At 40.3% G+C, this 57671-nt stretch carries 46 protein-coding genes and 4 pseudogenes (1 of these 50 running past the window's edge); 32 read left to right on the top strand and 18 right to left on the bottom strand.

The features are described from left to right. The 3 genes from H6G69_RS26665 to H6G69_RS26655 form a co-directional block, all read right to left on the bottom strand. A protein-coding gene (locus H6G69_RS26665) for a glycoside hydrolase 100 family protein (protein WP_190692133.1) crosses the window boundary here: on the bottom strand, window positions 1-208 show its 5' end (the start). 1238 nt of this gene lie to the left of the window's left edge; 208 of the gene's 1446 nt are visible here — the first part of the coding sequence; the start codon lies at window positions 206-208; the stop codon falls past the left edge of the window. Window positions 209-964: 756 nt separating this feature from the next. Continuing rightward, a complete protein-coding gene (locus tag H6G69_RS26660) occupies window positions 965-2164 on the bottom strand; it encodes a DnaJ domain-containing protein (protein WP_190692132.1) in 1200 nt (399 codons plus the stop codon). A gap of 65 nt (window positions 2165-2229) precedes the next feature. After that, entirely contained in the window at window positions 2230-3030 is an 801-nt protein-coding gene (locus H6G69_RS26655) for a PspA/IM30 family protein (RefSeq protein WP_190692131.1), read from the bottom strand. A 159-nt stretch (window positions 3031-3189) separates the two neighbouring features. On the opposite strand from H6G69_RS26655, the gene H6G69_RS26650 reads away from it, so the two are divergent. Continuing rightward, complete coding sequence (locus H6G69_RS26650) at window positions 3190-4383, top strand: Coenzyme F420 hydrogenase/dehydrogenase, beta subunit C-terminal domain (RefSeq protein WP_190692130.1); 1194 nt, start codon at window positions 3190-3192, stop codon at window positions 4381-4383. Window positions 4384-4442: 59 nt separating this feature from the next. Here the strand turns inward: H6G69_RS26650 and H6G69_RS26645 are convergent, their stop codons facing one another. After that, window positions 4443-4820 (bottom strand): GxxExxY protein, encoded by a 378-nt coding sequence (locus H6G69_RS26645; protein ID WP_190692129.1) that lies wholly within the window; start codon window positions 4818-4820, stop codon window positions 4443-4445. A 36-nt stretch (window positions 4821-4856) separates the two neighbouring features. Continuing rightward, entirely contained in the window at window positions 4857-6086 is a 1230-nt protein-coding gene (locus H6G69_RS26640; RefSeq protein WP_190692128.1) for a methionine gamma-lyase family protein, read from the bottom strand. Between the two features lie 87 nt (window positions 6087-6173). Here H6G69_RS26640 and H6G69_RS26635 point away from each other — a divergent pair, with 87 nt between their 5' ends. From H6G69_RS26635 to H6G69_RS26625, 3 genes are all read left to right on the top strand, one after another. Beyond that, entirely contained in the window at window positions 6174-6992 is an 819-nt protein-coding gene (locus H6G69_RS26635) for an acyl-CoA desaturase (protein ID WP_190692127.1), read from the top strand. A gap of 356 nt (window positions 6993-7348) precedes the next feature. Further along, on the top strand, window positions 7349-8401 hold the full coding sequence (locus H6G69_RS26630) for a fatty acid desaturase (RefSeq protein ID WP_190692126.1): 1053 nt from the start codon (window positions 7349-7351) through the stop codon (window positions 8399-8401). 222 nt (window positions 8402-8623) lie between these two features. After that, complete coding sequence (locus H6G69_RS26625; RefSeq protein ID WP_190692125.1) at window positions 8624-9700, top strand: fatty acid desaturase; 1077 nt, start codon at window positions 8624-8626, stop codon at window positions 9698-9700. A gap of 153 nt (window positions 9701-9853) precedes the next feature. On the opposite strand, the gene H6G69_RS34710 is transcribed toward H6G69_RS26625, so the two are convergent. The 3 genes from H6G69_RS34710 to H6G69_RS26610 all read right to left on the bottom strand — a co-directional run bounded on the left by H6G69_RS34710 (window position 9854) and on the right by H6G69_RS26610 (window position 13865). Further along, window positions 9854-11272 carry a DUF2808 domain-containing protein gene (locus H6G69_RS34710; RefSeq protein ID WP_313952117.1) on the bottom strand — a complete coding sequence of 473 codons (1419 nt, stop codon included), beginning with the start codon at window positions 11270-11272 and terminating at the stop codon, window positions 9854-9856. 145 nt (window positions 11273-11417) lie between these two features. Further along, on the bottom strand, window positions 11418-12911 hold the full coding sequence (locus H6G69_RS26615) for a glycosyl hydrolase family 57 (protein WP_190692124.1): 1494 nt from the start codon (window positions 12909-12911) through the stop codon (window positions 11418-11420). 78 nt (window positions 12912-12989) lie between these two features. Further along, the gene (locus H6G69_RS26610) at window positions 12990-13865 is read right to left on the bottom strand and encodes an SDR family oxidoreductase (RefSeq protein ID WP_190692123.1); all 876 of its coding nucleotides are present in this window, start codon (window positions 13863-13865) and stop codon (window positions 12990-12992) included. Window positions 13866-14277: 412 nt separating this feature from the next. On the opposite strand from H6G69_RS26610, the gene H6G69_RS26605 reads away from it, so the two are divergent. Both H6G69_RS26605 and H6G69_RS26600 read left to right on the top strand, forming a co-directional pair. After that, complete coding sequence (locus H6G69_RS26605; RefSeq protein WP_190692122.1) at window positions 14278-14862, top strand: hypothetical protein; 585 nt, start codon at window positions 14278-14280, stop codon at window positions 14860-14862. Window positions 14863-15309: 447 nt separating this feature from the next. Further along, complete coding sequence (locus tag H6G69_RS26600; RefSeq protein ID WP_190692121.1) at window positions 15310-16050, top strand: hypothetical protein; 741 nt, start codon at window positions 15310-15312, stop codon at window positions 16048-16050. A gap of 41 nt (window positions 16051-16091) precedes the next feature. Here H6G69_RS26600 and H6G69_RS26595 read toward each other — a convergent pair whose 3' ends face one another. Further along, on the bottom strand, window positions 16092-17756 hold the full coding sequence (locus H6G69_RS26595; RefSeq protein WP_190692120.1) for an alpha/beta hydrolase: 1665 nt from the start codon (window positions 17754-17756) through the stop codon (window positions 16092-16094). A 236-nt stretch (window positions 17757-17992) separates the two neighbouring features. Between H6G69_RS26595 and H6G69_RS26590 the strand changes: the two genes are divergently transcribed. The 3 genes from H6G69_RS26590 (at window position 17993) to H6G69_RS26580 (ending at window position 24246) form a co-directional block, all read left to right on the top strand. Then, window positions 17993-23353, top strand: coding sequence for an AAA family ATPase (locus H6G69_RS26590; RefSeq protein WP_190692119.1), 5361 nt, complete (start codon window positions 17993-17995; stop codon window positions 23351-23353). A gap of 172 nt (window positions 23354-23525) precedes the next feature. Continuing rightward, window positions 23526-23909 (top strand): hypothetical protein, encoded by a 384-nt coding sequence (locus H6G69_RS26585; RefSeq protein ID WP_190692118.1) that lies wholly within the window; start codon window positions 23526-23528, stop codon window positions 23907-23909. Beyond that, window positions 23899-24246, top strand: coding sequence for a DUF5615 family PIN-like protein (locus H6G69_RS26580; RefSeq protein ID WP_190692117.1), 348 nt, complete (start codon window positions 23899-23901; stop codon window positions 24244-24246). The genes H6G69_RS26585 and H6G69_RS26580 overlap by 11 nt, the downstream gene beginning before the upstream one ends. A 25-nt stretch (window positions 24247-24271) precedes the next feature. Here the strand turns inward: H6G69_RS26580 and H6G69_RS26575 are convergent, their stop codons facing one another. The 3 genes from H6G69_RS26575 to H6G69_RS26565 all read right to left on the bottom strand — a co-directional run bounded on the left by H6G69_RS26575 (window position 24272) and on the right by H6G69_RS26565 (window position 27937). Further along, entirely contained in the window at window positions 24272-25081 is an 810-nt protein-coding gene (locus H6G69_RS26575; RefSeq protein ID WP_190692116.1) for a DUF3598 family protein, read from the bottom strand. Between the two features lie 67 nt (window positions 25082-25148). Continuing rightward, complete coding sequence (locus H6G69_RS26570; RefSeq protein ID WP_190692148.1) at window positions 25149-26051, bottom strand: ABC transporter permease; 903 nt, start codon at window positions 26049-26051, stop codon at window positions 25149-25151. Window positions 26052-26224: 173 nt separating this feature from the next. Beyond that, entirely contained in the window at window positions 26225-27937 is a 1713-nt protein-coding gene (locus H6G69_RS26565) for a diflavin flavoprotein (protein ID WP_190692115.1), read from the bottom strand. Window positions 27938-28302: 365 nt separating this feature from the next. Here H6G69_RS26565 and H6G69_RS26560 point away from each other — a divergent pair. The 3 genes and pseudogenes from H6G69_RS26560 to H6G69_RS26550 form a co-directional block, all read left to right on the top strand. Next, window positions 28303-28479: pseudogene (locus tag H6G69_RS26560) on the top strand (flavin reductase family protein); the annotation flags it as partial. A 167-nt stretch (window positions 28480-28646) separates the two neighbouring features. After that, the gene (locus H6G69_RS26555) at window positions 28647-30314 is read left to right on the top strand and encodes a glycosyltransferase family 39 protein (RefSeq protein ID WP_190692114.1); all 1668 of its coding nucleotides are present in this window, start codon (window positions 28647-28649) and stop codon (window positions 30312-30314) included. 82 nt (window positions 30315-30396) lie between these two features. After that, the gene (locus H6G69_RS26550; RefSeq protein ID WP_190692113.1) at window positions 30397-30933 is read left to right on the top strand and encodes a Uma2 family endonuclease; all 537 of its coding nucleotides are present in this window, start codon (window positions 30397-30399) and stop codon (window positions 30931-30933) included. Between the two features lie 44 nt (window positions 30934-30977). Here the strand turns inward: H6G69_RS26550 and H6G69_RS26545 are convergent, their stop codons facing one another. After that, the gene (locus H6G69_RS26545; protein WP_190692112.1) at window positions 30978-31937 is read right to left on the bottom strand and encodes a glycosyltransferase family 9 protein; all 960 of its coding nucleotides are present in this window, start codon (window positions 31935-31937) and stop codon (window positions 30978-30980) included. Between the two features lie 185 nt (window positions 31938-32122). Between H6G69_RS26545 and ispD the strand changes: the two genes are divergently transcribed. The 3 genes from ispD (at window position 32123) to H6G69_RS26530 (ending at window position 34130) form a co-directional block, all read left to right on the top strand. Further along, on the top strand, window positions 32123-32809 hold the full coding sequence (gene ispD / locus H6G69_RS26540; protein WP_190692111.1) for a 2-C-methyl-D-erythritol 4-phosphate cytidylyltransferase: 687 nt from the start codon (window positions 32123-32125) through the stop codon (window positions 32807-32809). 155 nt (window positions 32810-32964) lie between these two features. Further along, window positions 32965-33525, top strand: a complete 561-nt coding sequence (gene scpB, locus H6G69_RS26535) for an SMC-Scp complex subunit ScpB (protein ID WP_190692110.1) — start codon at window positions 32965-32967, stop codon at window positions 33523-33525. Window positions 33526-33782: 257 nt separating this feature from the next. Further along, the gene (locus H6G69_RS26530) at window positions 33783-34130 is read left to right on the top strand and encodes a DUF760 domain-containing protein (protein WP_190692109.1); all 348 of its coding nucleotides are present in this window, start codon (window positions 33783-33785) and stop codon (window positions 34128-34130) included. Between the two features lie 122 nt (window positions 34131-34252). Here H6G69_RS26530 and H6G69_RS26525 read toward each other — a convergent pair whose 3' ends face one another. Continuing rightward, on the bottom strand, window positions 34253-35458 hold the full coding sequence (locus tag H6G69_RS26525; RefSeq protein ID WP_190692108.1) for an HhoA/HhoB/HtrA family serine endopeptidase: 1206 nt from the start codon (window positions 35456-35458) through the stop codon (window positions 34253-34255). A gap of 386 nt (window positions 35459-35844) precedes the next feature. On the opposite strand from H6G69_RS26525, the gene H6G69_RS26520 reads away from it, so the two are divergent. The 5 genes from H6G69_RS26520 to H6G69_RS26500 all read left to right on the top strand — a co-directional run bounded on the left by H6G69_RS26520 (window position 35845) and on the right by H6G69_RS26500 (window position 44251). After that, window positions 35845-36021, top strand: a complete 177-nt coding sequence (locus H6G69_RS26520; protein WP_190692107.1) for a hypothetical protein — start codon at window positions 35845-35847, stop codon at window positions 36019-36021. After that, entirely contained in the window at window positions 36008-37990 is a 1983-nt protein-coding gene (locus H6G69_RS26515) for an ATP-binding protein (protein WP_190692106.1), read from the top strand. The genes H6G69_RS26520 and H6G69_RS26515 overlap by 14 nt, the downstream gene beginning before the upstream one ends. Before the next feature lie 326 nt (window positions 37991-38316). Further along, entirely contained in the window at window positions 38317-41691 is a 3375-nt protein-coding gene (locus H6G69_RS26510) for a PAS domain S-box protein (RefSeq protein WP_190692105.1), read from the top strand. A 136-nt stretch (window positions 41692-41827) separates the two neighbouring features. Further along, window positions 41828-42205: a response regulator transcription factor gene (locus H6G69_RS26505; RefSeq protein WP_190692104.1), complete on the top strand. Its 378-nt coding sequence runs from the start codon at window positions 41828-41830 to the stop codon at window positions 42203-42205. Between the two features lie 1110 nt (window positions 42206-43315). Continuing rightward, complete coding sequence (locus H6G69_RS26500; protein WP_199336285.1) at window positions 43316-44251, top strand: hypothetical protein; 936 nt, start codon at window positions 43316-43318, stop codon at window positions 44249-44251. 130 nt (window positions 44252-44381) lie between these two features. On the opposite strand, the gene H6G69_RS26495 is transcribed toward H6G69_RS26500, so the two are convergent. After that, on the bottom strand, window positions 44382-45518 hold the full coding sequence (locus H6G69_RS26495; RefSeq protein ID WP_190692103.1) for a sensor domain-containing diguanylate cyclase: 1137 nt from the start codon (window positions 45516-45518) through the stop codon (window positions 44382-44384). 161 nt (window positions 45519-45679) lie between these two features. Here H6G69_RS26495 and sfsA point away from each other — a divergent pair, with 161 nt between their 5' ends. Then, window positions 45680-46405, top strand: coding sequence for a DNA/RNA nuclease SfsA (sfsA, locus tag H6G69_RS26490; RefSeq protein ID WP_190692102.1), 726 nt, complete (start codon window positions 45680-45682; stop codon window positions 46403-46405). Between the two features lie 65 nt (window positions 46406-46470). Here sfsA and H6G69_RS26485 read toward each other — a convergent pair whose 3' ends face one another. After that, window positions 46471-47448, bottom strand: a complete 978-nt coding sequence (locus H6G69_RS26485; protein WP_190692101.1) for a carbohydrate kinase — start codon at window positions 47446-47448, stop codon at window positions 46471-46473. A 439-nt stretch (window positions 47449-47887) separates the two neighbouring features. Here H6G69_RS26485 and H6G69_RS26480 point away from each other — a divergent pair, with 439 nt between their 5' ends. From H6G69_RS26480 to H6G69_RS26440, 9 genes and pseudogenes are all read left to right on the top strand, one after another. Then, window positions 47888-48151, top strand: a complete 264-nt coding sequence (locus H6G69_RS26480) for a helix-turn-helix transcriptional regulator (RefSeq protein ID WP_190692146.1) — start codon at window positions 47888-47890, stop codon at window positions 48149-48151. A 647-nt stretch (window positions 48152-48798) separates the two neighbouring features. Then, on the top strand, window positions 48799-49452 hold the full coding sequence (locus H6G69_RS26475; protein WP_190692100.1) for a DUF6391 domain-containing protein: 654 nt from the start codon (window positions 48799-48801) through the stop codon (window positions 49450-49452). A 71-nt stretch (window positions 49453-49523) separates the two neighbouring features. Beyond that, on the top strand, window positions 49524-50522 hold the full coding sequence (locus H6G69_RS26470; protein ID WP_190692099.1) for a glycosyltransferase: 999 nt from the start codon (window positions 49524-49526) through the stop codon (window positions 50520-50522). A 167-nt stretch (window positions 50523-50689) separates the two neighbouring features. Further along, window positions 50690-51088 (top strand): hypothetical protein, encoded by a 399-nt coding sequence (locus tag H6G69_RS26465; RefSeq protein WP_190692098.1) that lies wholly within the window; start codon window positions 50690-50692, stop codon window positions 51086-51088. 254 nt (window positions 51089-51342) lie between these two features. Beyond that, entirely contained in the window at window positions 51343-51513 is a 171-nt protein-coding gene (gene psb34, locus H6G69_RS26460; RefSeq protein WP_190692097.1) for a photosystem II assembly protein Psb34, read from the top strand. A gap of 110 nt (window positions 51514-51623) precedes the next feature. Then, window positions 51624-51905, top strand: a pseudogene (tnpA, locus tag H6G69_RS26455) (IS200/IS605 family transposase); the annotation flags it as partial. Window positions 51906-52066: 161 nt separating this feature from the next. Further along, complete coding sequence (locus H6G69_RS26450; RefSeq protein ID WP_190692096.1) at window positions 52067-52447, top strand: COG3650 family protein; 381 nt, start codon at window positions 52067-52069, stop codon at window positions 52445-52447. Window positions 52448-52472: 25 nt separating this feature from the next. After that, the gene (locus tag H6G69_RS26445) at window positions 52473-53465 is read left to right on the top strand and encodes a DMT family transporter (protein ID WP_242072191.1); all 993 of its coding nucleotides are present in this window, start codon (window positions 52473-52475) and stop codon (window positions 53463-53465) included. 42 nt (window positions 53466-53507) lie between these two features. Next, the gene (locus H6G69_RS26440; protein ID WP_190692095.1) at window positions 53508-54158 is read left to right on the top strand and encodes an HAD family hydrolase; all 651 of its coding nucleotides are present in this window, start codon (window positions 53508-53510) and stop codon (window positions 54156-54158) included. A gap of 8 nt (window positions 54159-54166) precedes the next feature. Here H6G69_RS26440 and H6G69_RS26435 read toward each other — a convergent pair whose 3' ends face one another. Next, entirely contained in the window at window positions 54167-55411 is a 1245-nt protein-coding gene (locus H6G69_RS26435; protein WP_190692094.1) for an FGGY-family carbohydrate kinase, read from the bottom strand. Window positions 55412-55586: 175 nt separating this feature from the next. On the opposite strand from H6G69_RS26435, the gene psaM reads away from it, so the two are divergent. After that, on the top strand, window positions 55587-55694 hold the full coding sequence (gene psaM, locus H6G69_RS26430) for a photosystem I reaction center subunit XII (RefSeq protein WP_242056340.1): 108 nt from the start codon (window positions 55587-55589) through the stop codon (window positions 55692-55694). Window positions 55695-56324: 630 nt separating this feature from the next. Beyond that, window positions 56325-56996: pseudogene (locus H6G69_RS26425) on the top strand (sugar phosphate nucleotidyltransferase); the annotation flags it as partial. A 5-nt stretch (window positions 56997-57001) separates the two neighbouring features. On the opposite strand, the pseudogene H6G69_RS26420 reads toward H6G69_RS26425, so the two are convergent. After that, window positions 57002-57671, bottom strand: a pseudogene (locus H6G69_RS26420) (IS630 family transposase); the annotation flags it as partial.

Here is a 57671-nt window from a genome sequence, read left to right as displayed (position 1 = left end):
TATCGGTTCTACCTTTAGCCAGAAAAATTAAGGCAGAAGAAACAAAATCTCGAACAAAACACTGATCGTAATTGAGAGCCTCTACAGAATTATCATAGGCTGCTACTGTACCAATTGGTCGCCCTCGATAATAAAGAATCGATTTTTCTAATGCTTCCAAAGCCGCTTTTTCTATACTTTCATCAATTAATAAATTCTCTATTTGCATCGCTAAAAAAGCTCCATTAAGGTTATCGGTTTGTGGTAGATGCTCCTTCTTTTTATTTCTGCCATCCTCATCATAACAAAGAGAAAATATTGCATTTATCAGGCAATAAATTTTTCAACAGTTTATGATCAACTGCCTCAAAATCAGCAGTCTAAACGTAAAATCATCTGCTTTACTCAACTATTATTGTGGTGAATTTCTATCATCTATTATTCACCTCCAGCAATAAATAACTTTTTAAAATAGCTATATGAAATATATTTTTAGATTATTGGTGGCTCCGTCGTTCAGCCGGGAACTTCTTTTACCAAAATCCAATATATCTCATAGCCTATTTAATGTTGATGTAAAGATTAAATAGCTTTCAGTATATTTACGTATGAGGATTTATTTTTGGCAACTATAAAAGTATTTATTCCCCTATAAATTAATAATTTATAACGTTTTTTAAGAATGTGCAACATAAGTATCTGGAAAGCCTGAAATGTCAATATGCCTGAAGATGTAGGTGTAATATACTCTAGTTAGATTTTAGGAAAGAGTAGGTACAAAAGCTTAAATAAATCGAGTAAAAATACTCAATATTTACAGAAAATTTAAATTGGCTGTAGCTTGTACATATATAGGCTAATTTAATTTTATCTGTACCGTTCTTTTGGCGGATATATTTACAATAATGGCAATTTTTAAACAAAAATAGCTGTCAATTATTACACATATTTATCAGAGTAGAGCGCAAAGGCGATCGCGCCTTCATCAAAACTTTAGTTGTGCTTGAAATTGTCGATAAGCCTCGTTAATTCGTTGCATTGCCGCTTTAGCGTTTGCAGAACTATTAATATCAGGATGATATTGTCTAGCTAATTGCAAGTAAGCAAGCTTGACATCTTGAGAATGTGCCGTTGAATCTACACCTAAAACTTCCCACCATTCCTGATGCAGTAAAGAATCGAGATTCAATTCCTTCAGACCTTGCAGACTCCAGATGTTAATACTACCGCCGTTACCACCACTTACCAACATCTTGCCATCAGGAGTGAAGGTGATAGGGCTACAGCCAGGTAGAGTTTGTAATAAATTCCCAGTTGGGATATGCCAGAGTTTGATAGTTTTGTGAGTACTACTAGCTAAAATTTTGCTATCAGGACTGATAGCCAGAGATAAAACCGCCTCTGCTTGACCAGAGAAAGTATAAAGCCATTTTCCTGTTTGCAGATTCCAGAGATTTATTTGTCGATCATCACTGCCACTAACTAAAGTCTTACCATCAGGAGTGATAGCGATCGCATTAACTCTTGCTAAATGTCCCTGAAGAGTTTTGACACATTTCCAAGTTTCAGGTATTTCCAGATTTGAAGTTACAGTTTTTGATTCATTATTGACAGTAGAAAATTCAGTTTTCAGCGCCTGTAACTCTTCCTCAACCTCTAAAGCTGCAAATTTTTGCTTGAGATCCTCACCCGATAAAAATAAACCTAACTCTATAACAGCCGCATTATAGTCATCCATCTGCAAAACTTTTGCTTCCATCCGTTCAAAAAGTTGTGCAGGACTTTCTTTAACCTCAGATTCATCTAATAACTTAGCAAAACCATAAGCCGCCAGTCCTAAAACTGCACCAACACCAGCCATTGGTAGAGTTCCAATACCAAACGCCAGACCGATTTTCGGTGCAACTAAACCCATACCACCAACAACACTAGAAAAGCCAACACCACCAACCGCGCCAATTCCCATTGCACCAAAAGCCGCCGCATCTCCTACAGCTACCGCCTTGAAAGCACCATAAACAGCCGCACCAACCACAGCACCAGCACCAACTACAGGGGCAGTTCCAATACCCACAGCACCAAACCCACCTGCTAACCCCATTCCGCCAACGGCAGCAGAAACGCCTACACCCGCTAGGCTTCCTCCAGCGATAAATGCTGCACCCGTTTTAGAGTTTTGTATCATTTTTTGTTGCTATCAGAAGTTTTTTGAATAGAGTTTGCTAATAAATCTTATTTTTTGTTCTATATTTATGGGTCTAATAATTCCAGAACATTTTCTAAAGCCGTAAGATTTTGTTTAAGTAACCCTACTGTTATTTCCTGCTTCTGAAGCTGTGTTTTTAGAGTCAATGCAATTTTGCTGTTAACTTTGTTTTTGAGTACAGCTTTAACTGCTAGATTATCGTCATTATTATTCAGTGCTATCTGAGCCTTACTTTTCCATAATTTAACTTCGCCTTGCGCTTTGTCATAATCTTTCTGAATACCTTCTAGATTAGCAACAGCAATGTTTAGAGTTTGTCTTAACTCGCTAAGAGCTACTGCCAAAAGTGTTTTAGGATTATTTTTATCTGTGGCTTTATTTAGCTGTTTTGATGGTTGTAATAATTCTTCTTTAAGCCTCTGTAGTTCCTGATCAACATCTTCAAAGTTTATGAAAATAAGACCATCCGAGCTTGAAACCACTTCTGAATTAGCTTCAATCGGTAAAACTTTCTTTTTGTTGTTCTCTGATTCAGAAATATTTATTTCCCAAGATTTAAAGCTACTTTTAATATTTTCAACTTTTGGTTGTTGTTCTTCTACAAGATTTTTCAGCCTACTAGCTATTGCTTGATAGCGTTCTTTTTGAAACTTTGCTTGAGGAATTAAATCTTCACGACCTTCCTTTAAAGCAAGTTGATACCGTGCTTCCCATTTATCTGCTTGTGCTTGCGCTTGCGCGTAATCTCGTTGAGCGATTTTCTGGGCTGCACTGGCGTGAGTTGTGCCTTCACGTAACTTGTTCAGAGCATTCTGCGCGGCATCATTTTGTCCGTAGATATCCATAAGTATGTTTTAAGTGGCTTTAATTACTTACAGACTAAACAACCCCAGCTTTGATAGCCTCAGAATTATCAATGAAATCTGATTTTTTGACCCTTAAGTTTTGTGGAATGTGCAGCCTTCCGCTATCTTAAGTTTTGAGATAACAAAATTTCGCTTAATATGACTTCAGTTTCTCCTCACCAAAAAGCCAAAGCCCTAAAACCCGGTAGCCGTCGCCCAGCCAAAGAACTGTGCAGCGAATGTGGACTATGTGACACATACTATATTCACTATGTCAAGGAAGCTTGTGCGTTTATTACCCAGCAGATAGACACCCTCGAAACCCAAGCCCACAGTCGTTCGCGGCATCTCGACAACCCGGATGAACTGTACTTTGGCGTGCATCAAGAAATGATGGCAGCGCGGAAACAACAGCCCATCGAAGGCGCACAATGGACAGGGATAGTTAGCAGTATTGCCATAGAAATGCTAAATCGTGGCTTAGTGGAAGGCGTAGTCTGCGTTCAAAATACCAAAGAAGACCGCTTCCAACCCATGCCCGTCATTGCTCGCACCCCAGAAGAAATACTGGCAGCACGGGTAAATAAACCAACACTTTCCCCCAACCTTTCTATTTTGGAACAAGTAGAAAAATCCGGGATGAAGCGACTATTAGTGATTGGCGTTGGTTGCCAAATTCAAGCACTCCGGGCAGTAGAAAAGCAACTCGGCCTAGAAAAATTATACGTCTTAGGTACACCCTGCGTAGATAACGTCACCCGCGCCGGACTGAAAAAATTCCTAGAAACCACCAGCCGATCGCCTGAGACAGTAGTACACTACGAATTCATGCAAGACTTCCGTATTCACTTCAAACACGAAGACGGCTCAATCGAGAAAGTCCCCTTCTTTGGCTTAAAAACCAACCAACTCAAAGATGTCTTTGCCCCTTCCTGTATGAGTTGCTTTGATTACGTCAACTCCCTAGCCGATTTAGTCGTTGGTTATATGGGCGCACCCTTCGGCTGGCAATGGATTTTAGTGAGAAATGATACAGGCAAAGAAATGCTGGACTTGGTAAAAGACCAGATAGACACCCAACCTGTAATGTCGCAAGGAAACCGCAAAGAAGCTGTACAACAAGGGATTCCGGCTTATGACAAAGGCGTAACCTTACCGATGTGGGTAGCGAAAATGATGGGCGTGGTGATTGATAAAATCGGCCCCAAAGGTTTGGAATATGCGCGGTTCTCGATTGATTCGCACTTTACCAGAAATTACTTGTATGTGAAGCGGAATCATCCTGAGAAGTTAGAGGCGCATGTGCCGGAGTATGCTAAACGGATTGTTGGACAGTATAAGTTACCGGAATGATGTTTCGCGCAAAGGCGCAAAGGCGCAAAGAGGTTTTTGCGTCTTTGTGCGAAGTTCTTTTACAGTCCGTTGACGAGACGTGTAATACCGTTTTTAATCAATTCTTCACCGAAGTTAATCAGTAGTCCAAGACGTTTGTTAGTTAGGCGAAGGTAAGTAAGTAGTTGTTTCTTGTGTACTGGGTGTAATGTTTCCAAAGACTTGATTTCGATAATAACTTTGTCTTCAACAATCAAGTCTGCTCGGAAACCTTCTTCCAAGCGTATGCCTTCGTAAACCACAGGAATAGCCTGCTGCCTTGCTATCCAAAAACCCTGACTTCCTAACTCATAAGCTAAAACCGTCTCATATACAGATTCAAATAAGCCAGGCCCCAACTTTGTGTGAATCTTATACGCAGCATCAACAATCACCTTAGCAATCTCATTCTCATTCATAAACTTTGCGCCTTTGCGCCTTTGCGCGAAACAATTCTAAGCTTGGCCTACTGCTTCAATCGCCGCCTCTAGGGCGATCGCTACATGAGTCCAATGAGTCCCCCCTTGGCAATAAACTATATAAGGCTCCCGCAAAGGCCCATCCGCCGAAAATTCCAAGGTACTCCCCTCAATAAACGTTCCCCCAGCCATCACAACTTTACTCTCATACCCCGGCATAGCATCAGGTATAGGGTCAAGATAAGAACCCACAGGTGAATTTTGCTGCACCGCCTTACAAAAAGCGATTAACTTTTTCGCAGAACCAAGTTTAATTGCTTGAATCACATCACCACGGGGTGCAAGGGGCGCAGGATTTACCGGATAACCAAGCTTGTCAAACACATAACCAGTCAAAAAAGTTCCCTTCATCGCCTCACCAACCATCTGCGGCGATAAAAATAAGCCTTGGAATAACAAGCGATTTTGGTCAAAAGTAGCACCACCATAACTACCTATACCGGGGGCGGTGAGGCGACAGGCGGCAGCTTCTACCAAGTCAGCCCGGCCAGCTACATAACCGCCGGCGGTGACGATAGTCCCACCAGGATTTTTAATTAAGGAACCCGCCATTAAATCCACACCAACGTGCGTGGGTTCTTGAGTTTCGATAAATTCGCCATAGCAATTATCAACGAAGCAAACCGTATGGGGATTTTGCTGTTTGACGATATGCACAATCTTGGCGATATCCGCAATCGCTAAACTAGGCCGCCAAGAATAACCGCAAGAACGCTGAATTAACACTAAACGAGTGTTAGAAGTAATACTGCTGCTTAAAGCTTGCCAATCAATAGTTCCTCCTAAAGTTAGCTCCAATTGGCGGTATTTTATGCCAAACTCAATAAGGGAGCCTTGGCCTTGTCCCCGCAAACCAATAACTTCTTCGAGCGTATCGTAGGGAGAGCCGACCACTGCTAACATTTCATCACAAGGACGGAGTACACCATAAAGGGCGCAAGCGATCGCGTGAGTTCCCGATACAAACTGCACTCGCACGGCTGCGGCTTCTGCACCCATTACTTCCGCAAAAACTTTATCTAAAGTTTCTCGTCCTAAATCATCATGACCATAGCCACTCACACCGGCAAAGTGGTGCGCTCCTACGCGCTGATTACGAAAGGCATCCAGAACTCTTTTTAGATTATGCTTGACCTGAGCGTCAATTCCAGAAAAAATCTCTAACAGTGCCTGTTCTGCTTGCCGCAGCTGTTCCAAGCTGTTCATTAATGTCCCCATTAAATAAAAAATTATAAATGTGCGGATTGTGCGATCGCGCAGATAAGGCTGAACAATTTCAACACAGGTTACTGCATGACAATTGCTACTTCAACTAAACCTCAAATCAATTGGGTGAATACCCTATTTTTCGTTGGTCTACACATCGGCGCGTTATTTGCCCTTGTTCCTAGCAACTTTAGCTGGACGGCAGTTGGTGTGGGTTTATTACTTTACTGGATAACAGGTGGTTTAGGAATCACCCTAGGTTTTCACCGCCTTGTTACTCACCGCAGTTTCCAAACGCCCAAATGGTTGGAATATCTCTTGGTATTCTTCGGGACATTAGCCTGTCAAGGAGGGCCAATAGAATGGGTAGGGACACACCGCATTCATCATTTATATTCTGATACTGACCCAGATCCCCATGATTCCAATAAAGGCTTTTGGTGGAGCCATATGGGTTGGCTAATTCACAAATGCCCTGCTCATGCTGATGTTCCTCGCTTTACCAAAGATATTGCCGAAGACCCAGTTTATCAGTTTTTAGAAAAATATTTTATTCTCATCCAATTTGCTCTAGGTTTTCTCTTGTTGTTTCTAGGCGGTTGGCCATTTGTCATCTGGGGAATTTTTGTTCGCATTGTCTGGGTTTATCATTGCACCTGGTTAGTGAACAGTGCTACCCATAAATTTGGCTATCGCAGCCATGAATCTGGCGATAACTCAACTAACTGCTGGTGGGTAGCCCTACTAGTTTTTGGTGAAGGTTGGCACAATAACCACCACGCTTTTCAATACTCAGCCCGTCACGGTCTGCAATGGTGGGAAATTGATTTAACTTGGATGACAATTCAACTTTTGCAATTATTTGGTCTGGCTACAAACGTCAAACTTGCAGACAAAAAACAATAATTCGTCTATCATTTGTCATTAGTCATTGGTCTTACAATGATTAATGACAAAGGAATTTCTGAGTGAGCACAATATCAATTATTCAAACAATTTTGAATTCTGATATTTTCGATTGGCACACAGATAAGTTTAGGAGCTTGAGAGTTTTGAATTTTTGATTGATTCTACAAATATATCTGGGTTACTTGTACCATTAAAAACTATTGATCAATTCTAAAAATAGTCTTTAAAAGCTACTTATGTGTGTGCTGAGGTAGCTAAAGTTGCTATAATCCAGAGCGGTAATGTAAAGAAGTTTTGCGGCCAGTTACTTTTTGAGTGACTTGGTGGAGGAGTTTGTTGTTTCTCGGGTTTTCATGACTACATCAATAATTAACACACAAAAAATAAGCAAAGACCTTAGTGATTCTCAACTAAGGCTCAGAGATATTATCAAAACTCTGCCAAAAGAATGTTTTCAGCAGAATAGTCGCAAAGCTTGGACACAAGCTTTCATCAATGTTTTGATGGTAGGCTTAGGATACTATAGTTTGGCGATTTCTCCCTGGTTTCTTTTGCCCCTGGCATGGATTTTTACAGGAACAGCTTTAACAGGTTTTTTTGTTATCGGCCATGACTGCGGTCATCGTTCATTTGCTAAAAAGCGGTGGGTTAATGATTTAGTAGGGCATATATTTATGATGCCGTTAATCTATCCTTTTCATAGTTGGCGAATCAAGCATAATCATCACCACAAACACACCAATAAGTTAGATGAGGATAATGCTTGGCATCCCATCCGTCCAGAAGTTTTTGCCAAGTGGGATCAAACTCGTCAGTCTGCTTTTGAATTATTTATGAAAAAGCGGCTATGGTGGGTAGGTTCCATCGGACATTGGGCTGTTGTGCATTTCGACTGGCGCAAATTTAAAGTTAAAGACCAAGGAAGTATTAAACTTTCTGTGGCTGTCGTGGCGATTTTTGCAGCAGTCGTATTTCCCACCCTCATCGCTACAACTGGTATTTGGGGATTTGTCAAATTCTGGCTTGTGCCTTGGCTGGTGTATCACTTCTGGATGAGTACCTTTACCATTGTTCACCACACCTTCTCTGATGTTCCTTTTGAGGAAGCTAGCAAGTGGAACGAAGCAATGGCACAGCTACATGGTACGATTCATTGTGATTATCCTCGTTGGGTAGAATTTCTTTGCCACGATATTAACGTCCACGTACCCCATCATATTTCTACTGCTATTCCCTCTTATAATTTGCGATTAGCTTACAGCAGCATTAAAGAAAATTGGGGTCATTATTTACATGATGAATTTAAGTTTTCTTGGTCTTTAATGAAACAAATTACAGACCAATGCCAACTTTATGTTACCAATGTTGGCTATCAAACTTTTAATCAATATTACGCAGGCAAATAAGTCAAAATGCTAATAAAATCACTATGAGCTATTTTTTTTGCTCATACGATTCAGATGATTCGTCTGCAAATCACATAACTCTGGCAAATTCTTGACTCAAGATTTATTGCTCAAGAAGTTGCCAGATATTTTTGTCTTGCGTGTATATAAACATTGCAAGTATTTGCAGAGGTAAATTGAAACCTCAAACTCAGTCCGATTTATATTTCATCAAAGAATAACGTGCAAGCACCTACCATTCCTTTCGACAGTTCTCGTGTCAGTCAAGTTTCTGAGGATACAACTAAACTGCCTTTTACTCTTCAGGATTTAAAAGCTGCTATCCCAGAAGAATGTTTTCAGCCTAGTGTAGGCAAGTCACTGTTTTACTTCTTTCGTGACATCGTGATTATTAGTTCTCTTTATGCAGTAGCTCATTACCTTGATTCTTGGTATTTTTGGCCAGTGTTTTGGTTACTGCAAGGCACAATGTTTTGGGCTTTATTTGTTGTTGGGCATGACTGCGGACACCAATCTTTCTCTAAGCACAAATGGCTCAATGATTTAATTGGGCATATCTCTCATACTCCAATATTAGTTCCTTATCATGGTTGGCGCATCAGCCATAGGACACATCATAAAAATACTGGCCATATCGATAACGATGAAAGCTGGTATCCTTTGACAGAATCGGACTACAAACAAATGCCCTTGGAGCAGAAGATAGTTCGATACTATTTATTTTTATTTGCTTATCCAATCTATTTGTTTAAGCGCTCTCCTAATAAAAAAGGTTCCCACTTCTTACCTAATAGCCCACTCTTCAAAGCATCAGAGAAATGGGATGTCATTACTAGTACAGTACTTTGGATAGGGATGGTAGGTTTGTTGGGTTTTCTCACCTATCAATGGGGTTGGATGTGGTTGTTGAAATACTACGCAGCACCATACATCGTATTTGTGATTTGGTTGGATTTGGTAACTTTCCTACATCACACTGAGTCTGATATTCCTTGGTATCGTGGCGAAGATTGGACTTTTCTTAAAGGTGCAATTTCTAGTATCGATCGCAATTATGGTTGGTTCAATCACATCCACCACGATATCGGTACTCACGTTGCCCATCACATCTTCTTGAATATCCCTCACTACAATTTGTTAAAAGCAACACAAGCAATTAAACCTGTAATGGGTGAACACTATCGTCAGTCGGAAGAACCTATTTGGAAAGCTTTATGGCGTTCTGCTAATAGCTGTCTTTTTGTTCCCGATACAGGTGGGAAGGTATATTACACATCCAACAAGAAGTCAGTTGGATAGATTACAGGTTGCAGAGTTAACAATCTTTGAATGTACTAACCAACGCTTATTTCTCTAGATTCAAATCTGAAATACAAAAGTCCGCCTAGGCGGACTTTTTATCTTTTGGGGAAACTCTTTTATCTCTTGCTGATTCTCCGTGCCCCATTTAGCTCAAATATTCTGATAAAAACTCAATCTGCCAAAGCCCAAAAATTGACCACGGGTATTGTCTCCCATTGGAAATGCTGTCACGCCAAAGAGATATACACCATTTCTTTGAGGATTCTGCACAGCTTTTAAAGCAATCGTGATTTTTGTACCAGGAGAGACTGGCGGATCAAAAGTCAAAGATACAGTTTGATTTTTTTTGTCACTACTAACATCTTTCAACTCTATTTTTTCGCCTTTGTGAGAACGTGTACCTTGAAAAGCAACACTGTCTTTGAGATGAAAGCGAATATATTCTGCACCTTCACGCTGGTTAATTGTAATTTGTTGTAGTGAAGTACCAGCATCTTCAGGGACTTGAATTGTAAAGTAATAGATTGCGCCTAGAGCTTTAGCCTGATTGTAACTAGTAGTAGTTTCAACTAAGCGCGGCTGTTGGACGAAATATGTTGTTCGAGGTGCAGTAGATTGTAAGGATGTTGGTGATGGAGTTTGAGGCGATGGTGTTGTGGCCACGGAAGATGCTATATCTTGCGTCGGATTAAAGGCAAAAGAACCAACCAAAGATGAAGATTCCCAAGGTGTTTGTTTACCATTTGTTGTTTTGAGTACTTCAGATCGTACTTGTTTAAACATTTGCTCTACGTCTAGGCGAGGAATTTTCATCTGACTTAACAAAGCCGTTGTGTAGGGACTGTTGCGCCCATCACCATCAAAAGCAACTTTTCCGGGGGCGGTAGCATAAGCAATTAATGTCCCTTTAACAGCTTGTATTGGTGCAGCTAAACCACGTTGTAGAGAACGCCATTGCCGAGCGAAAGGATTATTGCGACAGGCATCTAAAATAATAAAGTTGGCATCATTATCTGCGTCTTCCATGACATTTAAAACTTTGCCAATTGCCATTGCTTCATAACGCACATCTTGTTCTCTTTCTAGTTTTGCCGTTATGGGGATTAAGTAGTTTTCTCCGTCTACTTGTAATCCGTGGCCGGAAAAGTAAAATAGTCCCACTCCGCCGCGACGCAATTGACGATTGAAGTTATCGAGTGCTTCTTCCATCTGTCGCAAGTCTGCATCTTTGAGTAATGTAACTTCAAAGCCCAGTTGCCGTAACGAATTAGCGATATCTGTGGCATCGTTAACAGGATTAGGTAATTTATCGGCTGATTGGTAATTAGAATTACCAATAATTAATGCAGAGCGACGTTGATGTTGTGCTGGGAGAGGATTTTGGGCGTAGATGTGCAGCAATGATGCGGCAGTTTGGGCGGTTTGGGTCGGTTGCCAACTGCCAAAACCAAAAAGCTTGGCGTTAGACATCGCTATATTGTTTCCTATCTTGATGTGAGCAAAACTAAACGTTAATGGCAACAATAGTGCCGCAGTTCCTAACGATAGTTGCTTGATTGGCCACAACATTTTGTTACTTCTCACTCAAGATTTTGATAAATTTTAATTATCTCAAATAGATTTTAATTCACATTGAATCATAATTTAAATTTCTATTTAACTAAGTTTACAAGGTAGAGAAGGGGAATTGAAATGCCTATGCTTGTATTACAAGTTATAAATTTGCGTGCAATAAACTTTCACCTCGTTGATAAATTTCTCTAGCATAGTTTGTCCAAGTACCTTGTCCCCAATAACGAAAGCAACTAGTTTGGAGTAATAAGTTATATAGTAGTGCCTGACGATAGGGAGATTGTTGAGTAATATTTTCGGATTCATGATTTAATAGCGATTTCTCTATTTTTTCATGAAATAAACTGCTGAGTTTGTTCATAGGTGATAATACATTCTCATATCCTTTTACCCAACTGATATGATTCGTCCAAGAAGCACCATCAACATGAAAATTAGGATTAATTTGCTTTAATTCTTGGATGGCATTTTCCACAGCTTCAGGTGTGCAATTATTTGGAGAAACTCTTTGCCAAATTTGATGTTGTCCTATTGGTTGGCAAGGGAGATAATCTTGGGGTTGACAACCTGCGGCTTCAATTAACTCTAAATATTCTGTACCACACACCCCAACCACACCTGATTTACCACCGCCATGATTTACCATATCCCACCATGCTTGTTTGAAAGCACTGGGGAATTCATTCATCATCACACCGCCATTTTCACCATCACCAATTTGACTGACGATTGGCGGTACTAATATATTGCCTATTTGTTGTTTTGATAAGGTTTTCGCTTCGTAGTATGGTTGCATTTGGGCAACTAATTTTGTATCAGAACCTTGAGTTTTAATTAAGGCGGTGATACTAATGGTTTCGCCTTGGGAATTGCGAGCAATTAAACGGTGTGGTAAATGTCTATCAGTTAAAGGTTCGCCGTTAATTGTCTCTACAGAATGTTCTTGGACAAGTAACCAACGATAGCCGCATTCTTTGAGTGATTTGATAAATTCAAATAGGGTATCGGGATGATTGGGGAGGTGCATTTCTGGTGGCGAAAAACCTTTGACGCGTGCCAATGCTTCCCAGCCAAAAATAGCAGCAAAATGTTGTTGCCAAGCAATAATGTGCAATTTTATATCGGGTATGGGTGTAGAAGGAACAACAGCATGACTCCACATTGTTCCCAACCACTCGACATAAGGTTGATAAGTAGTATCGCAAGTAATTCGTTTGAGGTTGTCGAGGATATCGTTGCGTTTCATTTGGCGCAATCCCCACAACAAATTGCCAGAGTAATCTAACATGACGCGGGGATTGCAACCTTGGCTGACAAGTTCGGGAATGAAATCTCCCATCCGGCTATAGCAATAAGCAAAAGGCCCGGCGTTGTGGTTATCACCTTCGTGGGGATGTTCAAACATATATTGCAGATTGCTAATTAGTTCGCCACCATAGCCTGCGGGGATAGTTGGCTGGTGCATATGTAAGGCGATCGCAAATACCGCATTAATATCCTCTAACCTAATATTAGTGGAGGGTAAAAACACAGGTTCGTTGTGGTTGACAACAGCAAGAACCTCTTTTTCCCAGCCAGAAATACTTGGTAAGCCATCAATGATTTCTGGGGGAAGAGTAGTAGGTATGGCAAGCATAAAGTATGAGGAAGAAAACTTTTCATCCCTCATACTGTATCTTTATTGTTGCGATAGGCGATCGCGTAGCAGAATCTCTTAAGACTTACGTGCAGATACCAACGTAGTCACGTTTCTTGATAGCAAAACATCAAAGAAACGATTGATTTTACTCAATAAACCGGGTTTTTCTTCAAGCTGCTGCTTTTTTGGTGGTGTGGCAATTTTCAAAATTAACTCTAACAACCAAGGTGCGAGGCGTTGACACCACACAGCTAAATGACTTTGCCATCCGACTAAAATTTCTGGTGTATCATTCTGCAATCCAACAATGAATGCTTGCGCTACTTGTTGCGGTGTCATCGGGATCACCCAACGGAATAGTTGCAAGTCGCGCACCATGTCTGTGTCTGTAAGGGAAGGTAATAAGGCTTGGACTTGAATATTGTACTCAGCTAGTTCTTGGCGTAAGGCTTGGGTAAACCCTAAGATGGCAAACTTTGTGGCTGAATATGTTGCCATCGTCGGTGCGGCGACTTTGCCCATTAAGCTAGAGACGTTGACAATTGTTCCTTGTCTTTGGCTAGCCATCCGCCGGGCGATGAGACTGGTGAGGGTGTACATTCCCAATAAATTCACCGAGATTTCTTCTTGCACTTGGGGAAGTTTAGAACGCAAGAATGAAGTTTGATATGCGACTCCTGCACAGTTAACGAGTAGATGAATAGGTCCATGATTGCGCCATAGTTGCGCTACAGCAATATTTACTTCCGTGGAGTGAGTTAAATCGACTGACATGATTACGGCTTCTGTTCCCATCGCTTCGATTTCTTGGGCGACTTGGGCTAGTTTGTCGCGATCGCGCGCTATTAAAATCAGGCGTTTCATCCCTTGTTGCGCTAGGGCTAAAGCGATCGCTTTACCAATCCCACGAGATGCCCCTGTAATTAGAGCAATGCTACCTTGAATCTTCATCGGTTTTCACCTCTAAAATTTTAGTCTTACCCAGGTTTTTTCTGGTTGTTACCGCAGGTAAAACAAATCATTTATCCCTCGTTGAACTCAAAGGGAAATTAAGACTTGAGTAATTAGATATTTCGCCTTCTAGAATGGTTCATACTTTTACCTCTTTGAGATTCAGTAGCTTGACTTACACACGTTAACAATTAAAACAAGTAGCTGCAATATTTTTTAATAAGAATTTCTTAATATTCCTTAACAAAGTTTATATATATGCGAATTTTTAGAGAAATAAGTTTTACGAATACGACTGGACAAATATCTGTTTTTCTTGACAATAACCAGCTATATCTGATTTGTAAAAATCTTCTGGGTTAAAAAAGATTTTCTGCTAGATTGTCCTCAGTGCAATTACTGAATTTGCCTCATGAACACTCCTAGCCATGCAATTTTAAATCTGTTTATTTTGAATCGACAGATAGGAACACAGGTCAACAACGCCATCTGTATTGGCGCAATTTTGCCAGATATACCAATATTTCTGTTTTATTTTGTGATGAAATTTGTCTATCGTTTACCATCGCGTCAGATTTGGTCAGAAGTTTACTACCAACCGTTTTGGCAGACTATTATTAGTACCTTTCACTCGTTGCCTTTAGCGTTGATTGGAGTTTTAATTGCCCATTTTTGTAGTTGGCGACTGATAGAAGTAGGGTTTATGAGTATGGTATTACACGACCTTTTAGATTTACCAGTTCATAACCACGATGCCCATAGACACTTGTTTCCTTTTAGTAATTATCGCTTTATCAGTCCGATTTCTTACTGGGACACCAACCATTATGGCAAGATTGTGGCTTTCGTAGAGATTTTGTTGGTGTTCATAGCTAGTATATCGCTATTTTCGACAATGCGATCGCTTTTAACTAAAGTGTTGTTAATAACCGTCAATATATTTTATTGGGTGGGATATTTCTGGTTTTATTTAAAAGTTCATAAAGTAACTCCCTAGAAAAATTACTTAGTAGTGATTATAGAACAATTAATTTTGAAAAAATTAGGTTTACTCCGATCTCCAACTTGTCATAGAAGGCGGGGATATGAATATTGGCTAAGATTGAGACTGTGATAATTGCAGGCACTGTTACTTAAGTAATTTACTTAAGTAACAGTGTAAAAAGTAGATAAAGTTCCTAAAACACAGTTGTTATTTTCCCTGATAGAGGTTTAGACTGACCATAAGAGAACAGCGAATACTTAAGTATTCCCAACCAGCAATCAACATAGTATCAAAACGCATCAATATATTTTCCCTCTGGCCATTCATTGAATGGTTAATAATGATGGCTGAAATCTCATTTTTTAGAGAGTTTAGCAATATCCAAGTGGAAAAATATTGCTGATAAATTTGGCTAATATATGTCCAATATTTTGTATTTCATTTAATCAGGATATCAAAATGAAAGACGTTTTAGATTATATTAAAACCCAAGAAAACAAATTTGCTCAATTACCATTCTTTCAATTTTTAAAAGATAGCAGTATTGACCCTTACCAGCGATTAACTTGGTTTCCTTGCTTGGCACATTTCGCCATGAGCTTTAAAGATTTAAATAATGACATTCTTAGAGATGAGCATAGCGAACACCCACTGCAAAAAATGGTAAATCGCCATGCACTAGAAGACGGTAGCCACTGGAAATGGTATCTCAAAGATTTAGAAACACTAGAGATTGACCAAGTAATGCGCTTTAGTGATTTTCTCAAATTTATGTGGAGTGATAAAACCCTAAAAACTCGTCGTCTTTCTAATAATTTATCAGCGATGTGTCGCTATGAAACTGATATTTTACTCAAAATAGTCATCATTGAAGCGATTGAAGCTACAGGAAGCCCAGCCCTCAGTGCAATGGCACAAGTTAGTGAAGAATTGCGCGCAAATACGAATAAAAGATACTATTACTTTAGCTCCCATCATGTGAAAGTAGAAACCGGACATATTCAATCTGGGATGGAATATAACGAGATAGAGAATTTCTTATACAGTATTGAATTATCTCCAGCACAAAAAGCTAAAGCATTGGTTTTAGTTGACCAAGTTTTTGACAGTTTTACAGAATGTATAAATGGGCTGATGCAGTTTGCCGAGCAACATAATTTTCAAGAATTAAAAGCTAGACCCAGATATGCCTTAAATTAAGGGTAAGTAGCTAGCCATACTTTTTTATTACCCTTAAATTGCTAAAATTTATTTGATTTTTGATTAGGTTCATCTTGAGATGCTTGCGCTAATTGGTCTGTTGTCAAAGAGTTAATTAAACTCAAATTTAAAGGTGTTTGGCTAATATATTGGGCATAGGCAGGTTGTAAATAAGCGCGATATTCCGGCTTGTTAAGTAAATTACTTTCTAAAAAAGCCACACTGAAAGCTTTTAAATAAGAATAAGCGGCTTTTGGGTCAGGGCCAATTAATCCAGATGGTACGGGTAAGACATTACCTGTAGGCGTAGATTCTTCGATTGCTGTAAAGTGGGTAGCATTGGCAATTAACAACAGATATTTATTAGGTTCAGCAAGCCAAGTAAAAGGGCGAACTTGCTCTGCAAGAGTTGGTGCAAAAATATCTTGACTACCTGAAACTAACATTACCGGAACTTTGATTTGGCTGATACCACTTTGACCTAATACGGAACTGTTAATAGGATTAATCGCCATAACAGCCTTAATGCGACTGTCTTGGAGTAAATAATTTTTAGGTGCTAATTCAGCAGCTTGACATTGCAACAATAGAGACAAATTTAAGGATCTATTGGGATAACAATCTTGTTGTAGTTGGGGAAAGTTTAATGTGGCTCCGGCTAACGTTAAAACAGTGTAACCACCAAAAGAATGACCAATGGCTCCTACTTGCTGAAAATTGATTTTACCTTTGAGATCAGCATTAACTGTTTCTAAACGTTGAAGTTCATCAAGTACATATTTAACATCTAAAGGTCTGTCGATAAATTCTCGAGGTTCAGGGGGGCCAGCTAAACCTGCAAAGTATTGTTGAAAGCGTTGGGAATTACTACCAGGATGGTCTAAGGCGACAACTGCAAAGCCATAGGAAGCCAAATGTTGCGCTAGATACACCAAAGCATAGCGGTCTGAAGCTAGGCCGTGAGAAATCACCACTAAAGGATAAGGAGGTGTAGGCTGATTTGCGTTTTGGGACTTTGCTTTTGGTAGATAAACATCTACAGGTAAACGACGATTTCGGTTGACATCATTGAGTTCCAAATAGACTTTTTGGAAACTAAATGCGCCTGGTTTACGTAAATCTGGCTTTTGCGAAAAATCAGTGTTTGCATTTAAAGTTCCTACAAGGGATTGTTGTTGTAAATATCCAACAACTGCATCTCTAGTTTTGAGTAATTCTGATAAGTTATTAACTATTTTGACTCCCTCGGTAAAATTGAGACGAATAGTTCCCGAAGGAAACCTACGGATAATATTGACAACATTTAATCCTTGAGGGTCGTTAGCAGCTAAAATCAACGCACTTCGCAAAGCATAGAAACCATTTTGGCGAGATTCTGTTAATAATAATTCTCCTAAACGCTGTACTACTTGTTCGCCTATAGGGGAATAAGTAAATTGAGATACAAGAGTAGGCGTAACATTAAAACGTTGTTGTAATAATTCTCGCAGTTGCGCTAATTGCTCAGGCGTAGCTCTTTTGGCATATAATTCTAAATCGCCTGATACTTTGCCTTCTTTGGCAAAAGTTTCTAAAGATTTAGTAGATATAGAAAATTCTCCAAAGGGAGCATAAAAAAAGCTAATGCGCTCGGCTCCCAAGCTAGGAGAGGCTGATAAAGCGGTGGATAATAGCCCTAAACTGAGATATTTCAGGAATTTTTTCATAACCTGCGGTTAAACCAAGAATAATCGGTAATATAAAGTAGCGATCGCTAATATAGAAGGTTTTGACAAATTCCGCGAAGGCAGTAGGGATGATTTTCGGACTGATGTAGAAAATTTAATTGTTGAAATTAGATGTCAGGGTTTTGCTAACTTACGCGTCTATTCTTGGCAGTTTTAAAACCTTGCAAATTATACTGAGTAGGCTGCTAAAAATAGAGCTGACGCTTTAGCCATCTATGATCACACTAGAAGGGTACAAAATTTTAAGGGAACTGTACGAAAGCCCCCATTCTCAGGTGTATCAAGGCTACCGCGAGTCTGATCGCCAGCTGGTAGTATTAAAATTGCTGCGATGGGAATATCCGCCTCCAGAAGCGATCGCTCGGTTTAAACTGGAATATGAACTGACTCGTCGCTTTCAAGTACCTGGCATTATTCAAGCCTACAGCTTAGAAAAATACGAAAATACTTTAGTCTTAGTCTTAGAAGATTTTGGTGGGCAACCTCTACGTAATTTACTCCATCAACCACCCATACTAATAGAAAATTTTTTACACCTAGCGATTCAAGTAGCAGCAGCTTTAGGTGCAATTCATCAGCAGCAAATTATTCATAAAGATATTAATCCTGGCAATATTCTCCTCAACCCCAACACGCAACAAGCCAAGATTATCGACTTTGGCATTGCTACTTTGTTATCCAAAGAAGATCCCACCTTACGTAACCTTAATGTTTTAGAAGGCACTTTATCTTATATTTCTCCTGAACAAACAGGGAGAATGAATCGCACTATTGATTATCGTACTGATTTCTATTCCTTGGGGGTGACTTTTTACGAACTGCTAACACAGCAATTACCGTTTATTAGTGATGATCCGGTGGAATTAGTTCACAGCCACATTGCTAAACAACCCCTTCCCCCGCATCAACTAAATTCGGCCATTCCTTTGGTTGTCTCTAACTTAGTGATGAAGTTGCTGGAAAAGACGGCTGAAGCGCGTTATCAAAGTGCCTTTGGCTTACAAGCAGATTTAGAACAATGTTTAGAACTACTCCGCAATACAGGCGAAATCGCCACATTTGAATTAGGACAGCAGGATATTTCCGGCAGATTTCAAATTCCGCAAAAACTTTACGGACGAGAACCAGAAGTTGCCAACCTACTAACAGCCTTTGACAGGGCTAGTCAGGGCAGTAGTGAAGTCATGCTGATTGCGGGTTATTCGGGAATTGGGAAATCAGCCTTAGTGCAGGAAATTTATAAACCCATCACCCAAAAACGGGGTTATTTCATTGCTGGCAAGTTTGATCAATTTCAACGTAATATTCCCTATAGCGCGCTAATTCAGGCATTTACAGGTTTAATTCGTCAACTTTTAACCACCACGGAAGCAGAAATTAACCTCTGGCGGGAAAAGCTATTAAATGCGTTGGGGGTGAACGCGCAGATAATTATTGATGTCATTTCCGAAGTTGAACTAATTATTGGCAAACAGCCACCTGTAATTGAATTACCACCACAGGAAGCGCAAAACCGCTTTAATTTAGTTCTGCAAAACTTTATTACTGTTTTTACCCAAAAAGAACATCCTTTAGTAATTTTCTTGGATGATTTGCAATGGGCGGATAGTGCATCTTTGCAGTTAATTGAGATGTTAACTAGCCAGCCAGATAGTGAATATTTGTTGCTAATTGGCGCGTATCGAGATCATGAAGTAGATTCTACCCATCCTTTACGCAGTGCGATCGCATCTTTAGAACAAGCAGGGGTAAAAATTCACGAACTCACCTTAACACCTTTAGAACTACCCCAAATTCAAGAACTTTTGGGCGATACCTTTAATAGTCGTAATTCTGGGAGGTTAGCACCCCTAGCCCAACTCCTACAGCAAAAAACCAACGGCAACCCCTTCTTTATGAACGAGTTTTTGAAGTCGTTGTATACAGAAGGATTGTTGCAATTTGATGTGCAAAAACGAGAATGGGACTGGCAATTAACCAAAATTCAGGCGGCGCAAATTACCGATAACGTCGTTGAATTGATGGCGGGCAAAATTCAAAAGCTACCAGATGCAACTCAACAGGCATTGAAATTAGCATCTTGTATTGGTAATCAATTTGACTTAAAAACCTTAGCCATCGTTCAAAAAAAATCCTTACCAGAGACAGCCACCAATTTATGGGAAGCAGTGGAAATGGGGCTGATATTACCCCAAGGTAACAATTACCAATTATTGCAAGTAGGCGATCGCGAAATTGCCGCCAACCTGACAAACTTAGATGTAGTCTACAAATTTTTGCACGATCGCGTCCAGCAAGCCGCCCATTCTCTTATTCCCACCAAAGAAAAACAAGCAGTTCATTTGCAAATCGGGCAATTATTATTACAAAGTATCAGTCCCCAAGAGCAAGAAGACAAGATTTTTGACATTGTTAATCAATTAAACTTTGGCTTGAGTTTAATTACAGACGCTCAACAACGGCAAGAACTCGCGCAGTTGAACTTAACAGCCGGGAAAAAAGCTCAAGCCTCCGCCGCCTACGAACCTGCTTTAGAGTATCTCACCACCGGAATTAACTTTCTCCAAGCTAACCGTTGGCAACAGCAGTATCCTTTAACCTTGGCACTGCACGAAGCTGCTGTTGAAGCTGCATATCTAACTGGCGCGTTTGAAGGCATGGATGAATTAATTGAGGAGGTGTTACGCCATACCCAAACTACCCTCGATCAAGTGCAGGTATATGCTGTTAAAATTCAATCTTTGATTGCCCGTGATGAACTTTTAGCAGCTTCCAAATTAGGGCTACAAGTTCTCAAACTACTGGGAATTCCCATCGCGGCTAACCCCGGACAAGTGCAGATTATTTTGGGATTGTTAAAAACTAAACTTGCTTTAGCAGGTAGACAGGTACAAGCTTTAGCTGATTTACCGCAACTTACCAACCCGAATAAATTAGCCGCAATTCGCATCCTGGCTAGTATTGCTTCGCCAACTTATCTCGCCGCCCCTAACGTTTTCCCCCTAACTGTATTTAAACAGGTGGAACTCTCAGCGATACATGGTAACGCCCCAGAATCAGCCTTTGCTTACGCTACGTATGGCTTGATTCTCTGTGGTGTAGTCGGAGATTTAGCAGGAGGATACGAGTTTGGGGAATTGGCATTACAACTAATAGAACGCTTCAACGCCAAAAATATCCAAGCTAGAACCCTGTTGGTAGTGAATTGCTTTGTGCGTCACTGGCGAGAACCGATATTAAATACTATTCCAGCATTACAAGCCGCCTTCCAAATAGGGCGAGATACAGGGGATACAGAATATGCTTCCTTTGCTGCTAATGCTTGCAGTAGTCATTGCTACTTTTGTGGACAAGAATTAACTGGTGTAGATGCACAGCTAGGTATTTATGTAGAAGCAATTCAAAAATTTAAGAAAAAGCCAGTTTTTGACTTAATTCAAATGTACCGTCAAGCGATCGCAAATTTACAAGGTAAAAATGCCAATCCCTGTGAATTGGTAGGAGAGTTCTACGATGCAACCAAGATGTTACCGCTACACATCGAAACGAACTATCGCACAGCAATTTTTACTGTTTATACTCACCTGTTGACGCTAAATTACCTGTTTGAAGACTACGCTACGGCTTGCCAAAATGCTGATTTGGCAATTCCTTATTTAGATGCGGTGGTGGCATTATTTGTGGTTGGCTGGTTCTATTTTTATGATTCTTTAGCCAGATTAGCCGCAGCAACTACCAAAAATTTACCAGAACGCCAAACCCTAATTAAACAAGTAGCCGCCAATCAAAAAAAATTGAAAACTTGGGCGCAATTTGCCCCTAGTAACTACGCCCATAAATTGGCATTAGTCGAAGCAGAATGGCATCGGGTACAAGGGGAAGCAGCAGAGGCGATCGCGTGTTATGATCGTGCTATAACCTTAGCCCAAGAAAATCAATATCCTAACGAAGCGGCTTTAGCCAATGAGTTAGCAGCTAAATTTTACCTCGCCCAAAATAAGTTAAAGGTAGCCCAAGGATATATGCAAGACGCTTGCTATCTTTATTTGCAATGGGGCGCAACTGCTAAGGTGAAATATTTAGAAACTCAATATCCCCAACTGTTAGCCCGCAAGTTAGAAAGGGTGATTTTACCGCATCTCACAACCAAAAGTACTAACGCCAGCAGTATTACTAGTAGTAGCGGCTCCGCCTCCCTCGACTTGATGACAGTCATGAAAGCCTCTCAAGCTTTGTCAGGGGAAATTCAGCTAGATAAATTGCTGGCTAACTTGATGAGAATTTTAATGGAAAATGCCGGGGCGCAACGCGGTTTTCTGCTATTAGAAACCAAAGGAAAATTTTTAATTGAAGCCCAAGCAATTGTTGAACAAAATAGCGTCAAGGTATTAGAATCTCTCTCAATTGAAGATAGCCAGTTGCTTTCCGTCGCCATTGTTAACTACGTTATCCGCACTAAAACTAGCGTTGTGTTGAATGATGCTACACGCAAAGGCGAATTTATCCGCGATGCTTATATTCGCCAATCCCAACCGCGATCGCTTTTATGCGCGCCGTTAATTAATCAAGGCAAATTAGCCGGAATTGTCTATTTAGAGAATAACTTAACAACAGGAGCCTTTACCCCAGACCGCCTAGAATTACTCAACTTACTTTCGACACAGGCGGCGATTTCCATTGAAAATGCCCGTTTATACACAAATTTAGCCGCCCTCAACCAAGCCTACGAACGTTTTGTCCCGCGCCAATTTCTCCAAGTCTTGAACAAAGAAAGTATTGTCGATGTGCAGTTGGGGGATCAAGTGCAAAGAGAAATGTCAGTTTTATTTACTGATATTCGCTCCTTTACTACCCTTTCGGAAACCTTAACTCCCGCCGAAAACTTTCAATTTATCAACTCTTATCTTAGTTGCATGGAACCGATAATTATTCAACACAACGGTTTCATTGATAAATATATTGGCGATGCAATTATGGCGTTATTTGCTAAAGATGCAGATGACGCAGTGCAAGCCGGAATCGCTATGTTAAAAACCTTAGTAACTTACAACCAAGAACGCCAAATTAATGGTTACTCACCAATTGAAATTGGCATTGGCATTAATACAGGTTCGTTAATTTTAGGCACAGTTGGCGGCTTAAATCGGATGGATGGCACAGTAATTAGTGATGCAGTTAACTTAGCTTCTCGCATTGAAGGCTTAACCAAAACATTCAGCACACCACTATTAATTACCGACCAAACTTATCAAAGGTTGAAAAAATGCGATCGCAATTATATCCGCGTAGTCGGACAGGTGAAAGTAAAAGGTAAAATGATTGCCGTCACTGTGCATGAAGTGTTTGCTGCTGATGCCTTAGAAGTGAGACAAGGTAAACTAGCAACAAAAGAATTATTTGCCCAAGGATTAGCATTTTATGAACAACAAAAATTTGCTGTTGCTTCCCAATATTTTCAAGAATGTTTGCAACAAAATCCCTTAGATAAAGTTGCAAAAATATATTTGAATTTCTGTAAATCTGAGTTGCAAATATCCACAACCTTTGCTGAAGATATTACCACAATATTTAGGTGAGGCGAATGTTTTTTAACGCAAAGTTACGCAGAGTCAAGCGCAAAGTCACGCAGAGGTAATTATTCTTATTTTTCTTGGCGTACTTGGCGCACTTGGCGGTTCGTTCCCTTATATTTAGGATATATATAGTAATTCTATCTAAGTTGTGAAAAAAATACTTTGGAGTAGCTTGATGTCCCTACAAGAACTGAAAGAGCAAGTTCGTAAACTTTCTGTAAGCGATCGCCTCGCCCTTGTCAATGCTATTATTCAATCTCTACAAGATATACCTCAAACTGAAAACTGGCAATATTTAGTAGCTCGTTCTCATCCCTGGCGTAAACAACTTTATATTAAAGGACGCAAACTTCTGGCATCAACTATTTGGCAGGATATGATGGCTAATCAGATGTCTTCAGAGGAAGCCGCCGAAAATTGGGATTTACCCCTATGTGCTATTGAAGAAGTGATTAATTACTGCGAGAGTCACCAAGAACTACTAAAACTAGAAGCGGATGAGGAACGCTATCGCCTACAAGTAAAAGGAGTATCAATTGAGTCTACGAATGCTGCTTGATGAGGATTCTCAAGCAAAATACTTGGTTCATCTTCTTCAAGCAGTAGGTCATGATGTAGTGACTGTTAATTTAGTAGGTTTAATGAATTGTCCTGATGTAGTTGTGTTAGATTATGCAAGACAAGATGGACGTGTGCTGCTTACCCGTAACTGTAATGATTTTCAAGAATTACATCAAACAAATCCATCTCATCCAGGCATTTTGGCGGTTTATCAAGATTTTGTAGTATCTAAGAATATGACCTATCAAACTATTGTCAAGGCAATTGCTAATCTAGAAGCCGCAAGCTATTATCTGGAGAATCAATTTATTATTCTTAATCAATGGAATTATTAATCAGGACTTACTTTCATAATCACTTTTACACCTTTTGTTCAGTTACCAATGTAAGACTCACCCATTCACCTTTATCGTTATAACTACGAACCATACGCTGACGTAAATTAGGGTGAATTAACCAACCCACTTCTAAAAATAAAGGTTGACGTAACTTCACTTGTAATGGCGATGTAGCAGAAGCACCATTAGGTAATAGTAAAACTTGCACCTGATTTTGGGGATTTTGGTCAAAGTGAATTAGAGAATCTTTGATAGTGCCTGTTGAAGTGATGGTTCTTTCGCCAAAAGTCAAACTTTGCACTAAACGTCCAGTATCATCTAAATGTAATTTTAAAGTTGAAGAGTATTTATCAGGCGATCGCCAGTCAGGATATATTGTAACCGCCTCACCACGCCATTCCCCCAACAAATCATTTACCGTTAAGGGAGGGTTTTCTACTGCTTCGGTTCCGGCTAAATGTTCTCGGATTAAAGTTAGTTTATCTAGCTGACCATTTTTATCAAATAATTGCACTAAACGTACGCGGCGATTTTCATAAATTAAACTTAGTTCTGCACCAAATTCGGTAAATGGTGCTAACTGAATCGAACCTTGAGAAAATGCACCATTGTCAAAAAAAAGTGTTGCCTTCGATAGTGAACTATATTCTAAAACTAAATCTTCTTGCCCTTCACGGCTAACAACTTGGTGAATAGTTTTATTATCATTCAACCCTTCTAAAGAAACTACGCTTTTAACATTGTTCAACAGCGCACCTTGAGGCGAAAATCGGGTGAATGAACCTTGCCACTCACCAAGATTTTTTAATAAAGATTCCCATTGAGATGTCATGTTATTTGTCCTTTGTCATTGGTCATTCGTCATTTGATCAATATAATAGAGAACTCTGGAACATAGACTAAGCCTTAGCAAACCGATGTACTGCAAATAAGCTACCTATTAATCCTACCGTTGCACCGAAACTTAAGAGAATCAACGGTAATAATAAGATTTGTGAGGGTGCAAGTTGCACACCATTGGCAATGAATTGAATAAACTCTGGTTGATTAGCTAAGAGTTTACCTAAAAACTGTTCAATTACCGAAATAAAACTCCAAGCGATCGCACCACCAACTAAACCAAAGGAAATTCCTTGTAAAATAAACGGTAGATAAATCCACGCCGAAGTTGCGCCGACTAGCTGCATAATTTCAATTTCCTGCTTTCGCGCCAGCACAATTAGACGAATGGTAGTAGTAGTAACAGCGATCGCAGTTAAAGTCAAAATACAGGTAATTGTCACAGTAAACCAGTTTAACCCGCGATGCAACTGAGCAATTCGTTTGACAGCTTCATCTACATATTCAACAGTATCAACACCGCGCAATTTCGCCAGATTTGTAGCTAAAACTGGTACTGTTTGAGAGTTACGCGCTTTGACCTTCATCTCATCCACTAAAGGATTTTCCCCTAGTTGCTGAGTTGCACCATCAATATCCGCAATTCCCAAATCTTTGACTAATTTTGGCCAAGCTTCTTCTTTAGAAATGCTTTGCATCTCTACAACTTCCGGCATTTTTACTACCAAATGCTCGATACTTTTGGCTGGAACTCCCGGTTCTAAATATACGGAAACCTCCAACTGGCTACCGAATTGATTGAGGAGTTTTTCTACCTGCCAAGAAGTTTGCAAACTCAAGCCGAACAAAAATAATAATACCGCCACAGTGCTAACAGCAGCCCAATTCATCCAGCCGCCACGCAATAATCCTAAAAAAGTTTCTTTGAGTAAATAGTCGAGTTTAGTGAGAAATTTGAACACAGACACCCCAACATCACAAAAGTAAATCGTAATCACTCTTTATACTCGATGTGATGAAGTTTACCCATGTCATTCTTACTAAATAACAAACCACTCCAGACGCAGAGTACACAGAGAGTATATACTCCGCGTAACTCTGCGCCAACCTCAGCGCCCCTCTGCGTTAAAACACATTAATAATGCGTAGCCGACTTGCGATGATGCACCGCCGTCACACCATCCTGATTCAACACCTTACCATTTTCCACAGTGGCATAAACTAACCAGTGGTCGCCCGATTCCATCCGGTGCTGAACTTTACACTCCAAGTAAGCTAAAGCATCAGCCAAAATCGGAGAGCCATTTGCACCTTCTTCCGTGGCGACACCTGCAAATCGGTCTTCTCCAGGGCCGAAGGGTTTGAGGAAATGTTTCATCAACCCGATGTGACTGCCTTCTTTAAGAATATTCAAGACAAATTCGTTACCTGAGTGGGTTAGTGATTCTACTGCTCTTTCTTTGGCAACGGCGATAGTTAACCCCGGCGGATTAAAGCTGGCTTGGGCTACCCATGAGGCTAACATGGCGCTGGCTCTATCTTCTTGTTTGGCTGTCAGCACGCACAGAGAGCCAACAATACGCCCTACTGCTTGTTCGACATTGGTCGCGGGGACACCTTGCGATCGCACTTTTTTGGCTTTCTTCAAGGCTTGGGCAAAGTCTGTTCCGGCTTCTTCACACAATTGTAAGGTGGCATCATCGGGTTTAAATTTTACACGGATGGCATCAAAACCAAAGCGATAACCAGCATCTTTGAGTCGGCTTTCAATTAAATCGACGGCTTCACCACTCCAACCAAAGGAACCAAATACACCCGCCAGTTTATTATTCGTGGCGGTGGATAATACAATCCCTAAAGCTGTTTGCACTGGTGTGGGTGCATGACCGCCTAACGTGGGTGAACCCATGACAAAACCATCAGATTTTTCCACCGCCGCGCGGATTTCTTCTGGTTCAGTAAATTCGCAGTTAATTGATTCTACCGCCACACCAGCTTTTGTAATGCCACGCGCGATCGCTTGGGCTAAGGTGGCAGTATTGCCATACGCCGAAGCATAAATTAATGCAACTGTCAAGTCAGCCGAGGTTTGCTGTTGACTCCATTGGCGATAAGCTTTAGTTAGCTCAATTAAGCCGTAACGTACTAAAGGCCCGTGTCCCGTCGCATACAAACGTGCGGGAAAATCTGCGAGTTTTTCTAGTGCTGTTTCCACCTGCCGCGCGTGGGGAGCCATCAGGCAGTCATAATAATAACGGCGGTCTTCGTTGATAATTTCCCAGCCTTCATCTAAAACTTGGTCGCCGCAGATATGCGCCCCAAATAACTTATCTGTGTAGAGAATTTCGGTTTGCGGGTCATAGGTGCAGAGTTCATCAGCGTAGCGGGGGTTTGGTGTAGGGATGAATTGCAGGTTATGTCCCTTACCCAAATCGAGGGTTTCGTCTCCCCGCATCACGATAATTGGTAAGTCGGGGTTTTCTAAAGCACCGCGTAAATTTATCGCCCCTGGGTTAGAACAAACAAAGGTAATTTGGGGTGCAATTTCTAATAAAGCTTTTAAAGTGGCGGCGCGGTTAGGGTTGATGTGACCAAGAATGACATAATCAATGGCTGTGACATCAATACGCTTTTGCAACGCATCCAGATAAATTTGCGTGAAAGTTTCTCCAGGCGGGTCAATTAAAGCGATTTTATCTGCTTGAATTAAATAAGAGTTAGCTGTAGTTCCTTTAGCTAGGGCATATTCAATTTCAAATCTTAACCTTGTCCAACTGCGCGATCGCATGACAGTTGTATCGGTCGCAATGGGTAGTATTTGTACGTCACGCGGTTTAGTATCTGGCATAATTTTTGAATAACTTGTTTATTTTTAAGCATTTATTATGGCTGAAACAGCAATTGCAGCCAAAGAGTACCCATTTAAATTAAAGCTTAATTTAGTGGATTAAATTTTCAGTATTTCTTATGAAGAGGATAACATTCTTATTTAACATCTAGATTTAGCTTGAACTGGCAGAAGCCTCTCACTCAGTCCGATAGGACGACGAGATGAATGACAGGCTAGTTGACGACAATCTTCCGACCTTGCTGTTGCATCGGTGCAAGGGAGAGGGTTTTGTCGTTTCTGCACAGATGTGTCAAATCATAACTAGGGGAATAAAGCAATTGTAGCAAATGCGATCGCTCAAGGATTAATTCAAAATGGCGTTAACTGCTGCTAATGGTTGTTTGATTTTGGATGACGCATTAGCCTATTTAGAATGCACTGTACAAAATCAACTCGAAGGTGGCGATCGATGGTTGATTTAAGTAGTAGATAAAGGAGAAATGCTAACCAATGATGGGATAACCGCTATTGAACATCGCAAATCTGGCAGTTTTTATTAATATTGTTCTGTTAATTTGCTCCCTACCTCATACAGATTCAATCATCAAACAGAAGCAGAAATTGTCTCAGTAAGATTTCAAAAAATTTGGCAGAAATCAAAATATTATGTTGTATTCTGCCAATAAGTCTAAATATAGACACAAATCTACTTCTGGATAACTGACTCATGCAAATCATCAAAAAATACCAATCAAATGGTAAGTTTGTCTTGCATTTTTTCTTTTTGATTGTCCTGTTATTGGGTATATTTTTCCGTTTTACTAATCTTGACCATAAAGTTTACTGGTATGACGAAGCCATAACCTCTTTAAGGGCTTCTGGCTACACTGAACAAGAAGTTGTGGAAAAATTTTCCCCAAATTCAGTAGTTAGTGTAACTGAACTCCAACGATATCAGCACCCTGATGGCACAAGAAACCTTGTTGATACAGCTAAAAGCTTGATTAAGGAAGATCCGCAACATCCTCCTTTATATTACAGTTTGGCAAATATTTGGTTCCGCATTGTTGGTAGTTCACCCGCATTGGCTAGGTTTTTACCTGCATTACTTAGCCTGATAGCATTTCCCTGTGCTTATTGGCTGTGTCAAGAACTTTTTATTGAAACAGGAGTTTTCACTTCTACGTTGCCTACGTATTTAATGATGGGATTAATTGCTGTCTCACCATTTCATGTGCTTTTTGCTCAGGAATCGAGACAATACAGTTTATGGGCTGTAACTACTTTACTAACAACAGCAGCTTTATTACGCGCAATCAGATTAAATAGTAGGGCTAGCTGGGGTCTTTATATATTCACTCTGGTAATCAGTTTTTATACATTTCTTCTGACTGGATGGGTAATGATTGCTCACGCTCTTTATGTCATGATCATCTGTGGGTTTCGTAATCAAAAAACTATCAGAAGTTACTTTCTAGCCTCTGTATTAAGTATTGTAGTTTTTCTTCCTTATGCTTGGATTCTCATCGTTAATCAATCTCAAGCTAACAAAGGACTCAGTTGGGCATCCCGTTACAGTCTGAAAAACTCAGAACTTAGGGATATATGGATTCAGCACCTTGGCAGGATCTTTTTTGATGTAAATCAAGCACCCTGGGATTTTTATGTGCATAGAGTGTTGATAGTCTTGACCTTATATGCCTTTTATCGCCTGTGTCGTCAAACACCCATATCAGTTTGGTTACTGATTGTTCTTTTAACTTTTGCTAGCACATTACCGTTGATGATACCCGACTTAATTTCAGGTGGAATACGCTCAACACTGGCACGGTATATGATTCCAGGTTTATTAGCAGTCCAACTAGCTATTACTTATTTGTTAGGAAAAAATTTAACTAGTCCTTCATTAAAATCTTGGTATGAAAAGTTTTGGCGATTATTCTTAGTTATCTTAGTTACGGGAAGTATTTTGTCTTGTGTCGTTACCTCTCAAGCAACAGTTTGGTATAACAAAGGCCACAACGGCGAAAATATGGCTGTTGCCAAAATAATTAATCAGGCTACTCATCCGCTTTTAATTAGTGATGCCTCGGTAGGCCGTCTTTTATCTTTAAGTTACTCACTGAATCCAACTGTAAAAGTTCTCCTTCAGCCTCGCTGTGCTACCTGTCCAATTCAATCTGCCGATACATTTAGAATTCAAATGCCAGTCGTGGAGAAATTGGAGCAATTTAGTGATGTATTTTTGTACCGCTATAATCCTAGTAAAGACTGGCTGAATGAATTAGCAAAACAGCAAAATTATAAATTTGAACCCATTTCAATTAGATTTCCTCAAGGATTAAAAGAAAGACCTGTGTTGTGGAAAGTTGACTCTATGAAAAAAGCTGAATAAAGCGATCGCCTAAAAAGCCAATAAAATATGAAATATCACCAAAGTCTGTACAAGCAAGCATAGTAAGATTTTGTTAACAGATATGCCTCAATCAATCACACAAGTTTCGCTGGCAGAGTTTCTGACTCAACCCAATATTGAGGCTTCCCCTGCCTGGGAATTAATTGATGGGCGAGTTGTCCAAAAAACAATGCCAACCCTGTTTCACTCACGCCTACAACGTAACCTAGTCAATTATATTAACGATCGCACCGATCAATTTGAAGCCGTGCAAGAGCTACGCTGCATTATACCCCCTTACTCACCAGTGCCAGATATTGCGATTATTGCTTGCAACCGCCTTGCTGATGAGGATGGCCCATTTAATGGCGCACCAGATTGGTTAATTGAAATTCGCTCACCCGACCAAAGCACCCTAGACTTACAAAATAAAATTCTTCACTGCCTCAGTAACGGAACACAACTAGCTTGGTTAATTGATATCGCTCGTCAGCAAATATGGGTTTGGCAAGGAGATGACCTACCGATAACCTTTGCAGGAGAAGACCTTTTGCCAACTTTAGGTATTATCCCTGAACTCACAGTTAATGCGGTCATAACTATGACTCGCAAAAGATAGGTGACAGGAATAGGGAAACGCCACCTGTCACCTGCCATCTTGAATTAGCCGCCCCAAATTTTTGCTGAAACTGTTGCTGGCGAAATATCTGCCACTTTCCCAGTCGGGGATTGAATAGCGAGGAATTTTTCGCTGTTTGGTAACAACTGTGCCGGATCTGCGGAACCAATTAAGCCGATGGTGTAGGTTTGAACTGCCACACTCAACTGTAAAGGCGCACTTTCAGTAGACAGCATTAAGTTTGCCCCGGCAATCATCGCTGTCAACTTACCGATATTATCTGGTGATGTTACCTTAATTTCTGGACAAGATTCTCGCAGCGATCGCACAAAGGCTTCATCATCAGCACCTTGAATGACAACTATCGGTAAATCTGGCTGTTTACTGTGAAATTCTTGAATAATCGGTTGCCATTTATCTACAGGATAAATTTTCTCGGTACTTTTACCTCGTGGGATAGGATCTGCACCACCATAAATCAACACATAACCAGTGTCATTTGCTCCCAAGCGTTTTTGCTCATATTGTGACCATTCAATATCGGGTTTAGGCACATTTACAGCTAACTCTGGGCAAGGTGTTTTAATGCCTAATGGTTTTAGCAAATCATGAAACGCTGCTGCTACGTATTGAGAGGAGTTAAAAGGCACTGTATTAGTGAGAAAATTTGCTCCTTTGCCTTCAAACCCAATACGTTGGGGAATCCCCGTTAACCAAAGCATCAGTCCCACTAACCAGCTTTGTCCAAAACTAATGGCAATATCATACTCGCGATCGCGAATTGAGCCTACCAAGTTTCCCCAATCTGCCAAACTGTTACGATCTTTAAAATCAAAGGTCAATACCTCGTGAACAGATTTGCTCACCCGGTAGGCAGCCTTTGACCGGGGTTCGGTAACGACATCTATCTGAGCTGTGGGATAATAGCGGTTCAGATCATCTAGAGTCGGAAACAAGAGAATTTGGTCGCCAATTCCGCCAGGTACAAGGGCTACTACTCGCATAATAATTATTGACGCGTACTCGCTCCCTATTTTAGGGGAATATAGGTATGAAAGATTAGGGAATGGGGAGTGGGGAAAAAGTCTGAAGTATGAAGTGTGAAGTATGAAGTAGAAAATTCCATACTAGCTACGTAAAAATACTAACCTCTAACCCCTAACCCCTAGTGTAGTGATCGAGGAAGCCTGTGCATTTATTAATTCCTGCTGCCGGAGTCGGCAAAAGAATGGGTAGTAACCGTAATAAACTTTTACTTGAGGTCAAGTCAAAACCGATTATCGCTTGGACTTTGCTAGCTGCTGAGGCGGCAAGTTCGATTAGTTGGGTAGGAATTATTTCTCAACCTGTTGATTGGCAAGACTTGAAAGCCATTATCGCCGATTTAAACTTGACTAAACCTGTGGAATTTATTCTCGGTGGGGCTACACGTCAGGAATCAGTTTATAACGGCTTACAAGCACTACCAGCAAATGCCAAGCAAGTGTTAATTCATGATGGTGCTAGATGCTTGGCTACACCCAATTTATTTAATGCTTGTGCTGATGCAATTCTTCACTGTGCTGGTTTGATTGCGGCTGTCCCAGTAAAAGACACGATTAAAGTTGTTGATGAAAGTGGCATAATTCAGAGTACACCCGACCGACGAAATCTCTGGGCTGCCCAAACCCCCCAAGGATTCAATGTGAATTTGTTGAAGCAGTGCCACGCTGAAGGTATTCGTCAAGGTTGGGAAGTAACTGACGATGCGGCTTTATTTGAAAGATGCGGCATTGAAGTCCGAATTGTTGAGGGTGAGGAGACGAATTTAAAAGTGACCACTCCCCAAGATTTAGCGATCGCGGAATTTATCCTCAATCATCGAGGATCAAGGTAAAAATTCTCAATATTGAGAATTATTAAGGTACTTTTTGACTTATGTATCAAAAAAAACTATAATCCCACACATTTGTTAATCGTCAGTTATTGAGTCATCTGTTCTCAGTGACTAATGACTAATGACTAATGACTTTTGACTAGTGATTAACGCTCATGAAAACAGCTACCGCAACTAAGACAGCAACAAAAATAGAAGCGATTCTCTACTTAAAAGGCAAACCCTTATCTTTGAGTGAAATCGCCGAGTATGCAGGTTGCGATCGCGCTACTGCGGAAGAAGGGATAATTGAACTGATTGATAATTATGCCCGCAGAGATAGTGCCTTAGAAGTTGTGGAGACAAAAGATGGCTATAGTCTCCAACTTAGGTCTGATTTTCAGGACTTAGTGCAAACCCTGATTCCGGTAGAATTGGGACTAGGTGCATTGCGAACCTTAGCTGCGATCGCCCTCAATAGTCCCATTCTGCAAAGCGACTTAATTAATTTACGCGGCTCAGGCGTTTATCAACACGTTCCTGAATTAGTCGAATTAGGTTTTGTCAAAAAACGGCGAGATAACGAATCTCGTTCCTATTCTTTACAAATAACACCAAAATTTCATCAATATTTTCAAATTGAGCAACTTCCCCAACCACTAGATACCCAAGAACAGCAACTTGAGCTAGACCTAGCAATTGAGGATAGTGAAGCGGGACTAGAGGCTAGAGGCTAGGATGAGAAAACATTTTTTCAACTAATCCCCACTCCCCACTCCCTAGTACAGGTTGGCGGAAATAAACAGACCATCTGAAATTGCTAAAAGGCTTGTGGTATGACTATTTTTTCTTTTTACTTTTGCCTTTTTACTTTTGCCTTGTTGTACTAGCCCCTTACCCCCAGGTAGATCCAAAACCCATACCTGTGGAAAAGGCCCTACCCTTGTACTATGGTTTAGAGTAGAATTAGCAACTAAGCTAAAAAAGACTGCCAATGGTGTTTGATCCTAATTTTCTGAATGACAACTCTGAGGAACACCCGAACCAACTTCTAAGCGAGAACTTTGAGGAAAACCCCAATCAGTTACTCCAGTACTTGCAACATCAGTCGCCTGATGTTCTAGCTCGTGTCGCCCAGTCTGTCAGCCCCGAAATTAAACAAATCATTTCCCAAAACGTCCAGGGGTTAGTGGGGATGCTTCCTGCGGAAAATTTCAACGTGCAGATTACCACAGACCGAGAAAACTTAGCTGGGCTATTAGCATCAGCCATGATGACTGGGTATTTTCTCCGTCAGATGGAACAAAGAATGCAGTTAGATTATTTATCTGATGGTCAATAGTCAAGCAATTTTGGATTTTAGATTTGAGATTGACTGCATCCACAAGGGACAATCAATTTAAAATTGAATAATTTTTTAGTCCAAAATCCAAAATCCAAAATCTAAAATTGTTTGACCGTTACCTATTTTTTAGGATAAACGCCTGACTGCACTTTCCAAGTCTGAATTTTGCCACTGCGGTTGATTTCAAGTACCAAAATATCCCCGACTGTGCTGGACTCCACTAGTTTCTGCACTTGTGCGGCTGTTTTCACGGGCTTACCGTTAACTTTTTGAATTATGTCCCCAGGTAGCAGACCTGAGCGTTTTGCAGGTGAGTCATCTAAGACCCCTTTAATGACAACGCCACTATCCTGCTTAATATTGAGTTTATTTTCTTGATTAATTTGCTGTTTTTTCGTGGGAGATAAATCAGCCATTTCAATTCCCAAGAAGGGATGTTCTACGTGTCCTTTAGTAAATAATTCGTTGGCTACACGGGCGGCAATTTCAATGGGGATAGCGAAACCTAACCCTTGAGCGTCAGCCCGAATTGCCGTGTTTACGCCAATAACTTCTCCTTGGGCATTTAATAAAGGGCCCCCAGAATTACCTGGATTAATCGCCGCATCAGTTTGGATAAAGCTAACGCGCTTATCTGGGACACCTACTTGCGCGCTGGTGCGGTCAGTAGCGCTGATAATCCCAATAGTGACAGTGTTATCTAAACCTAAAGGATTGCCAATAGCGATCGCCCATTGCCCAGGAATTAAATTTTGGGAATTACCCAGTTTCACAGTGGGTAATTTATCGCCAGGAATTTTGACAACTGCCACATCTGTCACAGTGTCAATACCTATAACCTTCCCTTCAAAACTCCGACCATCTTTGAGGGTGACTTGGACTGTATCTGTGTCCGCCACCACATGAGCATTTGTCAGCAATTCTCCATTTTGACTCAAGATGAATCCTGAGCCTGTACCGCGCTCGATACGCTCTTGCGGAATTGCTTGTTCTTCTTCGCCAAAAAAGCGACGTAATAGGGGATTTTTCAGAGCTTCAGAAATTGGATTTGCGACTTTGCGTGTCGCATTAATCCTGACTACAGCAGGGCCTACCTTCTGCACGGCTGTAGCAATAAAATTCACATTATCGCTGTTACTATTACCAGTATTGCCGCCACTGGCATAAGGCGTTACAGATTCCGGCGGTAAAGCTGCTGTCACATTTCTTAACTCTTGAAATGAGCGATTTTGTGGCAGGAGATAGCGACTGCCAAATAAACCTGCACCACCGCCAACTACCAGTAAAGATAAATAAATAGCCAGTTGTTTCACAGATAAATTCATAATAATTACGCTTAAGGACAGCAATGCGGTTGCTAATTTCTAAGTGTAATCAAGCTAATCGCAAGTGGACAGATAAATTTAACATAGAGTTGCTTAATTAAGACTCATGCCATTGTTGCGTCAGTTCTATTTGTCACAAACTCTTGATTTTTCGTTTTCAATAGTATTTTGCCGTTACGCCGCCAAGATTTTTGGGAAAGCTAGTCTTATTAGTCTAGATTTAGATCCCTAGACTGTGATGGCTATTCCTTGGTGTTGGGAAAAAGTTGGGCAATTGTCAAAATTCCTAGCTATTTCATCGCTAGAGGACTGATTCTGGGGGTCATACGTTAGTTTATTGGGTATTTTACTATGCTGACCAATTCCCCATTGTCATTAAACATCTCATGGAAGTATTTACAAGCGATCGCGGCAATCAGGCCAATTCCGGTAAAAATTTACTGCTAGAGTTGCTGCAAAGTAGTAAATCTGTAGTCAGGATGGAACGTAAACATCTCTTGGTTGGTGTAATTGCTGGCAATTGCCAATACATTTTCAAAGAGGTGTTTTATGTCTACAGTTAGCCTCAGAAAAATTCTCCAAAGAAAAGAGTTACTGTCTTTACTTCAAGATTTAGCCTGTCATCTCAATAGTGCGATTGAGGTTGATTTGCCAGATGGGACAACTTTAGTCAAAATTGGCACACAAACTGCTGACAACCGATATCCCATTGAAATCTCAGGCGAAATTATCGGTTGGGTGGTTGGGGAAACACAGACAATCACAGTGGCAACTTTGTTGGCTTTGCTAGCCAAACAAGAAGCGGAAAAAAAAGAACTTGCCAAAGAATTATTAGAAAGATACCAAGAAATTGATTTATTTGAAGATATTTCCACGCAACTCACCACAAGTTTAGATAAGCGAGAAATTTCCCAGCTGGTACTACAGGAAGTCAGTCAATTAATTGAATCATCTGCGGGTGTAATTTTGTTGTTGAATGCTGATGCAACTGCTTTTGAGATGATTGCCGAATTTGGTGGTTTTTGCGATCGCAGTCTACCAGAACCAGGGAAAGGAATCATTGGCAGTATTGTGCAGAGTGGCCGGGCAGAACTGGTGAATGATGTGCAAGCAGATCCGCGATTGCAGGGACAAAAAAACGTCAACGCCCTCATTTGCGTACCATTGCGAACTAAAGAGCAAATAATTGGAGCGATCGCAATTGGCACAAATAAAATTGATGCTTACAAAGCTGAACACCTAAAATTGGTGAGTATTTTTGCATCACAAACAGCAGTCGCCATTGAAAAAGCATTACTTTACGAACAAAGCACCCTAGCAACTGCCCAAGCCAAAGCCCAGTCACAGAAACTTCAGCAAGCTCTTGAGGATTTGCAATTAGCCCAAACCCAACTCATCCAAAGCGAAAAAATGTCCAGTTTGGGACAACTAATCGCTGGAGTTGCCCACGAAATCAACAATCCTGTTAACTTTATTTGCGGCAATTTAAAGCATATTGCCGAATATTCGCAGGATTTGTTGTATTTACTGCAAGAATATCAAAGATTTTTGCCTGTAACGCCACCAGATTTGGAATCAGATTTAGACACCATCGATTTGGAATTTATTATGCAGGATTTACCCAAATTGCTGGATTCGATGAAATTGGGTAGCGATCGCATCGTGGAAATTGTCAAATCTTTGAAAAACTTTTCTCGCCATGACGAAACCCAAATGAAAACCGTCAACATCCACGATGGTATCGACGGTACACTCATGATTTTGCGCCATCGTCTCAAAGCCAGTAACCATCGCCCAGCCATTGAAATCGTCAAAGACTATGCTGAACTTCCCTTAATTGAGTGCTATCCCGGACAGTTAAATCAGGTGTTCATGAACATTCTGGCGAATGCTATCGATGCTTTAGAAGAAACACTGGCAAATAAAGAAAACAAAACTGCTCCCCAAATCAGCATTCGCACCGAAGCCCTTGATGAAAACTGGGTGGTCATTCGCATTGCTGACAACGGCCCTGGGATGAAAGAAGAAGTCCTCCGCCGCATTTACGACCCCTTCTTCACCACCAAAGAAATAGGTAAAGGCACAGGGTTAGGGATGGCCATCAGCCACCAAATTGTTGTCGATGGACACCAAGGAATCCTCAAATGCCGTTCTCAACCAGGAGAAGGAACAGAATTCTGGATTCAGATTCCCGTCAGTTGTACAACGCCAGAAACGCATAGTCATCCTCCTGCCAAAATAGCATCGACCTTACCAGTGGCAAACATCACCACCGCAATAGTGACTACTGATGCTGATGCTCAAGGCTTCATCGCCGCCAAAACTCCTATGCTCAAACCAGCCGATCTATTGACTCGCCATACCCAACTCATCCGGCGGTTGGAACAACATAGTCCGGAAATTAGTACGACATCACCTGACCAAATTTATCAGATGTTCCAACGCCACCCAATTTCTTTAAAGCTTTACGCTACGTTATTGTCCTGGTTTTGTACATCTGATGCCAATTTAAAAACAGAATGCGATACATAGATTTTGGATTTTGCGGCAAGTTGAGCCAGTACGTAGGACTGCTCACCGCAAAGTGCTGGCTAGACTCTCTGCCAACTTTCTAAAAAGCATGGGGGAATTACTTACTGGTGAGCTTTTAGGCAATCCATTTGTCGCCATCATTTTTCAACTTGGTGTACATTTCTAGAAACTGCCAGCAGTTGTTCATCCAAAATACAGCAAAGTGCTGAGTAAAAAAATAGTATCATCATACCTTTAAGCTATCAAAACTGTCCAAACCTAAGCCTAAGTGACTACAGCTATACATCCCACCAAACTACCCATTAAGCCCCATAGGAAATTCCGCCATGCCTAACCAGATTCATCCAGACAATTGTTATTTGTTCTTCGAGCAATGTCCTCTTGGTTTAGCCTTGTACCGGATGGATGGAACATTGATTAACATCAATCCTGCCTATGCTCAGATTCTGGGTCGCACTGTTGCCGAAACTTTAAATCTCAACTACCAACAATTTACGCCAAAACAATATACCGTTAGTGACCAAGCTTTTATAGATAATGTTATCCGTAATGGTCACTACGGCCCCTATGAAAAAGAATACATTCACAAAGACGGGTATTTTGTGCCAGTCCGTATCTCTGGTCAACTAATTGAGCAAGATGGCGAGCAGCTAATTTGGTCAACTGTGGAAGATATTACTGACCTCAAACAAGCGCAAAAAGAACGCTTACAATCAGAAAAAATCTTGAAACAGAGCGAAGCCCGTTATCGCTCTTTGATTAAAACTAACACCCAAATTATCTGGGTCAGCACCCCAGAAGGTATTTGCTTTGAACTCACAGATTGGATAGCTTACACAGGGCAAACTTTAGCAGAAGCTGAAAATGGTGGTTGGATTGATGCTGTTCATCCCGATGATCGCGGCTACACTGGCGAAGCTTGGGGTATTGCTGTAGCCAACCGGAGTATGTATCAAATTGAATATCGCATTCGCGGTAAAAATGGTAAGTATCGCTACTTTTGGGTCTGGGGCGCGCCTGTCATCGAAGAAGACGGTAGTGTGCGTGAGTGGATTGGCACTTGTACGGATATTCACGATCGCAAACTCGCAGAAGCCGAAAATCAACGGTTAAAAGAACGATATCGTACTTTAGTAACTGCTAGCTCGCAAATTGTTTGGGGAGCTACAGCCGAAGGGCTAGGAATCAGCAGTGAAATGCTGACTTGGATAGAATACACAGGACAGACTGAAGCCGAAGTCGCTGGTTGGGGCTGGATTGATCCGATTCATCCTGATGACCGTACCCGCTCGACAAATAATTGGAATCAGGCTGTGGCCAATCGCAGTCTTTACCAAACTGAATATCGATTGCGTGGCAAAGATGGCATCTATCGCTATTTTTCTGTTTGTGGTGCGCCTGTCTTGGAAGCAGACGGTAGTATTCGAGAATGGATTGGAACTTGCACCAATATTCACGATCGCAAGTTAGCAGAAGCGGAAAATCAACGATTATTAGATATGTTGAATCATTCCAGCGATGCCATTATTGTGCGGGACATGAGCGACAAAATTTTGTACTGGAATCAAGGGGCGGAGAGGCTCTACCATTGGACACGCGCAGAAGTTAAAGACCAGTTTATTTACACATTCTTAAAAAAAATCTTTCCTAAACCCAAACAAGAAATTACTGCTGAGTTATTAGAACAAGGCCATTGGGAAGGAGAAGTGCAACACGTTACCCATGATGGCAAACTCATTACCGTCCAAAGCCGTTGGACTTTGCAGCGCGATGCTGATGACCTTCCTTGTGCGGTATTAGAAATTAATACTGATATTACCGCCCGCAAACAAGCTGAAGTCGCTTTACGGCAATTGAATCAAGAATTAGAAGCCAGAGTCGCCGAACGCACAGCCGAACTCCAAAACACCCTTGCAGAAGCCCAAGGTCTAAATGCAATTTTAGATAACTTAGCTGATGGTTTATTGGTAGTAGATACCGAAGGGCTAATTACTCACTTTAATCCTGCTTTTGTAACTATGCACGGATTATCAGCCACCGCCATCAAAGGCCACTATCGAGAATTGCCCATCTTTGGTTTAGCAAATTTGGTAGAACAAACTCAAACCCATCCTAAAGAGGTATTTGCGGCTGAAGTCGCACTAGCAAAAGAACGCATTGGACAAGCAGTAGCCACCGCTATCTTTAAAAGGACAATTGCCAACGAACCCGATACTTGCTTTGGTTCGGCTTTACTGATTCGGGATGTCACAGCAGAAAAAGAAGTCGATCAAATGAAAACTGACTTCATCTCTACAGTTTCCCACGAATTGCGCACACCACTGACTTCGGTTTTAGGTTTTGCTTCCATCATTAAAGAAAAGCTAGAAACAGATGTCTTTCCTGTCTTGACTACAGAAGACCGCAAGCTGCAAAAAACCATTAAGCGCGTAGCTGACAATCTCAATATTATTGTTTCTGAAGCTGAACGGCTGACATCGTTAATTAACGATGTGTTAGATATTGCCAAAATGGAAGCAGGAAAAGTGGAATGGCAAATGCAACCGCTTGATCCTACTGAATTAGTCGATTGGGCAACTACTTCCACAGCAGCGTTATTTGAAACCAACGGCTTGGAATTAATTTGTGAGATGGAATCTGGTTTGCCGCAAATCATAGGCGATCGCAACCGTTTATTGCAAGTTTTAATTAACTTGATTTCTAATGCTGTCAAATTTACCGATTCTGGTTCTATTACCTGTCGCATTAAGCAACATCACGACGGTGTTTGTATCAGCGTCATCGACACAGGTATAGGTATTGCACCAGAAGACCAACCGAAAGTGTTTGAGAAATTCCGCCAAGTTGGTGATACCCTGACCGATAAACCCAAAGGTACAGGCTTGGGGCTGCCCATCTGTAAACAAATCGTCGAACATCACGGGGGCAGAATCTGGGTTGAAAGTGAACCAGGCCAAGGTAGCAGTTTCTCTTTCCTCATCCCCAGCTATATGGTAGATCACAAAGCTAATGCCAAACTCAATCTAGATGCACTAGTCAAACAACTCAAAGAACACGTCATCACTACTAACCCTGTGTTAAATGAAAAACGCAAAACTATTTTGGTAGTAGATGATGATGCCAATATTCGGGAATTATTGCGCCAACAATTAGAAAACGAAGGCTACAAAGTACGAGAAGCCAAAGACGGTATGGACGCAATTCACCAAATTAAAACAGCCCATCCCGATTTAATTCTTTTAGATGTGATGATGCCGCAAATTAATGGCTTTGATGTGGCCGCTGTTCTGAAAAATGACCCCTTAACAGCAGACATTCCCATCATCATCTTGTCAATTATTGAAAACAAAGAACGCGGCTATCACATTGGTATTGATCGCTATCTCACCAAACCCATTAATTCTGAGCAATTGCTAAATGAAATTGGTTTACTGCTTTCTCAAGGTACTTCTAGTAAAAAGGTGTTAGTTGTTGATAAAAATGCCTCAACTTTAAAAATCATCTCTGATGTCCTGCAAACTCAAGGATACAGTGTGATTGAAGCATCTAATCCCCAAGAATGTATAAATAAAGCTTTGACGGTTAAACCAGATATGATTATCCTCGACTCTATTTTTTCGCATGAAACTGATTTAGTTAAAACTCTCAGGTTTGAAAAGGAGTTAGAAAATGTCTTCTTTATTATGCTATCTGATAGCTAATTTTGCTGACTGAATATGAGCAGTGAAAAGTAAATAATTATTTACTTTTCACTTCGGTTTCTCTGTCTAGATGGAAATCAATATAGTATCAAATGAGTAAGCAATTTTAGCCAAAAATCTAAAATATCAAATTATTATGACCCAAAAAATTTTAATTGTAGATGATGAACCTAATATTGTAACTTTGATGGAACAAGCCTTAGAAGCCTTAGAAGATGAAGGTGTCGAACTGATAACTGCCAGAAATGGACAAGAAGCTCTGGAAACTATTCAAACCGAGAAACCAAATTTAGTATTTCTCGATGTGATGATGCCTAAAATGAGTGGTCTAGAAGTTTGTCAGATAGTTAAACATGAGTTGCAAATGACAGATGTTTATATTGTTATGTTGACTGCTAAAGGACAAGAGTTTGATAAACAAAAAGGTATGGATGTTGGGGCTGATTTATATCTCACTAAACCATTCCGACCTAAAGAAGTATTGGAGAAATCAATGCAAGTCTTGGGATTTTGAAGTTGATTTATTTATTCACATCTTGCACCTAGCCCCAGCGAATAGAATTCGCGGCTATACAAACGAAGTCCGCCTATCGCGCTTGCGCTGCGCTTGGCGCACCACGCGGACTAACGCAATATCAAGGGTTTGGAACCCGCGCAGGTGGTCACTGAGCTTGTCGAAGTGCGGGTTTTGTCTGTGTAGCCGCGACTTCAGTCGCAGGCGTGCAAGATATGTGTTTATCAACAAACAATTTTAGTCACTTTTATGAAACATTTCCTATTTCAAGGTAAAAAAGCAGATATGAACAGCGACTCAGAAGCAAATAACAGGAACGATTAAGTTATAATCTGCAACGTTGCGGCTAAAAACTAAAAGTTTCGTGCTTTTATCTCGAAACTTCGAGTTCAGAACTCGAAACTCCGTGATAAAAACATGAAGCTCCGAGTTCCGAACACAAAACTCTGTGGTAAAAACATAAAACTCCAAGTCTAGAACATAAAACTCCGTGATTGGAAGTGCAATCACGGAGTTTTATTTGCAATGATTAAAAATTAAGAGTGTAATACTGTTTTAGAAAATGACTAATACCAATCACTTTCTCGGCTCTATCGGCTTCTTCTGCTCTCAATACTCGCTTATCTGAATCATTTTTTCAGGGAAACAGTATAACATCATACTTGCAGCTTCAAACTAACAGTAAACTTTGTAAGTATTGTATGCTTTTTAGTTGGGCGATCGCTACGTAAGCAAAACTTTATTTCAATAACAGTATACTGATAACTTGATATATATTGCCTTCTACTTATAGTTAGATTTAATGTAGTTATTAGATACATTTTTAGCAAAATTTAAATATTTTTTCTCTATCTTTGAGTAATTTACAGGGCATCTCTCGTAATTGAAGAGATAAAATATATGTAATTTCGGTCTACAGCCATTGATAGAGTACATTCGTAGTTTGCTTACTTAGAATGAAATTGGTAATAGCAAGTTTATAGGCATTCAGGACATTTATAAATACTCACAATCCCCAAGCAAAATTATTTCTGCTCGGCTATTTATTATCCGTCCACTGTTATAGCTACGTATACCAAACAAATAAACTACAACTTTAGTGTAGATATTATGACTATTAATTGCTGGCAGCAACAAAATCACAATCATAACAATGACACAAATCATACTCAGGCATCTATCAAAGTAGAATTTGCCTTGTTGATGGATCAAATTAAAAGTAGTGTTTGGTTAATTGGCATTCCATCATGGTTGTTTGCTATATCTGATAGAAGCTTTGCTGTATTATCTGATAGCTACTTATCTCCTGTAGAGATATTGCAGATATTAATGACTTGCGTGTTTTTTGTTAGTTGGATTTATTTAAAACCAGAAGGAAGTTTAAGTAGTAACGATGTCGAACCAAATGAATACGCAGAATATTTATCGCGGACTCAAGCTAATAAGTTGAGGTTAAAAAAGCGGCACATGATTAGCCAAGATTATATTTTGCCGTTCCCTTATTATTGTCAAATCTATCATTTATTAAACTTAAAGCACTTAGAGTCTGTTCACAAATTTAGTTTGAACAACTTAAAGGTTTTGAATATTAGTCAATTTCAGCCCACTAATATAGGTGGAGCTATTAAATTCACCACTATGTTGCAACCAAATATCAACATCCTCAGATTTTGGCGGCAACCAATTGTCGAAGTAGATTTAATTTTACACACTCCCTACACCATTGAATTGAGTATTCCTGCATATAACGACAAAAGAATTGTGGTGATATTTCACGCTTTTCCCATTAGTGAGTGTGAACATCAATTATTTATCGATATTTATAGTGATTTAGAATGGCCCAAACCGATATTACAGATAATTTTGCATTGTGCTACTTGTTTAACACTCTTTGAAGATTTACCTTATTTGCAAGCCTTAGCCGAAAAGAATGTTGAGCGTTTATTTAACTTAAATTTGGCTTCTCAACACGAAACCATGTTGTTGTTTAATCGGTTTATCGAACTTTATGGTTCTCGTCAAGCCAGAATTCAATTACCAAAATAAACTTAATTTCTAGGCTTGACCCTGCCCCAATGGGGCAGGGTGTAAAGGAAAATACAGCCCTAACAACCACCTTCGTCACCACCCCATCTTCCCCACACCCCACACCCTTCTGATTGACAAGTTTGATTGCCTAATTACTTAATTTTTTGCATCGCTTACATTCATACATTTTCATATCTGCCAAGGTGATTAATTGATCTAAAGAAATAGGTTGACTGGGATTGTAAGATTGCAGACCAACACTCATTGACAGTTGAAAAGATTGGTGTTGATTTTGATTGAATTGGGCAATTGCAGTTTGCAGTCGTTGTTGTGTAACCTCAAACTGATAATTTTTTCCTTGCATCAGCACAACAAATTCATCACCGCCGAGTCTGGCTAAAATATCAGATGTGCGGAATGTTTGCTTCAGCAATTCTGCGGCTGCCAAAATTGCGGCATCACCAATTTCATGTCCTAAAGAATCGTTGATGAGCTTGAGACCATCTAAATCGATAAACATTAGGCTAGCAGCAACCTGAGATCGCTGAATTTGTTTAAGTTGCTGTTGTGCCAAAATAAAAAATCCCCGCCGATTGTACAGTCCTGTTAACTCGTCAGTAATCGAAAGACGACGGACTTCAGCTTCTGCCGCTTGACGATCGCGGATTTCTTGCTGTAAGTAGGTATTAGTTGCTAATAAAGCCGCAGTACGATCGCTAACTCGTTGTTCTAGTTCTGCATATACCTGCACATTTTCCATTGCGACTGCTGTAGTATCTGCCAAAGCCTGCAATAACTTGACTTCTTCAGTTGTGGGGTGATGAAGCTTTGCCCAATAAATCCCAATTGCACCAATCGGATCAAATGTGCGAATCGGAACCATCACCATACTTTTTACAAAAGTTGGTTGATAAGCTACATGGGGAACTCTCAAATCACTATAGACATCACCGATAATCGCAGGCTGACGATGCAACATAGACCAGCCGCCGATGCAAATACTCATCGGAAATCTTTGACCCTTCCATAAAGGAGCGATCGCATCTTCATCGGCATAATAGCAATAACCATTGTCTCGTAAAACAAAACTAGCTCCATCTGACCCAGTGATTTGTCGGGCCGCTACCCTAACAATTTCCATAATTCGCTCTAAATTACGAGCTAGTGACAAATATTGCACTACTATCAACAGACTCTCCATTGCCCGTAAATATTCTTGGTCAGTAGAGTCTGGAAAATCGACAGTCAATGAACAATGTAGCGGTGAGTCAAACTTATTAGTCATATATTCCCCTATGAGCTAGTAAATTTATACTTCCCCATTTGCAGTAATACGTATATTTTCTTAAAAAAATGTAATTTATGCTTGAGCAAGCACTCTATTTTTGATTCCAACGCAAACCACGATATGATGCTCTGTGCATCTGTGGTTGGTTTTGCAAAAAAATGCTTGATTGGCTTTATCGTTACCCTACTCTCTACCCTGGCATTTTGCTCAAACGCTACAAGCGTTTTTTTGCTGATGTGCAGCTAGCTAATGGTGAAATAGTCACCGCCCACTGTCCCAATACAGGCCCTATGACTGGAGTTTCCAGTCCTGGTAGTTTGGTACAGCTTTCTCAAAGTGATAACCCGAAGCGTAAACTTGCTTACACACTAGAACTAATTCAAGTCCACGATAACGAACCCACTTGGGTAGGTGTAAATACTGCTTTACCGAATCGCATAGTTAAGCTAGCTTTAGCAAAATATTTATTCCCAGAATTAGGTAACTACAGCCAAATTAAAAGTGAAGTGGTTTATGGCTTAGATAAAAAAAGCCGTGTTGATTTTTTTTTGACAGGTAGTGAGACAGAACTCCCCATATATTTAGAAGTCAAAAACACAACCTGGGCGCAAGGAACATTAGCATTATTTCCTGACACAGAAACCACCAGAGGACAAAAACACCTGCGAGAATTAATGGCGTTGCGACCTTTAGCGCGTAGTGTCATGCTGTATTTTATCAACCGGGGTGATTGTACAGAGTTTGCCCCTGGGGATTGTCAAGATCCAGTATATGGTGAGTTACTGCGACAAGCGATCGCCCTTGGTGTGGAAGTGCTACCTTGTCGGTTTGATATTTCTCCCGAAGGTATCCTTTATTTAGGTTTGGCCAAAATAAAAATTTAGCTAAATATTTTTAGTTAGGAATATCAGCCAATTATTGCTGATATCCCAAATAGTTATGCTACGGCTTAAACTTGCCCAGAAGTCAGGAAAGCTTCAACTTCTGCTGCCGTGGGTTGAGAAGCGATCGCACCTGGTTTAATAGTAGTCAAAGCTCCTACAGCACTGGCATAGGTAATAATGTGTTTTGCTGTGTCTGCATCTTCTAATTTCTGAATACTATGCTGACTTAGCTGATGGATAAACCCTGCCAAAAAGCTATCTCCCGCACCAGTTGTGTCAGCCACCTTCACAGGAAAAGCGGGTAATATGCCTTCGCTACCACCTAAGCAATAGGCACAACCTTTGTCCCCATCTGTCACTAGCACTCCTTCCACAGAATTTAGACGGTAAGTAATGGCCCCTGCATCGGCGGTATCAAATAGCCATTCCGCTTCTTCTTTGGAGAGTTTGAGAAAATCAACGCGCTTAAATATATTTTGAATTTTTTGCCGCGCGATATTTTCGTCTTGCCAAAAAACTGGTCGCCAGTTAACATCTAGCACAATCTTCAGGTCAAACTGCTCGGCTAATTCTAAAGCCCGATAAACAGCCTTTTCGCTTTCAGGATAGGCTAATTCCAGAGTCCCCAAAACCAAAAAATCTGCATCTTCAAACAACGAAATAGGCAATTTTTCCGCTTGTAAGCGCGTGTCTGCAAATTCAGATGTGTCATATTTACCAAAGCCAGCGAAAGTGCGATCGCCTGCCAAATCCCGCACTACATATACCTGACGCGTTGGCGCACTAGAATGACGCTGTACACCTGATGTATCTACGCCTACTTCTTTTAATAACTGTACCAGTGCATTTCCTGGTTCATCTTCCCCTACCGCACCAATAAATCCGGCAGAAGTTCCCAGTTTTACCAAAGCACAGGCCACATTTGCTGGCGCACCTCCTGGATAAGGAGTCCAGGATTTTACCTCTTCCAACTTTAGCCCTAATTGATCGGCTAAACAATCGAACAGAATTTCACCGAGACACAAAACACGGGGATTGCTCATCTCATTTTAGAATTTCGATTTGACTACAGAAAGTAGATAAGAATTCAGAACTTAGAGTACATAAATTAAAATATTTTCCCCCTAAATTTTGAATTCAAAGTTCTAAATTCTCCCTTGGTCAGTATAAAATCTACAACAATCTTCATCATCTGTCGCCAGTCCTGTAAAGAATTCTAGAGCAATTTTTATTACTCTTATCAGATGTATAAGCACCCGATTTCAGTTTTGAGTATTGCGGTAAATCAGGAAAAAAATATTGTTAATTAGTATTAACAGTCACCTAAGTTTAATGAAGCATAAGATTATCATCAAGCTGAACTTGAAAAAAATTATTGTCAATCGTATTGCAGCTAACACTTCAAATCCCTACCAACAAAAGAATCTTCTAGAATTAAATAGAGTGATTAAGTACATATACCAAGGGAGGATAGAACCAGTCATGGCTAGTGGCGAGTCTCAGACCCCTGTTACTCTGTCAGACAGAGAACTGCAAATTATCGACTTAGTGGCCGCTGGCTTAACTAACCAAGAGATTGCAGCAAAACTGGAAATTAGCAAGCGCACAGTTGATAACCACATCAGCAACATTCTCACGAAAACTCAAACGGAAAACCGAGTGGCTCTCGTCCGTTGGGCGTTACAGTGGGGTAAAGTCTGTTTAAATGATGTCAATTGCTGCCCTCTGCCTAATCAGTACGAATGAATTCCTTGCTGATCGACTAAATCCGAAATGCGGTCAATCAATTTTGGATTTGAGATTTGCGATTTTGGAGTAATCCAAAATCAGCAACCCAAAATCTCAAATTGTGCGGAACGGGGCTTGTACACAAGACTCATTCCAAAATCCCCAATCTCAAGGTGGCACGGTCAATAGCGTTTGGCAGATGCTATTAATCGTGTCTAGGACAGCGAACGATAAATCGACATTTTGGTTCACAGCTTGTGTTACTCCTCACGCATCTATTTCAGCTTGAACCTAGCATCAAAGCACAACAGAGTACTCACAGGACTTGTCAAGATTGGGTGTAAGGGTATGAGGGTATGGGATGTCAGACTTACAGCCCATATCCTTTACACCCATTCATCTTGATTGAGGCATTCATCAATATCAGGACTTACGGATGAAAACGAACAATCAAGGGTTTGGAGAAGGGGGCAAGGGTTTAGGGGTGTATGTATCCAAAACCCATTAACTCAGCCTCCACAGACAATCTTTGTGCGTAATTAATTCCTAAATATGCCAAAGGCTGCTGACTCATCATCAATAAAAATTAGCAATAATCCCTGGCTACAAGCGTTACATTTGTAAGAAATCTAGATTGCTCCATCAGCTGGGGGAGCAGCGTTACTATGGAAACTTCTGGTTCTATTCAAAGTGGCTCGTCTCCCTTTGATTTTTTTAGCTTCGACTTGATTACACCTCAACCGAAACAAGATACTGATTTACTTAAACAACTATCATTTGTTCCAGGTTTAAAAGAAATTTTGATGCTGCGGCAAGTTCACGCTTTAGAACACGCCACTGTCTGGGTTCTTAGCGAAACAAAAAACCTTCATACTTCCCCAGGAAAACCCAATACAATTCAAATTGATAACGAGTTACTGGGTGGGTTATCTACAGACCAAGGCTTTTATCTTTATGGTGAAGTCAATATCAGCAATTTGCGGCGTGCAGTTACTCAAGCACACCAAAGACTCACACATGGTGAATGGGATTTAGCAGTACATCCCCGTTGCGGCACAAATTCGTCAGTGGCAATCCTGTTAACTGCTGGACTAGTTGTAGGTGTAAATTTACTGCTCCCATTTCGGCCAATTGAACAATTGATTGGTTTAGGTTTAGCAGCAACAACAGCAGCAGAACTCGCCCCTGATTTAGGTTCAGTGGCACAGCGATATCTCACAACTGCTATTCCCTTTAATCTGGTAATAGAAAATATTACGATAAGTCGTGATATGTGGGGTAGAGAAGGGCATTTTGTCAAGATAAAATGGCGAGATTAATATGCGGAAATGGAGAATAGTAAATAGATTGATTTAATAATTTATTTATGATTTTTAATTTGTAATTGATAATGCGAAAACTTTATTTTTTATTGCCAGGAACTAGCGGCAAATTTGCCTGTGGTGGTCTTTGGGCAGAATTAAAAACATTAAAACTAGCTCAACAGGTTTGTCATGCGGATGTGGTTACTTACCGCCAAAAAGAAACCGGGAAGTTATTTTTAGATGACCTACTCAAAGAACCTAATTTAAATGATGTGATTTTTGTGATTAGTTGGGGTTTCGATATCGCTCAATTAGCTAAAAAGCTCCAGTCTTATCATGTTATTTATCATGCCCATAGTGCAGGTTACAAATTTACTTTACCTGCAAATATCCCCATTGTGACAGTCAGTCGGAATACCTTGGGTTATTGGGGGCAGAAGTCACCTAATACGTTGATTTATTATTTGCCTAATGAAATTAGTCCAGAATTTAAAAATTTATCTTTAGAACGGGACATTGATGTTTTAGTTCAGGCAAGAAAATCATCGGCATATTTATTAAAAGAGTTAATTCCCACGTTGGAAAAAAAATGCAAGGTATTTTTGGTTAACTCTTATGTAGAAGATTTACCGGGGTTATTTAATCGCGCTAAAGTTTACCTCTATGATTCTGCGGAATATTGGGCGCAAACAGGTGTGAGTGAAGGTTTTGGGCTGCAACCAATGGAAGCTTTAGCTTGTGGTTGTCAGGTATTTTCTAGCGTCAATGGTGGGCTTTCTGATTATTTAGATCCGGGGTTTAATTGTTATAAAATCGCTGGTTATTCTCAAGAGTATGATATTCAGCGTATTCTCCAAGTCATTCACTCTCCGGTAAGTTTAAAATTATCAGAACAAGTGCTGGCAGAATATCGCTATGAAAATATTATTCATCGGCTGCAAGTCATTCTCAATGAATTAAATGAGTTTTTTGACCATAAACAGCATCATCCAGGCAACATTCCCGATTTAACACAAACACGCTTAGTCAGTTTAGTAGTGAAAAATATGTATAACAAGGTGAAGAAAAAATACTTTAGTGCTTGATTAGGTGTAAGTTTGTTCAACTTACTGACGATATATTTTACCAGTGCTGCTTCCGCTTGATAGACTTGATTTTTCGATATATGTCCCGATCGCGTTTTCCTCACTTACGGATAACATAGAATTGCCGTTGTAGGTATTTTAGGTAACTTACACTCAGGGGTTGAATTATGAAACGCCCACTTGTAGCTTTAGCTGTTGTGGTTAGTGCGATAGCGTTGGCTAGTCCTGTCTACGCCCAACAAGAGAATGATCACCCTATCCTTATTGAACGCCACGAAGCTGCATCCTTAATCACTGAACCAGTCACAATTAACAGTGATACTGATAACGCCCTCACTCGCGCCGAACGCTTAAGACAAATTGCTAATTCTATTGGCAAAGTCAGCGAAGAAAAAGGATGTAAAAATATTAAGCCTCTAGATTTACTCAACGATCCCGAAGCAGCGATTAAGGAATGCGAAAAACCCAGCAACAACCAAACTCCTCAACGTAACGGCGAACCAGTGGACTATTTAAAGATTCCCCGCCTAGATTCTGGCGTGCGCTTGACTGTAACTCAGTTTTGAGCCATATAAACAAGTAAATACTGCGATTATCGCTCTCTATTTAGCCTGCTCGGCAACGGTTGGCTGAGGATAGGAGCGCGATTTTTTATGAGCTTTGAGTTTCTTAACTTGCTTGGGGGCGATCGCTTTTACTTCTAGCTACTTGATTAGCATATCTTTTTACTGCCATTAACTTTTTTTGTCAAGCGTAGTTGACAGTTCGTAACAAAACTGTTAAATTTATTTACATAAGTTAACAAACACAGGAAAACATTATGTATACAACTATTAACGAAGAAGGTATTTTAAATAACTACGCTACTGAACCCAAAATGTATTACGCTGAGTATCCTTCTGCCGAAGAGCAACGTAACTATGCTCTTCAAGGCGCAATTGCTACCTTGTTTATGACTGCAATTATTTTGGTCGCTTTAGGCGTGAGCTAAAAAGTATTTCTGTATCTAATCGTGGATTAAATCTTTGTTGAAACTCTCTCTTAAACCCCGGTTTTACTGGGGTTTTTTATTGGTATCTGCGGAATGTAAATCATCAATGTCAAATAATGACTGAGGTTGCAAGTGAAAAAGGATGGATAATTAAATGCTTAGAGATTGTACCTGACCATGTTCACACATTGATAGAATATGACCCCAGTACACCAATTAATTCAATTGTTAAGGCTTTTAAAGGTCGGTCATCCAGATACTTAAGACAAGAGTTTCCACAACTGCTTAAACTTCCTACTTTGTGGACTCATTCGTATTACTATGATTCAACGGGGAAAATTTCATCCGCAATTATCGAACAATACATCAATGACCCACATCACTATAAATAACTACTGCGGATAAATCCGCATGAGTCAGGTTTCCGCCACGATATAAATAACGTAGATAGTTCAATTCATTTAATTTCTTGAACTATCTACTTCGTGGCTACCACCTTTCCCACAATATTTAGGTGTATTGATCAAATATTCATCAAATTCAGACTTGACCAATGAAAGCTTTTATCTGTTATATTGCGCTGTTGGGATTGAGTGGTAGTTTATTAGCTCATAGTTCTAGTGTTTCTGCCCAAATAGCTAACAGGGAAAAATTTGTGGCTAGGGGTACAGAACCTTTTTGGAGCGTTACTGTCAGCAAAAGCGGCATTGTTTATTCTTCTCCAGAGGTGAAAAAACAAACCTTTCCTTACGTTGCACCTCTAACAGCACAAGGCCGTTCGGCTGATTTTGTCAGAGTCTATCGGCTAAGAGGCAATAACACATTAATTCTCAAAAAAGACAATGCTTGTAGTGATGGAATGTCTGATAAACAGTATCCTTACTCAGCTATTTTAATTTTGGGGAACAAAGTTTTGGAAGGTTGCGCTGAGTAATAGTGGTTTTAACCATACAATCAGGTTGTCCTTTCAGAACCCTTTGAACGTGTTAGGTATCCTGACGGTTCTTTTATCTTCCCTAGTCTTGGCATTTCACAATATTATTGTGCGAGTTCTGTTTTCTGAACATTTTGTGCTGGGTTTATTTTTGCTGGGTGGATACGTTAAACCAGATTTGCAAAATTCATTTTTGTTAATGTTTATGCGAATGCTAGTAGTAGTTCCCTTGATGGCTGCGTTAGCATTCAAATTATATCCATCGGCTGGCAAACAATTGCGGGATTTATTTCAGCGCGATACCTCAAGTACGCAACGAGATCGCACAAATGTTTTGTTACAAGCATTTGGCTGTGGGGTGCTGATGTTTGTATATGTGGCGTTACTCTACATCGCAATTGGTTTGATTCCTACAGGAATTGCTGTGACTTTGTTTTTTTCGTATCCAATATTTACAGCACTGCTGGCTTGGAAATTTTTTGGCGATAGGCCTACACTTTTTCGCTGGTTAGTGATGGGTATTATTTTAGTGGGTAGTGTTCTCACCGTTCCTCAATCTTCTAGTAGCTTCAACAGTTCGGCCATTGCAATTGGTATTTTTGCTAGTGTTGGCGCAGGCATAGTTTACGCTTTCTATTGCGTCATTGCTCAAAAATGTTTAGAAAAATTCCATCCAATTCTTTTCACTTGGATTAGTTTTGCTTCTACCCTGGTACTTTCGGGTATTAGTTTGATATTCTGGCCGCTTCATAGTACCCAACTAGATTGGACTCCGATGTGGATTTGTAGTATTTTGTCAGGTCTAGTTAGCTTTGCTGGACACACACTGAATAATTTAGGCATTCGGATGATTAGTGCAACTAAAGCCTCAATCATTGGTGCAAGCAGTCCAGCCTTGACAGCCTTAATTGCATGGGCAACGATTAGCGAACATTTAAATTTGATTCAGAGTTTGGGGATTGGTATTGTCACATTAGGTATTGCTTTGCTGAGTGGCGAAAAACGCAGTTCGGCGTAAATTTGGCATTACCTAAATCTTAAGTTGCAAATTAGTAAATTTATGACTGCTAACTCTATCTTTTTCGATTTAGATGGCACACTGACAGATCCTCAACCTGGAATTACTCGTTGTATTCAGTTTGCTTTATCTGAATTAGGTTACAAACCCCCAGAAGCTGATGAATTAAATTGGTGTATTGGCCCGCCAATTAAAGATAGTTTTTCTCAGCTACTCAATACTTCAGATGATGCTATTTTGGAGCAAGCGATATCATTTTATCGTCACCGTTTCTCCACAATTGGATTATTTGAAAATACTCTTTATCCTGAGATAAGAGAAACTCTTAAAGAAATTCGTGTTGCTGGGTATAAAACTTTTGTGGCAACATCAAAACCTTATATTTATGCAACACGGATTATTGAATATTTTGGGTTGTCACCACTTTTTGATGGGGTTTATGGTAGTGAACTTGATGGAAGCCGAAGTGCCAAACGAGATTTGATTCACTATATTTTAGCGAAAGAAAAGATTGAACCACAAACTGCGGTGATGGTAGGCGATCGCCTACATGATATGATTGGAGCCAAGCACCATAATTTAACGACAATTGGTGTTACCTACGGCTATGGAACAGCAGCAGAATTAAAAGCTCACGGTGCAGATTTTATTGCCCATTCTCCCCATGAGATTGCTAAACTGTTAATTCCGTAATTAGTAATTTAATTATTCAGTTTTGATTTAGCCAAAAGTGCTGTCCCGTAGGCGGCTTCTGTATATCTTGATGCAACTACAGGCACTTTTAAACATCGTTGACGAATAGCAGTCCAAGTGGAATTTGCTGCACCTCCACCTGCTGTATACACGCGTTGTAATTTATCTGCACCTAAATTTTGCAGTAATTCATAGCCGCGTGTTTCTATACGGGCAATACTTTCTAGCAAACCGTGTAAAAATTCTCTTGGTGAATCTGGGCGGGGTGTGAGTCGTGGGGCTAAATTAGGGTCGTTAATTGGAAAGCGATCGCCTGGCTTCAACAAGGGATAATAATCTAAATTGCTCGCTTTATCTGCATCAATTTCCCGACTTAAACTGGCTAACTCTGCATTTGTAAAAAATTCTTGCAACACAGCACCGCCAGTATTAGAAGCACCACCAGTCAGCCACAAATCACCCAGGCGATGGCTATAAATTCCGTAGCGTGCATCTTCTACACGGGTACGACTTAATAATTTCAATACCAAAGTCGAACCTAAAGATGTCACCGCTTCCCCGGGAGAATTTGCCCCACTAGCAAAAAAAGCCGCAATACTATCTGTTGTCCCCGCACACACTAAGCAATCATGGCGAAAACCAAATTTAATCGCAATATCCTGGCGAATTTCGGCGATGGGTGTCCCAGGCGATAAAACTTTCGGTAACGCAATAGGTATTTCTAATTTCTCCAACCATGCTGGATATTGCAAATTTTCTACGTCGTAACCCAACTTTAAAGCGTTGTGGTAGTCGCTAATACCCAATTTCCCATGCAGCAAAAAAGCTAACCAATCAGCTTGATGAAGAAAAAATCGTGCTTCTACAAAGAATGGTTGCTGTGACATCCACAGAAGTTTGGCAAGGCTGGAAGTAGCACTTAATACAGTATGGTTCGGCGGAGCGACTTTTTTTAGCTGTTCTAGCACCCCTGCACCCCGCGCATCGTTGTAGAGTAGAGCCGCATCTACAGGCTCTCCAGCAGCGTTACACAACAAGACGGTAGAAGAAGTACCATTAATAGCAATAGCTTGAATTTCGCGCCGCAATTGCTCAGGAATCTGGGCTAATAGGCTCCATAATGCAGCCCGCCAGTAGTTTACTTCTTGCTGTTGCCAAGGATAGCGTACTTCTGCTTGCACATTCCCCTCATTGTCAATTACCACCGCCCGCGAACCAGACGTACCGTAGTCAATTCCCAAATACAAATCCATATTTTTATAAATTTTTCTTATGAAAAGTAACTAATGGCTACTGACTAAGACCAGCTTATGTTGCATCTTGTAACAAGATATTCCACTAACTTGGCAAAACAGTGAAAAGTAGTAAACGTATTCATAATCCATTTACGTCAGGAGATTCTCAACCATGCTGATCTCAAACGCTCTAATGCTTGGTGTGACCTCTATTTCTGATACCCAAGTGTACATTGCTCTGGTTGTTGCGCTGATTCCAGGCGTTCTGGCTTGGCGTTTATCAACAGAACTCTACAAGTAGAACTCTGCTCTGAAACTGCTTTCAGAGTATCAATTTAAGTGACACACCCCACACAACAATCAGGTTGCGCCTGGTTGTTGTGTTTATTTAAAAAATAAAATTTAGAGATGTTTTAGGCGATCGCTTCATCCCCAAACCTAAAATAATCCATAAAATTAATTGGTATTTCTGTCACACGAAAAAGCACTTAAGTATTTTAATCTCTTAAGTGCATTCTCGTATAACTCTTCACCATTTCACTGAATTTCAGCTACATTTGCCAATTACAATACTTCATAGGATAGATGTATTGTAAACATCAATTGTACTCACAATTTAGTGAAGTGGTATCACTCCTTGCAATGAATAAGGGTATCGTTTATGTTGCAAAAGCAAACATCTAGCGAGTGACACTTTATCAACTGACACTATTAAGTAATACAAAAATCCGATTGAATTATTGAACATACTTAACATAGACACAGAACAGGGAATAGATTTTTTTGGCTCTCATTTAGAGAATTCCAGTAGTATGTGTAGGGTGTGTTAGGCGTAAGCCATAACACGTCAAAAGCTTTGCATTAGATATGTTAGGCTGTCATTAACACATCCTTATACGTGTATTTTAAAAATCAAATATGAGTCCTCTATATGCTACAAAATACAGTTAGAAAAGCTGTGATTCCGGCGGCTGGTTTTGGTACTCGCTTGTTTCCAGCGACTAAAGTTGTCAAAAAAGAATTGTTTCCGATAATTGACAAAGATGGTAGGGCGAAACCTGTTATTTTGGCTATTGTTGAAGAGGCGATTAGTGCAGGGATTACAGAAATTGGAATTGTCGTCCAACCAGATGATGTAGAAATTTTCACAGATTTATTTAAAAAGCCACCAAAACCTGAACTTTGGCAAAAGCTGTCACCAGAAAATCAAGAATATAGTTTATATCTAGAAGAAATTGGTAATAAAATTACTATAATTACTCAACATCAGCAAGAAGGCTATGGTCATGCAGTTTTTTGTGCTAAAGATTGGGTGCAAGATGAGCCATTTTTGTTGATGTTAGGAGACCATGTTTATCAATCTGAGATTGAACAATCTTGTGCTGCTCAAATGCTGCGGATTTACGAAAAAGTGCATCAAAGTGTTGTCAGTTTAACAACCATGCCAGCGAATATAATTCACAAAGCTGGGTGTGTTACTGGAGTGTGGCAAGAAAATAATTCAATTTTGCAATTAACACAACTTGCAGAAAAGCCAAGTGTTGAGTATGCACGGCAAAATTTGCGTGTGGTAGGCATAGCCGAAGATGAGTTTTTAGGTATATAGGACTAGTATTTGATTTCTGAAAGAACTCCGTACATCTGGAGAGATAGAAAATCAAAGGTAGTGTTTCGGATAAACCACTCAAACATCCACTTTAAATGAGAGAATGTTGGAATTAAAGCACAAAAACGTCTAACCCAGGTTTTTGCTTGTAACCAAATATCTTCTATAGGATTTTGTGATGGACAATTAGGAGCAAAGCGCACACAGTGAATTTTCCATTGCTCTTGAGATAAACCTTGATTTATTTCGCCTAAAAAGTTTTGAACCAGATGTGAACGATGGTAAGAAGCACCATCCCAAAAAAGAAGTAATCGTTGATTAGGTGACTGGTCTAATAAATAACGTAAATAATCAATTGTATTGTCTGAATTACCAGCGTTGTAAGCTTTAAGAAGTAATTTGCCAGTGAGATAGTCAACCGCCCCGTAGTATGTCTGTTTATCTCGTTCGTTAACTACTTCAACTGCTATTTCTTGGTCAGTTTTTCCCCAAACATAACCAGTTAAGTCTCCCCATAGCAGATGACACTCATCTATTAGTAATACTCTCAGCCTTCGGGCTTCTATTTCTTCTCTGTTGCTTGCCAACAATGTTTCAATCTGTTTTTTTTTGCCGCAACAGCCTCCTCGTCAGCCTTTGGGTTCAAAGATGTAGTTTTCTTCCAACTAATTC

It is taken from the genome of Nostoc sp. FACHB-110, from assembly GCF_014697425.1.
Classification (GTDB): domain Bacteria; phylum Cyanobacteriota; class Cyanobacteriia; order Cyanobacteriales; family Nostocaceae; genus Nostoc_B.
This window is presented reverse-complemented; position numbering and strand designations above follow the sequence as displayed.

Excerpts from the sequence above, each read along its gene's own strand:
- H6G69_RS26515 (WP_190692106.1), top strand. The coding sequence starts at position 36,008 with ATGTCTACAGTTAGCCTCAGAAAAATTCTCCAAAGAAAAGAGTTACTG.
- H6G69_RS26500 (WP_199336285.1), top strand. The coding sequence starts at position 43,316 with ATGACTATTAATTGCTGGCAGCAACAAAATCACAATCATAACAATGAC.
- H6G69_RS26475 (WP_190692100.1), top strand. The coding sequence starts at position 48,799 with ATGGAAACTTCTGGTTCTATTCAAAGTGGCTCGTCTCCCTTTGATTTT.
- H6G69_RS26435 (WP_190692094.1), bottom strand. The coding sequence starts at position 55,411 with ATGGATTTGTATTTGGGAATTGACTACGGTACGTCTGGTTCGCGGGCG.
- psb34 (WP_190692097.1), top strand. The coding sequence starts at position 51,343 with ATGTATACAACTATTAACGAAGAAGGTATTTTAAATAACTACGCTACT.
- H6G69_RS26660 (WP_190692132.1), bottom strand. The coding sequence starts at position 2,164 with ATGATACAAAACTCTAAAACGGGTGCAGCATTTATCGCTGGAGGAAGC.
- H6G69_RS26585 (WP_190692118.1), top strand. The coding sequence starts at position 23,526 with ATGTCCCTACAAGAACTGAAAGAGCAAGTTCGTAAACTTTCTGTAAGC.
- H6G69_RS26645 (WP_190692129.1), bottom strand. The coding sequence starts at position 4,820 with ATGAATGAGAATGAGATTGCTAAGGTGATTGTTGATGCTGCGTATAAG.
- H6G69_RS26605 (WP_190692122.1), top strand. The coding sequence starts at position 14,278 with ATGAACACTCCTAGCCATGCAATTTTAAATCTGTTTATTTTGAATCGA.
- H6G69_RS26655 (WP_190692131.1), bottom strand. The coding sequence starts at position 3,030 with ATGGATATCTACGGACAAAATGATGCCGCGCAGAATGCTCTGAACAAG.
- H6G69_RS26465 (WP_190692098.1), top strand. The coding sequence starts at position 50,690 with ATGAAACGCCCACTTGTAGCTTTAGCTGTTGTGGTTAGTGCGATAGCG.
- sfsA (WP_190692102.1), top strand. The coding sequence starts at position 45,680 with ATGCTTGATTGGCTTTATCGTTACCCTACTCTCTACCCTGGCATTTTG.
- H6G69_RS26550 (WP_190692113.1), top strand. The coding sequence starts at position 30,397 with ATGCCTCAATCAATCACACAAGTTTCGCTGGCAGAGTTTCTGACTCAA.
- H6G69_RS26575 (WP_190692116.1), bottom strand. The coding sequence starts at position 25,081 with ATGACATCTCAATGGGAATCTTTATTAAAAAATCTTGGTGAGTGGCAA.
- H6G69_RS26600 (WP_190692121.1), top strand. The coding sequence starts at position 15,310 with ATGAAAGACGTTTTAGATTATATTAAAACCCAAGAAAACAAATTTGCT.
- H6G69_RS26590 (WP_190692119.1), top strand. The coding sequence starts at position 17,993 with ATGATCACACTAGAAGGGTACAAAATTTTAAGGGAACTGTACGAAAGC.
- H6G69_RS26450 (WP_190692096.1), top strand. The coding sequence starts at position 52,067 with ATGAAAGCTTTTATCTGTTATATTGCGCTGTTGGGATTGAGTGGTAGT.
- H6G69_RS26485 (WP_190692101.1), bottom strand. The coding sequence starts at position 47,448 with ATGAGCAATCCCCGTGTTTTGTGTCTCGGTGAAATTCTGTTCGATTGT.
- psaM (WP_242056340.1), top strand. The coding sequence starts at position 55,587 with ATGCTTGGTGTGACCTCTATTTCTGATACCCAAGTGTACATTGCTCTG.
- H6G69_RS26650 (WP_190692130.1), top strand. The coding sequence starts at position 3,190 with ATGACTTCAGTTTCTCCTCACCAAAAAGCCAAAGCCCTAAAACCCGGT.
- H6G69_RS26595 (WP_190692120.1), bottom strand. The coding sequence starts at position 17,756 with ATGAAAAAATTCCTGAAATATCTCAGTTTAGGGCTATTATCCACCGCT.
- H6G69_RS26615 (WP_190692124.1), bottom strand. The coding sequence starts at position 12,911 with ATGCTTGCCATACCTACTACTCTTCCCCCAGAAATCATTGATGGCTTA.
- H6G69_RS26630 (WP_190692126.1), top strand. The coding sequence starts at position 7,349 with ATGACTACATCAATAATTAACACACAAAAAATAAGCAAAGACCTTAGT.
- H6G69_RS26440 (WP_190692095.1), top strand. The coding sequence starts at position 53,508 with ATGACTGCTAACTCTATCTTTTTCGATTTAGATGGCACACTGACAGAT.
- H6G69_RS26480 (WP_190692146.1), top strand. The coding sequence starts at position 47,888 with ATGGCTAGTGGCGAGTCTCAGACCCCTGTTACTCTGTCAGACAGAGAA.
- H6G69_RS26495 (WP_190692103.1), bottom strand. The coding sequence starts at position 45,518 with ATGACTAATAAGTTTGACTCACCGCTACATTGTTCATTGACTGTCGAT.
- H6G69_RS26545 (WP_190692112.1), bottom strand. The coding sequence starts at position 31,937 with ATGCGAGTAGTAGCCCTTGTACCTGGCGGAATTGGCGACCAAATTCTC.
- H6G69_RS26505 (WP_190692104.1), top strand. The coding sequence starts at position 41,828 with ATGACCCAAAAAATTTTAATTGTAGATGATGAACCTAATATTGTAACT.
- H6G69_RS26580 (WP_190692117.1), top strand. The coding sequence starts at position 23,899 with ATGCTGCTTGATGAGGATTCTCAAGCAAAATACTTGGTTCATCTTCTT.
- H6G69_RS34710 (WP_313952117.1), bottom strand. The coding sequence starts at position 11,272 with ATGTTGTGGCCAATCAAGCAACTATCGTTAGGAACTGCGGCACTATTG.
- H6G69_RS26470 (WP_190692099.1), top strand. The coding sequence starts at position 49,524 with ATGCGAAAACTTTATTTTTTATTGCCAGGAACTAGCGGCAAATTTGCC.
- H6G69_RS26565 (WP_190692115.1), bottom strand. The coding sequence starts at position 27,937 with ATGCCAGATACTAAACCGCGTGACGTACAAATACTACCCATTGCGACC.
- H6G69_RS26510 (WP_190692105.1), top strand. The coding sequence starts at position 38,317 with ATGCCTAACCAGATTCATCCAGACAATTGTTATTTGTTCTTCGAGCAA.
- H6G69_RS26610 (WP_190692123.1), bottom strand. The coding sequence starts at position 13,865 with ATGAAGATTCAAGGTAGCATTGCTCTAATTACAGGGGCATCTCGTGGG.
- H6G69_RS26520 (WP_190692107.1), top strand. The coding sequence starts at position 35,845 with ATGGAAGTATTTACAAGCGATCGCGGCAATCAGGCCAATTCCGGTAAA.
- H6G69_RS26635 (WP_190692127.1), top strand. The coding sequence starts at position 6,174 with ATGACAATTGCTACTTCAACTAAACCTCAAATCAATTGGGTGAATACC.
- H6G69_RS26525 (WP_190692108.1), bottom strand. The coding sequence starts at position 35,458 with ATGAATTTATCTGTGAAACAACTGGCTATTTATTTATCTTTACTGGTA.
- scpB (WP_190692110.1), top strand. The coding sequence starts at position 32,965 with ATGAAAACAGCTACCGCAACTAAGACAGCAACAAAAATAGAAGCGATT.
- H6G69_RS26640 (WP_190692128.1), bottom strand. The coding sequence starts at position 6,086 with ATGAACAGCTTGGAACAGCTGCGGCAAGCAGAACAGGCACTGTTAGAG.
- H6G69_RS26530 (WP_190692109.1), top strand. The coding sequence starts at position 33,783 with ATGGTGTTTGATCCTAATTTTCTGAATGACAACTCTGAGGAACACCCG.
- H6G69_RS26555 (WP_190692114.1), top strand. The coding sequence starts at position 28,647 with ATGCAAATCATCAAAAAATACCAATCAAATGGTAAGTTTGTCTTGCAT.